The sequence below is a fragment of the Thiomicrorhabdus arctica DSM 13458 genome, from assembly GCF_000381085.1.
In the GTDB taxonomy this organism is placed as follows: domain Bacteria; phylum Pseudomonadota; class Gammaproteobacteria; order Thiomicrospirales; family Thiomicrospiraceae; genus Thiomicrorhabdus; species Thiomicrorhabdus arctica.
Genome location: NZ_KB905899.1, coordinates 403,699 through 461,369 on the forward strand (window position 1 = coordinate 403,699; position 57,671 = coordinate 461,369).

General features: G+C 41.7%; 52 protein-coding genes (2 of these 52 only partly in view). 27 read left to right on the plus strand and 25 right to left on the minus strand.

All coding sequences use genetic code 11. From position 1 onward, the window contains the following. The 10 genes from mutL to F612_RS0101880 all read left to right on the plus strand — a co-directional run. On the plus strand, positions 1-706 hold the 3' portion of the coding sequence (mutL, locus tag F612_RS0101835) for a DNA mismatch repair endonuclease MutL (RefSeq protein WP_019556039.1). It extends 1,223 nt beyond the left edge of the window; only the last 706 of its 1,929 coding nucleotides appear in the window; its start codon lies off the left edge, out of view; its stop codon occupies positions 704-706. 62 nt (positions 707-768) lie between these two features. Next, positions 769-1,731, plus strand: a complete 963-nt coding sequence (miaA, locus tag F612_RS0101840) for a tRNA (adenosine(37)-N6)-dimethylallyltransferase MiaA (RefSeq protein WP_019556040.1) — start codon at positions 769-771, stop codon at positions 1,729-1,731. A gap of 156 nt (positions 1,732-1,887) precedes the next feature. Further along, positions 1,888-2,160 (plus strand): RNA chaperone Hfq, encoded by a 273-nt coding sequence (gene hfq / locus F612_RS0101845; protein WP_019556041.1) that lies wholly within the window; start codon positions 1,888-1,890, stop codon positions 2,158-2,160. 154 nt (positions 2,161-2,314) lie between these two features. Continuing rightward, the gene (hflX, locus tag F612_RS0101850; RefSeq protein ID WP_019556042.1) at positions 2,315-3,610 is read left to right on the plus strand and encodes a ribosome rescue GTPase HflX; all 1,296 of its coding nucleotides are present in this window, start codon (positions 2,315-2,317) and stop codon (positions 3,608-3,610) included. A gap of 231 nt (positions 3,611-3,841) precedes the next feature. Beyond that, positions 3,842-5,077 (plus strand): FtsH protease activity modulator HflK, encoded by a 1,236-nt coding sequence (gene hflK / locus F612_RS0101855; RefSeq protein WP_019556043.1) that lies wholly within the window; start codon positions 3,842-3,844, stop codon positions 5,075-5,077. Continuing rightward, positions 5,077-5,934, plus strand: coding sequence for a protease modulator HflC (hflC, locus tag F612_RS0101860; protein WP_019556044.1), 858 nt, complete (start codon positions 5,077-5,079; stop codon positions 5,932-5,934). The genes hflK and hflC overlap by 1 nt, the downstream gene beginning before the upstream one ends. Positions 5,935-5,983: 49 nt before the next feature. Further along, complete coding sequence (locus F612_RS0101865) at positions 5,984-6,175, plus strand: DUF2065 domain-containing protein (RefSeq protein ID WP_019556045.1); 192 nt, start codon at positions 5,984-5,986, stop codon at positions 6,173-6,175. Positions 6,176-6,333: 158 nt separating this feature from the next. Further along, on the plus strand, positions 6,334-7,509 hold the full coding sequence (locus F612_RS0101870) for an ATP phosphoribosyltransferase regulatory subunit (RefSeq protein ID WP_019556046.1): 1,176 nt from the start codon (positions 6,334-6,336) through the stop codon (positions 7,507-7,509). Between the two features lie 63 nt (positions 7,510-7,572). Then, positions 7,573-8,892: an adenylosuccinate synthase gene (locus F612_RS0101875; protein WP_019556047.1), complete on the plus strand. Its 1,320-nt coding sequence runs from the start codon at positions 7,573-7,575 to the stop codon at positions 8,890-8,892. Positions 8,893-9,197: 305 nt separating this feature from the next. Beyond that, positions 9,198-11,102 carry a SurA N-terminal domain-containing protein gene (locus F612_RS0101880; RefSeq protein ID WP_019556048.1) on the plus strand — a complete coding sequence of 635 codons (1,905 nt, stop codon included), beginning with the start codon at positions 9,198-9,200 and terminating at the stop codon, positions 11,100-11,102. Positions 11,103-11,302: 200 nt separating this feature from the next. On the opposite strand, the gene hflD is transcribed toward F612_RS0101880, so the two are convergent. The 3 genes from hflD to F612_RS0101900 form a co-directional block, all read right to left on the minus strand. Beyond that, positions 11,303-12,010 carry a high frequency lysogenization protein HflD gene (gene hflD, locus F612_RS0101885; protein WP_019556049.1) on the minus strand — a complete coding sequence of 236 codons (708 nt, stop codon included), beginning with the start codon at positions 12,008-12,010 and terminating at the stop codon, positions 11,303-11,305. Between the two features lie 70 nt (positions 12,011-12,080). Next, entirely contained in the window at positions 12,081-13,205 is a 1,125-nt protein-coding gene (gene mnmA, locus F612_RS0101890) for a tRNA 2-thiouridine(34) synthase MnmA (protein WP_019556050.1), read from the minus strand. A 158-nt stretch (positions 13,206-13,363) separates the two neighbouring features. Beyond that, positions 13,364-13,921 (minus strand): rRNA large subunit pseudouridine synthase E, encoded by a 558-nt coding sequence (locus F612_RS0101900; RefSeq protein ID WP_019556051.1) that lies wholly within the window; start codon positions 13,919-13,921, stop codon positions 13,364-13,366. Positions 13,922-14,153: 232 nt separating this feature from the next. Between F612_RS0101900 and F612_RS0101905 the strand changes: the two genes are divergently transcribed. Continuing rightward, a complete protein-coding gene (locus F612_RS0101905) occupies positions 14,154-16,379 on the plus strand; it encodes an NADP-dependent isocitrate dehydrogenase (protein ID WP_019556052.1) in 2,226 nt (741 codons plus the stop codon). A gap of 168 nt (positions 16,380-16,547) precedes the next feature. On the opposite strand, the gene F612_RS0101910 is transcribed toward F612_RS0101905, so the two are convergent. From F612_RS0101910 to phnF, 14 genes are all read right to left on the minus strand, one after another. Continuing rightward, positions 16,548-17,420 carry an EamA family transporter gene (locus tag F612_RS0101910; protein WP_019556053.1) on the minus strand — a complete coding sequence of 291 codons (873 nt, stop codon included), beginning with the start codon at positions 17,418-17,420 and terminating at the stop codon, positions 16,548-16,550. Beyond that, the gene (phnP, locus tag F612_RS0101915; protein WP_019556054.1) at positions 17,420-18,187 is read right to left on the minus strand and encodes a phosphonate metabolism protein PhnP; all 768 of its coding nucleotides are present in this window, start codon (positions 18,185-18,187) and stop codon (positions 17,420-17,422) included. The genes F612_RS0101910 and phnP overlap by 1 nt, the downstream gene beginning before the upstream one ends. Next, positions 18,184-18,795, minus strand: a complete 612-nt coding sequence (gene phnN / locus F612_RS0101920) for a phosphonate metabolism protein/1,5-bisphosphokinase (PRPP-forming) PhnN (RefSeq protein ID WP_019556055.1) — start codon at positions 18,793-18,795, stop codon at positions 18,184-18,186. Before phnN ends, phnP begins: the two co-directional genes overlap by 4 nt. Further along, on the minus strand, positions 18,782-19,945 hold the full coding sequence (locus tag F612_RS0101925; protein WP_019556056.1) for an alpha-D-ribose 1-methylphosphonate 5-triphosphate diphosphatase: 1,164 nt from the start codon (positions 19,943-19,945) through the stop codon (positions 18,782-18,784). Before F612_RS0101925 ends, phnN begins: the two co-directional genes overlap by 14 nt. A 2-nt stretch (positions 19,946-19,947) precedes the next feature. Further along, a complete protein-coding gene (gene phnL / locus F612_RS0101930; protein WP_019556057.1) occupies positions 19,948-20,685 on the minus strand; it encodes a phosphonate C-P lyase system protein PhnL in 738 nt (245 codons plus the stop codon). A 15-nt stretch (positions 20,686-20,700) separates the two neighbouring features. Beyond that, complete coding sequence (locus F612_RS0101935) at positions 20,701-21,537, minus strand: ATP-binding cassette domain-containing protein (RefSeq protein ID WP_019556058.1); 837 nt, start codon at positions 21,535-21,537, stop codon at positions 20,701-20,703. A 1-nt stretch (position 21,538) separates the two neighbouring features. Continuing rightward, positions 21,539-22,459 carry an alpha-D-ribose 1-methylphosphonate 5-phosphate C-P-lyase PhnJ gene (locus F612_RS0101940; RefSeq protein WP_019556059.1) on the minus strand — a complete coding sequence of 307 codons (921 nt, stop codon included), beginning with the start codon at positions 22,457-22,459 and terminating at the stop codon, positions 21,539-21,541. Continuing rightward, positions 22,452-23,576 (minus strand): carbon-phosphorus lyase complex subunit PhnI, encoded by a 1,125-nt coding sequence (locus F612_RS0101945; protein ID WP_019556060.1) that lies wholly within the window; start codon positions 23,574-23,576, stop codon positions 22,452-22,454. Before F612_RS0101945 ends, F612_RS0101940 begins: the two co-directional genes overlap by 8 nt. Then, positions 23,576-24,184, minus strand: coding sequence for a phosphonate C-P lyase system protein PhnH (gene phnH, locus F612_RS0101950; protein WP_019556061.1), 609 nt, complete (start codon positions 24,182-24,184; stop codon positions 23,576-23,578). Before phnH ends, F612_RS0101945 begins: the two co-directional genes overlap by 1 nt. Further along, complete coding sequence (gene phnG / locus F612_RS0101955) at positions 24,177-24,668, minus strand: phosphonate C-P lyase system protein PhnG (protein WP_019556062.1); 492 nt, start codon at positions 24,666-24,668, stop codon at positions 24,177-24,179. The genes phnH and phnG overlap by 8 nt, the downstream gene beginning before the upstream one ends. Positions 24,669-24,680: 12 nt before the next feature. Beyond that, positions 24,681-25,688, minus strand: a complete 1,008-nt coding sequence (gene phnE / locus F612_RS0101960) for a phosphonate ABC transporter, permease protein PhnE (RefSeq protein ID WP_019556063.1) — start codon at positions 25,686-25,688, stop codon at positions 24,681-24,683. Continuing rightward, positions 25,685-26,500, minus strand: a complete 816-nt coding sequence (gene phnC / locus F612_RS0101965; protein WP_026329578.1) for a phosphonate ABC transporter ATP-binding protein — start codon at positions 26,498-26,500, stop codon at positions 25,685-25,687. The genes phnE and phnC overlap by 4 nt, the downstream gene beginning before the upstream one ends. A gap of 138 nt (positions 26,501-26,638) precedes the next feature. Then, on the minus strand, positions 26,639-27,556 hold the full coding sequence (locus tag F612_RS0101970; RefSeq protein WP_019556065.1) for a phosphate/phosphite/phosphonate ABC transporter substrate-binding protein: 918 nt from the start codon (positions 27,554-27,556) through the stop codon (positions 26,639-26,641). A gap of 99 nt (positions 27,557-27,655) precedes the next feature. Further along, positions 27,656-28,390, minus strand: a complete 735-nt coding sequence (gene phnF / locus F612_RS0101975) for a phosphonate metabolism transcriptional regulator PhnF (RefSeq protein ID WP_019556066.1) — start codon at positions 28,388-28,390, stop codon at positions 27,656-27,658. A gap of 406 nt (positions 28,391-28,796) precedes the next feature. On the opposite strand from phnF, the gene F612_RS0101980 reads away from it, so the two are divergent. Further along, entirely contained in the window at positions 28,797-29,435 is a 639-nt protein-coding gene (locus F612_RS0101980; RefSeq protein ID WP_019556067.1) for a DNA-J related domain-containing protein, read from the plus strand. 448 nt (positions 29,436-29,883) lie between these two features. After that, on the plus strand, positions 29,884-31,155 hold the full coding sequence (locus F612_RS0101985) for an MFS transporter (protein WP_019556068.1): 1,272 nt from the start codon (positions 29,884-29,886) through the stop codon (positions 31,153-31,155). Between the two features lie 534 nt (positions 31,156-31,689). Here F612_RS0101985 and F612_RS0101990 read toward each other — a convergent pair. Further along, positions 31,690-31,911, minus strand: a complete 222-nt coding sequence (locus F612_RS0101990) for a hypothetical protein (protein ID WP_019556069.1) — start codon at positions 31,909-31,911, stop codon at positions 31,690-31,692. A gap of 575 nt (positions 31,912-32,486) precedes the next feature. Between F612_RS0101990 and F612_RS0101995 the strand changes: the two genes are divergently transcribed. From F612_RS0101995 to F612_RS0102005, 3 genes are all read left to right on the plus strand, one after another. Beyond that, positions 32,487-33,239 carry a hypothetical protein gene (locus F612_RS0101995; protein WP_026329579.1) on the plus strand — a complete coding sequence of 251 codons (753 nt, stop codon included), beginning with the start codon at positions 32,487-32,489 and terminating at the stop codon, positions 33,237-33,239. Between the two features lie 7 nt (positions 33,240-33,246). Further along, positions 33,247-35,667, plus strand: a complete 2,421-nt coding sequence (locus F612_RS0102000) for a DEAD/DEAH box helicase (RefSeq protein ID WP_019556071.1) — start codon at positions 33,247-33,249, stop codon at positions 35,665-35,667. 240 nt (positions 35,668-35,907) lie between these two features. Next, on the plus strand, positions 35,908-36,564 hold the full coding sequence (locus tag F612_RS0102005) for an oxygen-insensitive NAD(P)H-dependent nitroreductase NfsB (RefSeq protein ID WP_019556072.1): 657 nt from the start codon (positions 35,908-35,910) through the stop codon (positions 36,562-36,564). A 191-nt stretch (positions 36,565-36,755) separates the two neighbouring features. On the opposite strand, the gene F612_RS0102010 is transcribed toward F612_RS0102005, so the two are convergent. Further along, on the minus strand, positions 36,756-37,649 hold the full coding sequence (locus F612_RS0102010) for a LysR family transcriptional regulator (RefSeq protein WP_019556073.1): 894 nt from the start codon (positions 37,647-37,649) through the stop codon (positions 36,756-36,758). Positions 37,650-37,819: 170 nt separating this feature from the next. Between F612_RS0102010 and F612_RS0102015 the strand changes: the two genes are divergently transcribed. Genes F612_RS0102015 through F612_RS0102025 form a run of 3 tightly spaced genes read left to right on the plus strand, consistent with a single transcriptional unit; the run spans position 37,820 to position 40,773 of the window. Next, the gene (locus F612_RS0102015; protein WP_019556074.1) at positions 37,820-38,509 is read left to right on the plus strand and encodes a type 1 glutamine amidotransferase domain-containing protein; all 690 of its coding nucleotides are present in this window, start codon (positions 37,820-37,822) and stop codon (positions 38,507-38,509) included. A 27-nt stretch (positions 38,510-38,536) separates the two neighbouring features. Further along, a complete protein-coding gene (locus tag F612_RS0102020) occupies positions 38,537-39,694 on the plus strand; it encodes an iron-containing alcohol dehydrogenase (protein ID WP_019556075.1) in 1,158 nt (385 codons plus the stop codon). A 35-nt stretch (positions 39,695-39,729) separates the two neighbouring features. Next, positions 39,730-40,773 (plus strand): NADP-dependent oxidoreductase, encoded by a 1,044-nt coding sequence (locus F612_RS0102025; RefSeq protein ID WP_019556076.1) that lies wholly within the window; start codon positions 39,730-39,732, stop codon positions 40,771-40,773. 153 nt (positions 40,774-40,926) lie between these two features. Here the strand turns inward: F612_RS0102025 and F612_RS0102030 are convergent, their stop codons facing one another. From F612_RS0102030 to F612_RS11980, 4 genes are all read right to left on the minus strand, one after another. Continuing rightward, entirely contained in the window at positions 40,927-41,673 is a 747-nt protein-coding gene (locus F612_RS0102030; protein WP_019556077.1) for a hypothetical protein, read from the minus strand. Continuing rightward, complete coding sequence (locus F612_RS0102035) at positions 41,670-42,503, minus strand: FTR1 family iron permease (RefSeq protein WP_019556078.1); 834 nt, start codon at positions 42,501-42,503, stop codon at positions 41,670-41,672. Before F612_RS0102035 ends, F612_RS0102030 begins: the two co-directional genes overlap by 4 nt. Before the next feature lie 11 nt (positions 42,504-42,514). Beyond that, the gene (locus F612_RS0102040) at positions 42,515-42,847 is read right to left on the minus strand and encodes a cupredoxin domain-containing protein (protein WP_026329580.1); all 333 of its coding nucleotides are present in this window, start codon (positions 42,845-42,847) and stop codon (positions 42,515-42,517) included. Between the two features lie 323 nt (positions 42,848-43,170). Then, entirely contained in the window at positions 43,171-44,187 is a 1,017-nt protein-coding gene (locus F612_RS11980) for a c-type cytochrome (protein WP_019556080.1), read from the minus strand. Between the two features lie 302 nt (positions 44,188-44,489). Here F612_RS11980 and F612_RS13365 point away from each other — a divergent pair, with 302 nt between their 5' ends. The 7 genes from F612_RS13365 to F612_RS11995 all read left to right on the plus strand — a co-directional run bounded on the left by F612_RS13365 (position 44,490) and on the right by F612_RS11995 (position 54,498). After that, positions 44,490-46,406, plus strand: a complete 1,917-nt coding sequence (locus tag F612_RS13365; RefSeq protein ID WP_019556081.1) for a PhnD/SsuA/transferrin family substrate-binding protein — start codon at positions 44,490-44,492, stop codon at positions 46,404-46,406. 208 nt (positions 46,407-46,614) lie between these two features. Further along, positions 46,615-47,586: a molybdate ABC transporter substrate-binding protein gene (locus tag F612_RS11985; protein ID WP_019556082.1), complete on the plus strand. Its 972-nt coding sequence runs from the start codon at positions 46,615-46,617 to the stop codon at positions 47,584-47,586. A gap of 323 nt (positions 47,587-47,909) precedes the next feature. Next, positions 47,910-50,489 (plus strand): methyl-accepting chemotaxis protein, encoded by a 2,580-nt coding sequence (locus tag F612_RS12825; RefSeq protein ID WP_019556083.1) that lies wholly within the window; start codon positions 47,910-47,912, stop codon positions 50,487-50,489. Between the two features lie 387 nt (positions 50,490-50,876). Continuing rightward, the gene (locus F612_RS0102065) at positions 50,877-51,290 is read left to right on the plus strand and encodes a GFA family protein (RefSeq protein ID WP_019556084.1); all 414 of its coding nucleotides are present in this window, start codon (positions 50,877-50,879) and stop codon (positions 51,288-51,290) included. Between the two features lie 139 nt (positions 51,291-51,429). Continuing rightward, positions 51,430-52,431: a zinc-binding dehydrogenase gene (locus F612_RS0102070; protein WP_019556085.1), complete on the plus strand. Its 1,002-nt coding sequence runs from the start codon at positions 51,430-51,432 to the stop codon at positions 52,429-52,431. Between the two features lie 335 nt (positions 52,432-52,766). Beyond that, a complete protein-coding gene (locus F612_RS0102075) occupies positions 52,767-53,600 on the plus strand; it encodes an alpha/beta fold hydrolase (RefSeq protein ID WP_019556086.1) in 834 nt (277 codons plus the stop codon). A gap of 10 nt (positions 53,601-53,610) precedes the next feature. Continuing rightward, entirely contained in the window at positions 53,611-54,498 is an 888-nt protein-coding gene (locus F612_RS11995) for a sensor domain-containing diguanylate cyclase (RefSeq protein WP_019556087.1), read from the plus strand. Positions 54,499-54,652: 154 nt separating this feature from the next. Here F612_RS11995 and F612_RS0102085 read toward each other — a convergent pair whose 3' ends face one another. Both F612_RS0102085 and fdxA read right to left on the minus strand, forming a co-directional pair. Beyond that, positions 54,653-55,834 (minus strand): DEAD/DEAH box helicase, encoded by a 1,182-nt coding sequence (locus tag F612_RS0102085; RefSeq protein ID WP_019556088.1) that lies wholly within the window; start codon positions 55,832-55,834, stop codon positions 54,653-54,655. Positions 55,835-56,012: 178 nt separating this feature from the next. Next, positions 56,013-56,339, minus strand: a complete 327-nt coding sequence (gene fdxA, locus F612_RS0102095) for a ferredoxin FdxA (RefSeq protein WP_019556090.1) — start codon at positions 56,337-56,339, stop codon at positions 56,013-56,015. Positions 56,340-56,526: 187 nt separating this feature from the next. Between fdxA and F612_RS0102100 the strand changes: the two genes are divergently transcribed. Beyond that, positions 56,527-57,671: the 5' portion of an NAD(P)/FAD-dependent oxidoreductase gene (locus F612_RS0102100; protein WP_019556091.1), read on the plus strand. The gene runs 463 nt beyond the window's last position; the window shows 1,145 of its 1,608 coding nt (coding positions 1-1,145); the start codon lies at positions 56,527-56,529; its stop codon lies beyond the right edge, outside the window.

The following is a 57,671-nucleotide window of genomic DNA, read 5'->3' on the forward strand; positions in this document are numbered from 1 at the left end:
CGTTTTACCGAGTGGTAATAGCTTTAACCGTAATCTACAAGATATTATTAATCAACGCCGTCAACCGACCAGGCCTGGTGAAGTTCATGAAGCCTCATCCGAATATGATATCAATCAAGGAATGCCTAGACTCGGGTTTGCCAAGGCGCAAATTCACGGTGTTTACATTCTGTCTGAGAACCAACACGGTCTGGTTCTGGTGGATATGCACGCCGCACATGAGCGTGTGGTGTATGAACGTTTCAAAAAACAGTGGGCTACGGATCGTTTGGTCAGTCAACCATTATTAGTCCCGATTGCAATGGCATTGGATGAATCCCAGGTCGAGGTGTGGCAGATCAATGAAGCGGGCTTCAGTAAATTGGGCTTTGAGATTGAGCCATTAGGGCCAGAGCAATTAAAGATAACCGCTGTGCCGGCATTATTAGTTAAAAGTGATGTCGTCGGTTTATTGAACGATATGATTGCCGACTTAGCGATTGCTGGACAGACCCAACAGGTGGAAGAGCGCGTTAATGAGATGTTATCGACCATGGCTTGCCATGGTTCGGTGAGAGCGAACCGCCAATTAACGATTCCTGAAATGAACGCGCTGTTAAGAGAGATGGAAGTGACTGAGCGTTCGGACCAATGTAATCATGGTCGTCCGACCTGGGTGCAGATGTCGATGGGTCAATTAGACAATCTATTTATGCGTGGACAGTAAAAACCACCACACATTTGATGCCTATAATCAGTGCACTTAAACGAGTAAAAAGTTAACTAAAGATGATCGAGTTAGTCGAAAAATTAATCGAAAACAAACAGTGTTTGGCGCTCATGGGGCCTACGGCCTCTGGTAAAAGTCAGTTATCTATGGATTTAGCCAAGGTCTTACCGATAGAGATTATCAGTGTCGATTCGGCATTGATCTATCGTCAGATGGATATTGGCACCGCTAAACCAAATGCCGAAGAGATGCTCGCGGTGCCACATCATCTGATTAATACCCTTGATCCTATCGAAGCTTATTCAGCTTCTGAATTTGTAGAGGATGTACATCGATTGGTTGAAGCGATTTTTGCACGAGGGCGTTTGCCAGTATTAGTCGGTGGCACCATGATGTATTACAATGCTTTACAGCAAGGGATGAATGATTTGCCGCCAGCGGATGAAACGATTCGAGCGTCTTTGCAAGCGGTTTGGCAAACCCACCCCGAAAGCCTGCATGAGCGATTGACAGAGATCGATCCTGTCTCTGCGTTACGTATTCACCCTAATGATCCACAGCGTGTGATTCGCGCCTTGGAAGTCTATGACGTTTCGGGGAAAACCTTAACAGAACTGCGGGCAGAGCCTAAGTCTCATTTGACCGCATTTAAATTGATAAAGGTAGCCTTAATACCTGATGATCGAGCCAAATTACATAAGCAAATCGGTAAGCGTTTTGACCTTATGCTGCATTCTGGTTTTTTACGAGAAGTGAAAACCCTGTATGAACGTGGAGATTTAAATGGGGATATGACTTCAATGCGTTCCGTTGGATATCGCCAGGCCTGGTTGTTTTTAGAAGGTGAATACGATTATGAAACCTTTGTCTATAAGGGGTTAGTCGCCACCCGTCAGTTGGCAAAAAGACAGTTAACGTGGCTTAGAAAAGAAACAGATGTTACCGTGGTAGATCCTTTTCAAACCACACCAAAAGAGCGATTGGATCAATTGTTGGTTTTATTAAAACAGAGATGCCAGTAGGGGCACTGATAAATAAAATGGCTTGATAAAAAGAATTGAAGTCGCTAAGGTATGCTTCTTCCGAGATTCGACCCTGAGTAAGGTTAAAATGCTTAGGGTATAGACTTTAAATAATAATAAAAATGACAATAATAAAAATAATAAAAAGGAATCATTATGGACAACAATAAACCGACTAAAGCCCTTCCAATTCAAGACCCATATTTAAACGCACTGCGTAAAGAGCGTATCAGTGTCTCTGTATACCTGGTGAATGGCGTAAAGTTACAAGGTAAAGTAGATTCATTTGATCAATTTGTCGTATTGTTAAGAAGTACTGTGACCCAGATGGTTTATAAACATGCCATCTCGACTATTGTCCCAATGCGCGATCCTAAACCATATGAGTCCTCAGCTGAAGATCGCGAAAGACCAGAAGCTGAACACTGAAATCTCTGAATCATTCAAAATAGTTACTCTGCTATTTTTAGACGGTGATAGGTGATCGTTCTCGCCCAAGTTTGCTCGATTTTAAATCGACTTTAAGTCTGTTTAAGGTACTATGTCACTCCCTGAGTTAAGTTCTAAAGGAGAAAACGCTTATATGGAATTATTTGATCGTCTTGAACGACGTGAACTCGAACGTGCCGTGCTGGTCCATGTTGATTTCTACCATGAATCAGATCGCGAAGATATTGATGAATTTTATGAATTGGTCGATTCTGCTGGTGCAGAAGCTTGTACGCTCCTAACCACTAAACGCCAAAGACCCGACCCAAAATATTTTGTCGGTAAAGGTAAAGCGGAAGAAATTCAAGCGGCCGTCGAACTCCATGAAGCGGATGTGGTTATTTTCAATCACGCTCTAACGCCTGCCCAAGAGCGTAACCTATCCACTCTATTTGATTGCCAGGTGTTAGATCGGGTCGGGCTCATTCTCGATATTTTTGCGCAACGTGCACGTTCTCATGAAGGTAAACTTCAGGTTGAATTGGCGCAAATGAAGCGTATGTCGACCCGGTTAGTCAAAGGGTGGACGCATCTCGATAGACAAGGTGGCATTGGCGCTCGTGGTCCAGGTGAAACCCAGTTAGAATCGGATAGACGTCTAGTTCAGGTACGGATTAAATCTTTAGAAGCTAAAATTGAGAAAGTGCGTAAGCAGCGTGGTCTCGGTCAACGGGCACGTAAACGTTCAGAAATTCCTATTATTACTATCATCGGGTATACCAATGCCGGCAAGTCGACACTGTTTAATCAAATGACCTCTGCTAATGTCTATGCAGAAGATCGCCTGTTTGCAACCTTAGATTCTACTTTACGCCGCGTTCACCTTCCGGGTGCGGGTAAGGTTATTTTTGCAGATACCGTCGGTTTTATTCGTCATATTCCACACGACTTAGTGACGGCGTTTCGTTCAACGCTAGAAGAGACAAGAGAAGCAGATCTGTTAGTCCATTTGGTGGACGCTTCTGATCCGCATAGAACTGAAAAAATTAGGGATGTGCATGAGGTTATCGCCGAAGTCGGAGCGGAGTCTGTCCCCCAATTACTGGTCTTTAATAAGATCGATCGACTCGAGCCGGCGGTCATGCCTAAAATCGATCGTGATGAGGCGGGCGTGCCGCAACGGGTGTGGGTTTCAGCGAAAGATGGTGCTGGAATAGAGATGTTGCTTGAAGCCGTGGCCTCATTCTTTAAAGGGGCATTTTTAACGGTGTCATTGACTCTGAATGTTGATGCCGGTAAAAAAAGAGCAGATCTTTATTCATTAGGGACGATCTTAGATGAAGGTTTTGATGATGAAGGAAACAGCCTGTTTAAAATGTCATTGACGCATCAAGAGTGGGGCGCGATTCAGGGTTGGCCGGAACTATTGAAGGCAGAAGTCTTAAGTTAGGATTTTGACTCGATGAGTAATAGAACTAATTCATAGAATTATATTGTCTATAAATTATTTTAATAGGTGACTTTTAGAGTCAACCTAACTAGAATGATTAAATTGTGTCTGCAAAAAATTGATTCAAAAGTCAGGTGTAAGATTTGAATCTAATCAGCAGGTAAGTTTTTTTTATAAAGCGAAAAACAAAATGAATATTTATTTATTTTGTTAAAGCATGGAGATGTTTGAATGGCTTGGAATGAACCAGGTAAGTCCGGACAAGATCCTTGGGGTAACTCAGGAAACAATGGCGGAGGCGGTGATAAAAAACCACCTAAAAAACAGAATGATGATATTGATGTGTTGTTGAAAAAAGCTCAAAGCATCTTTGGTGGTGCGAGTAAAAAATTCGGCAATAACAGTGGCGGTGGTATCGGCGGCATTGGTGGCTCGGTCATTGTGGGTGTTGTTGGTATTGTTTGGTTATTGTCTGGTATCTACATTGTTGATCCTGCAGAACGTGGTGTTGTGACGCAGTTCGGTGCGTATGTCGAAGAAACCAAAGCGGGTCCCCATTGGCACATTCCTTATCCTATTGAATCGGTACGAATCGTCAACGTCGACCAAATCAGAACTGCTGAAATCGGTTACCGCTCTGACGGTAACCGAAATGGCAGCGTGCCAACAGAATCGTTGATGCTGACAAAAGATGAAAATATTGTTGATTTGAAAATTGCCGTTCAGTATCAAGTTGCAAGTGCGCACCAATATCTATTTGATGTCTCAGATCCAGATTTAACATTACGCGCAGTAATAGAAAGTACGCTTCGTGAAGTTGTGGGTCAAAACACAATGGATTTCGTCTTGACAGAAGGTCGTAATGAAGTTGTCTCTCGTGTGCAAAGTTTATCGCAAGAGCGATTATCAGCCTATAAGTCAGGTTTGATTGTCACCAGTGTTAACTTACAGGATGCTCAGCCACCTGAGCAAGTTCAGTCTGCATTTGCCGATGTGGTTAAGGCGCGTGAAGACAGAGAGCGTGTTATTAATGAAGCGGAAACGTATTCAAATGACATCTTGCCTAAGTCTCGTGGTTTAGCGGCGCGTGAATTGGAAGAAGCCAGTGCTTATCACGATCGTGTGATTGCTCAAGCAACGGGTGAAGCGTCACGTTTTACCAGTATTGTAAAAGAGTACAAAAAAGCACCTGAAGTCACACGTAATCGTCTTTATATTGATGCTGTTTCTCAAGTGTTAAGTAACACCAGTAAAGTTTTTGTTGGTTCTGATAGCAGTAACAACCTGTTATATCTTCCTTTAGATAAAATGATCAGCCAAGGTTCAGCGGCACCTACTCAGGCACCTCAACAGGTGACACCGACACCCGCAACCACTTCAAACAAGACTAATCAAAACCGTAATGCGAATAATTCAGGTCAAAAAACCAATATTCGTGATTACTTAAAAAATAGGGAGCTACGTTAATGAAAGCGGTCTTTTCAATATTAGTAGCTGCAATTTTATTTGTAGCCAGTAGTTCAGTTTATATTGTCAATCAGTGGGAAACCGGTGTTGTGCTTCGATTAGGTGAAATCGTTGAAGCGGATGTTGGACCTGGGTTACATTTTAAAACGCCTTTTATCAATAACGTACGTAAGTTTGATTCACGTCTGCAGACATTAGATGCTGCGCCTGAACGTTATTTAACCAGCGAAAAGAAAAACTTAATCGTTGATTCATTTGTCAAATGGCGAATCAAAGATGTCAAAAAATTCTATACCACTATGAATGGTGATAACCGTCAAGCTGGTATTAAGTTAGGTCAGATCATTAAAGATGGTTTACGTGCAGAATTTGGTAATCGTTCTGTGAAAGAGGTTATCTCTGGTGAGCGTGTTGAGATCGCACAAAAGATCAAAGCCACATCAGAAAGTGCAGCCAGTTCATTTGGTATTGAGATTGAAGATATTCGTATTAAACGAATTGATTTAGCAAAAGATATCAGTGAGTCGGTTTACCGTCGAATGGAAGCAGAGCGTAATCGTGTCGCTAAAGATTTAAGATCTAAAGGGTCTGAGTCCGCTGAAAAGATTAAAGCCGATGCCGATCGTCAAAGAGTTGTTATTTTGGCAGATGCGTATAGTGAAGCTGAAATTTTACGAGGTAAAGGGGATGCAACTGCCGCAGAGATATATGCAAAAGCGTATAACCTTGATGCAGAGTTCTACTCTTTTTACCATAGTATCAATGCTTACAAAAACTCGTTTACCGACAAGTCTGATATTATGCTAGTTGATCCAAAGTCTGATTTCTTTAAGTACTTTAACCGGTCGACAAAGTAAAATAACTCAATAAAAGGAAGGTGGGGTAACCCACCTTTTTTGTGGAACTATGTTCGAAACAGCTTTAATTTCAGCCCTCGCTTTAGTGTTTATCATTGAAGGCTTATTGCCTTTTATGTTTCCGAAATTATGGCAAAAGATGATGTCAGAGGCCATTTTATTAACCGAAAAGCAGTTACGGTTAATGGGTTTAGTCTCAATTTCTCTTGGCCTGGCTGTCTTAATGCTTTTTACCACGTAGAGCCCCTTTCAGTGTATTTAAACGTGTCCGGGAGAATATTACCTTACACGTTATATGACAAATCCGAACGATTGAACGCGTTCAAAGATGATGGGTTTCACGATGAGTCATCTGACTATCGTTCATCAAAATTTAAGTGATTAGAAAGAAGTTTTAAAATGCAGCAATCAACTTGGTTTACTCCTGAAGGTTTAGAAGACCTTCTTCCAGCACAAGCTCTAAAATTAGAATATTATCGACGTCAGTTAATCGATGGTTTTCACCTTTCAGGCTATGATTTAGTGTTACCGCCACTTGCCGAATTTACGGATTCACTGTTGACTGGCACAGCCCGCCATATGGCGGGTGATACCTGTCGTTTTACCGATCAAGAAAGCGGTAGAATGATGGGGGTTCGTGCAGACATGACACCTCAGGTGGCACGTATTGTCAGTAATCGATTGAAAGCATCAGACACTGTTTCGCGGTTATGTTATGCCGGCGAAGTTCTAAAGACCCGTAATAACAAGGCCAAAGGTTCACGTAGTCCGATTCAAGTCGGTGCTGAACTTTTTGGCCACTCGGGTGTTGAAAGCGATATCGAAATCATAGAACTGATGCTTGAAAGTATGCAGGCTATGAATCTAAATGACATCAAGTTAAGTTTGGGTCATGTCGGTATTGTCGATGAACTAATCGTGTTATCGGGCTTAGATGAACATAAAGCCATCGAATTGATTAGTATCTTAGAGCGAAAGGCCATTCCTGAATATGATATTTTTATTGCGAATACTCCGGTACAAAGCAATGTAAATCAGGTTTTTAAGCTTTTACTGACCTATTGCGGCGATGCTGAAGCCGTCATTGCTATCGCGCAAAAGCAGCTGTCTCCTTTATCCTCCGGTTTAAGCGATGCGGTAACCCGACTCGCCACGGTGGTCGATCATTTGAAAACCACCCACTCAATAGCCATTCACTTGGATTTAGCAGACATTCGAGGATACCAATACCATACAGGTGTTATTTTCGGCTGTTACGCGGCGGGTGGACAGCTTCTACCCATCGCTAAAGGTGGACGTTATGATAATATCGGTTCAGATTTTGGTTTAGCGCTACCCGCGACGGGATTCAGTCTGGATCTGCGAGGGGCCTTAGATTTATTAACCTCGGTAAGCAGCTTAGAAAAAAAGACTGTTTATGCCCCTTATCAAGCGGATAAGGCACTGCAAAACAAAATTATAGAATTGAAATCTCAAGGCGTTAAGGTCATTAAATCGTATGACTTAACCGAATTGCAAGAGGGTGACCAATGGTTGTCTAATGCGTCCAGTAAATGGACTGTTGAGTGCGTTTAAAACGTCTACGTCTTGTGATATAGAATGTATTAAAATTTTAAGAAGTGGTTAAGAAGTAGCTTTATGACAAAACGAAATATTGTAGTTGTCGGCACTCAATGGGGTGACGAAGGTAAAGGTAAAATTGTGGATCTGTTGACAGACAGAGTTGCCGCAGTGGTCCGTTTTCAAGGGGGGCACAATGCAGGTCATACTTTGGTCATTGATGGTAAAACAACGGTTTTGCATCTGATTCCTTCAGGTATTTTGCGTGAAGAAGTAGAATGTTTTATCGGTAATGGCGTTGTTTTAGCCCCGGATGCGCTTGAAAAAGAGATGAATCAACTGGAAGCCACTGGGCTAAAGGTTCAGCAACGTCTTAAAATTAGTGATGCTTGTCCGTTAATATTAGATTATCACGTGGCATTAGATGTCGCTCGTGAATTAGCGCGCGGCAACAAAGCCATTGGTACGACAGGTCGTGGTATTGGACCTGCTTATGAAGATAAGGTAGCACGTCGCGGTTTGCGTGCTGGTGACTTTAAAAACATGGTTCAGTTCAAGGCGAAATTGGCTGAAACATTGGCTTATCACAATTACATGATTGAGCATTACTACAAAGCAGAACCCGTCTCTTTTGATCTACTTTGGGAGAAATGTGAGCGTTATAGTAAGTTAATTGTGCCAATGCTTGCAGATATTCCGAACTTGATCGCCGCTTACAATGCCGAAGGCAAAAACCTCATGTTTGAGGGGGCTCAGGGAACATTGCTCGACATTGATCACGGCACCTATCCTTATGTCACGTCTTCCAATACCACTGCGGGCGGAGCATCAGGTGGTGCGGGCATTGGTCCAAATCAACTCGATTATATTTTGGGGATTACGAAAGCTTACGCGACACGTGTCGGTTCGGGTCCATTTCCAACAGAGTTAGATTATAACTGCGATACAGATATCGGCGATCCTATTGGTAAAGAACTGGGCAATCGTGGTCATGAATTTGGTGCGACAACAGGTCGTCAACGTCGCTGTGGATGGTTTGATGCGGTGGCGTTGCGTCGTTCAGCACAGATCAATGGCTTGAACGGTATGTGTCTGACAAAGTTAGATGTTATGGATGAGTTAACAGAGATCAAGATTTGTGTCTCCTATACTCAAAATGGCGAGGTCATTATGCTGCCACCTGCAAGTGCCGATGAGTATGAACTTTGTACGCCTAACTATGTCACCATGCCTGGTTGGAATACCTCTACGGTTGGCACAGATTCTTTTGATGCGTTACCAATCGAAGCGATAGAGTACATTCGTTTCTTAGAAAAAGAAGTGGGTGTACCGGTTTCAATTCTATCAACGGGGCCAGATCGTTCTGAAACCTTAGTGATAACGGATCCATTTGTTTAGAAAGCAGAGTTCAAACAGCGTTTGATTCGACGAAAAACCGAGTGTTAAAACTCGGTTTTTTTATGTCTACCATTTAGCTATTCACCCATCAAGAGCATAATTAATCGACCAAATTCTTCTCAGTCAGATTCATTGTCAAAGGCTTCTCCAACCTTGTCATTTGCTCTGAATTACACTCAATATATTTACCCAGTGCTGATGAAGACAAATAATGCACTTGAATTGGATGAAATAGGTGAAAGAAGGCGCTGACATTGGTATCATAGCCTCTATTTTATCGTTAACCAGAACACAAAGGATTCATCATGTTGCAAAGTATTCGTAGTCACGCTCAGGGGTGGATTGCTTGGGTGATTGTCGGATTGATTATATTAACCTTCGCGTTATTTGGTATTGATCAATACGCGCGTGGCGACAAGGCGGTTGTCGTGGCCGAAGTGAATGGCGAGAACATTACTGGGAATGCTTTTATGTCTCTGTACAATCGCCAAAAATCACGTCTTCAAGAGCAGTTTGGTGAGATGTATGATCAAGTTGTCAAAGACGAAGAGTTACGTGACCAAGTATTGGACTCCTTAATCGAATCAGAAGTGATGCGCCAATGGGCAAATGACAATGGTATGACGATCAGCAACCAACAGTTGGCCTCTGCGATTCATTCGGCCAGTGTTTTTCAGCAAGATGGCGAGTTTTCAGAAAAAATTTATGAAGAAGTCTTACTGCGGAATGGTTTGAATATTGCGCGTTTTGAGTATGAACAACGCCAATTTCTTTTAGAAAACCAGTTTCGCTCATTGATTAACGGTTCTAGTTTTGCAACGGACTACGAAGTAAACCAACTTGCAAAGTTACAAGGTCAAGAACGTGAAGTAAGCTATTTGCGTATTGACCAACGTCCTTTCTTGAAAACCGTTAAGATCACCGATGAGCAAATCAATACAGTCTATCAAGCCCATTTGGCTGACTATGTTGAGCCTGAAAAAGTATCGGTTGATTACATAGATTTGTCGCAAGCGGAAATTGCGAAAGGTATTGCGGTGAATGATAAAATTCTAGCGGGATACTATGAAGCAAATAAGTCACTGTTTACCTTGCCTGAGAAACGTCATGCAAAACATATCCTGATCCCTTTAGCGGCGAATACCAAAAAAGCCGAAGCGGCAGCACAACTGACTTTATCAGAAGTTCAGGCTAAGATCGCCGCGGGTGAGTCTTTTGAAGAGTTGGCTAAAACCTATTCCAAAGACCCTGGTTCAGCTCCTTCAGGAGGCGATTTAGGCACATTTTCACAAGGCATGATGGTGCCTGAGTTTGATGAAGCGGTTTTCTCTATGAAAGTCGGTGAAGTCAGTCAACCGATCAAAACCGAGTTTGGTTATCATTTGATCAAGCTTGTGGGTATTTCGCCTAAAAAAGCGCAACCATTCGAGAGTGTAAAAGCTGAAGTGACTCAGCAATATAAGATGCAGGAAGCGGAACGTAAGTATTTTGAACTGTTAGAGCAGCTTAACACCATTGTTTATGAACAGACAGACAGTCTAGAGCCCGCGGCTGATGCGCTTGGTTTAAAGGTTCAGACCTCTGAAATGTTCAGTCGTACTGGTGGACCGGGTGATATATTGTCCAATGCTAAGGTACAACTCGCGGCCTTTTCGGATGAGCTTTTAAAAGAGCATCTAAACAGTGTTGCGATTGAGCTGTCTGCTAAGCGTTCGGTCGCAATACGAGTCAATCAGCACCAAGCAACACGTCAGAAGACTCTGGCTGAAGTATCCGCGAGTATAAAAGATCAGTTGGTACGTGAAGCGGCGATCAAGCAAGCCGCTGCTTTGGGTCAAACGTTGATGGCTAAGGTACAAGCCGGTGAGAATCCAGAGTCACTGATGCAAGATGGCGTAGAGTGGAACAGTGCAGGTTGGATCGCACGTGATTCACAGACGTTACTGCCACAAATGGTTTCAGAAGTCTTTAAAGTCACTAAACCAGAAACAGGGAAAACCTCTTGGGGTTCATTCCAATTGTCGACGGGTGATACTGTTCTGCTTCGTGTTTCAGACCTTCGTGTTGCTCCGCTAGATGATAAGCAGAAAGCTCCGCTTAAAGCCGCTTTCAGTGAGTTGTTTGCCAATGCTCAAAATGAGGCGCACCTTAAAGCGTTGGTTGCTAAGGCAGAAGTGATTAAAAAGCCACTATATGAAACGATTAAATAAGTTACTTTAACCCATTTTCTAGGGTGCTTGTGTACACAACTTCCTAGATATAGTGGCTTAAAAAGTTCGTTTTAAAGAACAAAAAACCCGATTGACCAGGCATGGTCAATCGGGTTTTTTGTTGGCTTAAAGAAGGATAGGGTCTATAAACCTGTGCTTTAGTCGTTATCTAAATAGGGTATGTTTATGACGAGGCTAACTTAGTCTTTTTTAAACAGGCTAATCGGTTCATTGTTTTTGCGATCCGTTGTTCCGTCACTGTCATCAGTATCGTTGTTGTTTTGCTGCAGTGCTAAGGCATCATGCAAATACTTTTTCCGTGACCAAAGAAGTCCCCAGCGGGAACCGCCAACTTGATTCCACAGCAGGGCACTGCGGATTCCTGTCAGGAGTAGAGCGCGAATTTTATTCGCGATTCTTGAGTTTTGTAAATGACCATGTTGGCCATTGATCATTATTTTAGGGCGAACCGGACTCACATTTTCTGTGTAAGCCCGGGCAATCGAGGCGATGACATTATCATGTTCTTCGCCAAAATGGGCTTGTTGGCTTTGGGCCGTTTCAAGAATCTTGGATATTTTCTGCAAAGGTTCACCCTGTTCCAAAAGCTTCTTTTGCAAAATAATCAGGCTTAGCACATAACGAGTGACTTCAACATTCCGCGATTCCATCGCTTGCTCTGATGTCATCTGTCTCAGTAGTGTTTTAACCCCCAGTTGAATATTGGCGATATCCCCACCGTAGACTTCCAGGGTATTACTGGGATTAGTACAGAACAGAGACTGTATACACGTATGATAAGCCACCTCATCAGCTTTCCCCGTTGTTGCCAGATCATAAATCAGCTGGGATGCTTGGTAAATGCCAATGAGTGCTAGGGTGCGATCTTGTTGAGTGTATTCCGACATGCTATCTAAGCGCCTTTAGTTGGTTTTTATCTCTAAAAATAATGCGTTTCAATTTTACTTTAATCGTCGGTTATTGACGTTCTGCCAGTGTGTGTAAGCGTTGGTCAATAATGCCGCCACCAAGGCAGTCATCGCCTTGATAAAACACCACTGATTGCCCTGGGGCAACGGCAGATTGAGGTTCATCAAATAACACCACGATCTTACCATTTTGGCTCTCGGTAATCTGACAAGGTTGTTCTGTCTGACGATAACGGATTTTGGCTTTAAGCGGTGTATTCAAAGCAGGGCACTCTCCTGAAACCCAGTCCAAGGTATCTGCTATCAAAAGAGGGTGGAGCAGTAATGGGTGTTGACTACCTTGCACGGCGACCAATTGGTTCGTTATTAAGTTTTTATCCGCGGCATACCAAGGGTCATTGCCTTGCCCATGACCGCCACCCACGCCTAACCCTTTACGTTGTCCTAAGGTGTGATACATCAAGCCATCATGTTTTCCAATCACATTGCCCTGGTCATCCACAATGTCGCCAGGTTGTGCGGGCAGAAACTTTTGCAAAAAATCCTTAAATTTACGCTCACCGATAAAGCAAATACCCGTGCTGTCTTTTTTATCAAACGTCACCAGGCCAGCCTCTTCAGCCATTTGGCGAACCAAAGGTTTTTCTAACTCACCGACTGGGAACAGAGACTTCTGCAATTGGTGTTGCTGTAAAGTGTATAAAAAGTAACTCTGGTCTTTATTCTCATCCAACCCTTTTAGCAGGTGACAAGTGCCGTCTTCATCACGACTGATTCGCGCATAATGTCCCGTGGCGATATAGTCTGCCCCCAGTTCCATCGCATGTTGTAAAAAGGCCTTAAATTTCACCTCTTTATTACACAAAATATCTGGGTTAGGGGTTTTGCCTGTTTTGTATTCCGCGAGGAAATGCTCAAAAACATTGTCCCAATATTCGCCAGAGAAGTTCTCAATGAGTACCGGAATGTCCAGTTTTTCAGCCACCATCATGGCGTCTTTCAAATCTTCGGCCGCCGGGCAATACTCATCGGTATCATCGCCTTCCCAGTTTTTCATAAACAGGCCTTCCACATCATAACCCTGCTGTTTTAGCAGTAGGGCCGCAACCGAAGAATCTACGCCGCCTGAAAGGCCGACAATGACTTTAATTTTTGAGTTATCGATGGTGTCCATATTGGAAAAATTGCCTGAATTATGAGTGAAAACGAGAATCGGAGTATTTTAACAGAGGCTTTAAAGCCAACCTGTAATAATCTCATTCTGGTATTGGGTTTATTGCTAGAAGTTAAAATGATTAATAGGGATAAATTGCCTAAATTTCAAGTGCATTATTACTGATCATGTAACAACTCACATTCACCTGATTGCAGATTGCCGAGTTTCCACTTGCCAATACGCGCTCGAATCAAACGTAAGGTCGGAAAACCCACCGCTGCTGTCATACGACGTACTTGACGATTTTTACCTTCCGTTATGGTCAACTCAACCCAGCTGGTTGGAATATTTTGGCGTTGACGTATGGGCGAATTTCTTTCCCAAAGTCGCATGGGTTGAGAAATTTTCTTGCACTGAGCAGGTCGGGTCATACCGTCTTTGAGTTTGACACCGGTTTGCAATTGTTTAATCGCCTCTTTAGTCACATCGCCTTCCACTTGTGCCCAGTAGGTTTTGGGCATTTTGTGTTCAGGGTCAGAAATCTTGTGTTGTAACTTACCGTCATTGGTCAGCAGTAGCAGGCCTTCGCTGTCGCGATCCAATCGTCCAGCGGCATAAAATCCTTTATGATCGATATAGCTTGCAAGGGTTTCGCGTGTTTCGGCTTGCTCGCTTTCATCGGTAAATTGGCAAAGCACATTAAAAGGCTTATTGAATAAAATTAAATCGCTCATGAATTTGTAACCTGCTGAAAGCTGTCGTTCTCTTATATTTTATGCGTGAGTGCGGTAAAATGGCTGCCATTCTAACATTTTTTAATTTTTAGAGATTTTTAACCTTTTTTACTTTTCCATTAAGTGAAGAAAAGATCTCTTTCAGCCACTGTGTTTATTTGATGAAATTCGCAGAGATTCGTTGTCACACAACACTATCACACAACACTATCACACAACAATAGGAAACAAGATGTCTCAAAAATCTAAGATTATTTATACCCTAACGGATGAAGCACCTGCATTAGCAACGTACTCTTTGTTACCGATTGTTGAAGCCTTTACCGCCGCGGCAGATGTAGCGGTAGAAACACGTGATATCTCTTTAGCGGGTCGTATTATCGCTAATTTCTCTGAAAGACTTACTGCCAAGCAACAAATTGGTGATGCGTTGGCCGAGTTGGGTGAGATTGCTAAAACGGCGGAAGCCAATATTGTTAAGTTACCCAATGTCAGTGCCTCTATTCCGCAACTGGAAGCAGCGATAACCGAACTGCAAGCACATGGTTATGACATTCCGAACTATCCTGCGAATCCACAAAATGCCGAAGAGCAAGCGCATAAAGCGGCTTTTGCAAAAGTATTAGGCAGTGCGGTTAACCCGGTTTTACGTGAAGGTAACTCCGATCGTCGTGCGCCCCCTTCGGTTAAAAATTATGCTAAAAAACATCCACACTCAATGGGGGCTTGGAGTGCAGAGTCACGCACCCATGTTGCAAGTATGCAAAACGGCGACTTTTACGGTTCTGAAAAATCAGTGACCCTGAAGGATGCAACAGAGTTCAAAATTGAATTTGTCGCACAGGACGGTTCTACTGAAGATCTAAAAGGGTCAGCGCCATTACTGGCCGGTGAAATCATTGATAGTTCAGTCATGAGCCAGTCGGCTTTAAGAAGCTTTTTAGCGGAGGCGATTACCGACGCTAAAGAGCAGGATATTTTGTTTTCTATCCACCTGAAAGCCACTATGATGAAAGTCTCTGATCCAATCATTTTTGGTCAAGCGGTCACGGTTTTCTTTGAAAAACTCTTTAAAAAACACGCCATTACCTTTGCAAATCTAGGTGTGAATTCTAATAACGGTTTAGGCGATGTCTTAAACAAAATTGAAGGCTTAGATGCCGAACTCAAAGCCGAAATTCAAGCAGATATTCAAGCGATCTATGCGGCTCAGCCTGATGTGGCGATGGTCGATTCCGATAAAGGCATTACCAACCTCAATGTGCCGAGCGATGTGATTATCGATGCCTCTATGCCTGCGATGATTCGTGCGTCGGGTCAAATGTGGAATAAAGCCGGCCAGCAGCAAGATACCCTCTGTGTGATTCCAGACCGTTGTTATGCCGGCGTGTTTCAAGAAACCATCGATTTCTGTAAGCAGTATGGTGCCTTCGATCCAACCACGATGGGTTCTGTCTCCAATGTCGGTCTAATGGCACAAAAAGCCGAAGAGTATGGTTCACACGATAAAACCTTTCAAATGTCAGCCGCAGGTAAGGTTCGTGTCGTCGCGAAAAATGGCGATGTCTTGCTAGAACACACTGTTGAAGCAGGCGACATCTTCCGTATGTGTCAGGTAAAAGACGCACCGATTCAAGACTGGGTCAAGTTGGCGGTTAATCGTGCCAGAGCGACAGGCTTACCGACGGTCTTCTGGTTAGATGCAAACCGTGCACACGATCATCAAGTCATTCAGAAAGTAAATCACTACCTAACGCACCACGATGTAACGGGTCTAGAAATTCACATTATGTCGCCAGAAGAAGCCACACGTTTCAGCTTACGTCATGTGCAAGAGGGCAGAGATGTTATCTCAGTCACCGGTAACGTACTGCGTGACTACCTAACGGATCTGTTCCCAATTCTTGAGTTGGGTACCTCAGCGAAAATGTTGTCTATTGTGCCGTTAATGAATGGCGGTGGATTATTTGAAACGGGTGCGGGTGGTTCAGCGCCTAAACATGTCCAGCAGTTACTCTCAGAGAACCATTTACGTTGGGATTCATTAGGTGAATTCCTAGCATTAGCCGTATCACTTGAGCATTTGTCAGCCACCTTCAAAATGCCGAAAGCCCAAGTATTGGCAACAGCCTTAGATGCCGGAACGGCCAAGTTCCTGGACAACGATAAATCGCCTTCTCGTCGAGTCGGTGAATTAGATAATCGTGGGAGTCACTTCTATTTGGCGATGTATTGGGCAGAAGCACTTGCAGCGCAAACAGACGATACTCAATTGCAAGCGCGTTTTGCACCGGTGGCACAAGCTTTGGTTGAAAACGAAGCGAAGATTGTCGCTGAACTAAATGGCGTACAAGGTAAAGCGGTCGATTTAGGCGGTTATTACCAACTAAATACTAAGTTAGTTGCTAAAGCCATGCGCCCAAGTGCGACCTTAAACGCGATTATTGCCTCTATCTAAAACACAACTAAAGTACTTTAAAACCCGTTAATAAGAATTTAACGGGTGTTACAACTAAAAGCCCGCAAGCAGTTACCAGGTCTGGTAACTGCTTGCGGGCTTTTTTATGCGTGGCTAAAGTCTGCTTAAAAAAGTTAACCTAATGCATCCGCTCCTGCCCGTTTTAGGTTATCCGAAAACTCCTAACATCGACAAACCCCCTATAATGAATAGCGTTGCCACTAATTTCTGCTTGAGATGTCCTCGGTCTTTAAAAAACAGCATGGATAAAACGACGGCGAATAAAATACCAATATTCGTCATTGAAACCACATAAGCGGTGGGTAAGGTTTGCATCGCGAGTATCACTAATGCATAAGCCGTTCCAATAAACAGGCTGCCTGCTAACCAGATACCTAAATGCGGACGGACTTCAGGAATAATGGTTCCGTAATGTTTTTTTCGGTACACGGATAAGGTAATCCATGCGGAAAAATAACCAATAGTGACGACGCCTAGTAAGGCAGAAAAGCTATCTACCTGCTGGCTAATTGCTTTATCAGATAGCGAATAGATACTGGTAAAAAAAGCGGCCGATAATGTCCATAACAGCACTTTAGGATTGTGGGTATGTTTAACGGTACTGCCCAAGATCCACAAGCCGATAATACTGATTAAAATCCCAAGCCAAGCTAAGTTTGAAAGCGACTCGTCAAAAATCCACAATGCCCAAATAGCAACCAGAATAGGGGAGCTTCGGGCAATAGGATAGACAAAAGCGACGGGGGCTAAAGCGTAAGCTTGACGCAGAGACAGAAAGTAAAGACTGTTGGCAAAGGCGGTGATTGTAATGAGACCGACCAGTGTCCAGCTCCATTCGATTTGTACTAAGTGATACAAACCATAACTGCCTAATAAGACAATATGACCGAGTAATCCCCACCATAAAAAATCGGCTTTGGGATTAACTTGTCGAGCCATAATGTTCCAGCTGACGTGCATGAATACTGAAAGGATTATAAACAGCCAGGCCTGTTGAAAGCTAGAAAGGGTTTCTAGCATTACAATTGCCACGATTGGTCGTCATAACCTATGGCAACGCCCTCTGGAAGACAGTCTGGATGATTGATGAAGTACTCATCTAAATTATGGCTAATATGGGTGAGAACCAGTTGTTTGGGCTTAGTTTTTTTAAATATTTCTAAGGCTCGGGTTAAATCATTGTGATTTCGAGGCGCATCTTTAAGTGGAGGTTGGTCGCAATCTAAAATCATTAGTTCGATTGGATTGTCGATTAAGTATTGCTCTACATCACGGCGTAGCAAACCGGAATCACATAAATACGCCAAACGTTTACCGTTTAACTCAATGACATAACCCATTGTGAGCTTTGAATGGACGAGCGGAACAGGGGTAATAAGAAGATCTTTAAACTCAAAAGTCTTAAATGGCCGTGATTTTTGCGAGAAATCAAAAATGCCTGGATACTTAAGCAGGTCGTCACAGCCATTTGGATCGTCTGGTGAAAAGACCGGAATCGTTTGCCCCATTCCCCAGCGTATTGGAAATAAACCTTGCACATGATCCATGTGGAAGTGCGTCAGTAATACGGCGTCTAGACTGCCGGGTGGAAACTTTTGTTCAATATTATGATAGCCAGCGTCAATCAATAAACGCACATTTCCAAACTGGCCTGCTACCTCTAATACACCGCATGCGGGGTTACGGCGAAAATCGGTATTAGCGAGTGCTCTTTGACAAACAGGGCATTCACACCCATAAACGGGTGCTGCTTTAACTGAACCAGTGCCTAAAAATGTAAATTTCATAGCGTGTTTACGACCTTATTTTTGAGTAGTGCGACCAAGGCTTCTCCAGCAACTGAGAGTTCGGTGCTGTTTTCAATAATCTGCATGTTGCGTGCAGTGAGTCCAGTAAAGGCTTCTGAACGTTGAATGCGTTCTTCAATTTGTTCTGGGGTTTCGCGGCCGCGATTTAGTAAGCGTTCTCGTAATAAATTTGAATCCACTTGAATCAATACTGGCACTATCCCGGGATGGTGTTTAATGGCCGTATTGAGAAAGGCACGAGAGCCGTTCATCACCACATTTAAGCCTTGGTTTAACCAAACGTCTACTTCGATCCCAATCCCATAATCCAACTCATGTGAATGCCAGTGAAATTTAAAACAACCTCTTTTCAAACGGTTCGCAAACTCCTCGGTAGAAAGCTGGATATGATTTTCACCACTCAATTCCACCGGGCGAGTGATATAGCGATGTGCAAAGACCACGGCTTCACTCGCAAGTTGTTGACGTGCATAGTGTAGTAAAGAGTCTTTGCCAACCCCCGAAGCACCAATCACATAAAACAATTTGCCTTTAGAGTGACGGTCCTTAGATTGATCGTCTATAACGGTAGAATTAGGTATGATCATAACTGGCTTTAAAGGCTAAAACACCTGCAACAAATACGTCAGAAACTTGTACTAAGCCCTCTAAATTGGCAACCATAATGATATCGGCACGTTTACCCACTTCAATGACACCACGGTCATGGAGTTTAGCCGCTTCTGCTGGATTTTTAGTCACTAACTGCACCGCTTGAGCAAGCGTTAAGTCTGAAGTTTCAGCAAGCTTGAAAACCGCAACAATCAAAGCCGCTGGCGCGTAATCCGCGCAAAGGCAATCGCATACACCAGCATTAACCGCATCTAAGGCGCGCATAGAACCTGACTGGCTCTTACCACGTATAATGTTGGGTGCCCCCATAATGGTTTTCATGCCTTTTTCGTGAGCGTATAAGGCTGTTTCCATGTTGATAGGGAATTCTGCAATATCCACTCCCAGAGCGGTCATGGTATCCACTCGTTCTTTACAGTCATCATCATGCGATGCGACGGCAATCCCTTGAGCATGTGCGGTTTTAACTAGCTGTTCGACACGCTCCATTGCCCCTTCAGCTTGTTGTTGTTTTTTGGCAATCATCTCATCTAACTCGCGATCAGATTTTTGATAACTTTTACCAAAATAGGCTTTATAAGCCGCCAAATCTTTAAACTGTCCTTGCCCAGGAGTGTGATCCATTAGTGAAACCAAGTGCATCGACTGGTTGTGCATCAGTTCTATTAAAATAGGCAGGCCTGTCGGATCGGTAATTTCATAACGGCAATGCACACGGTTGTCGACTAAAGCGTGGGGTTGAAAGTGATGTACCGCTTCGGCAATTTCTTTCGCAAATTGATTGTTTCTGACGCCCAATTCTTCATTGGCAAAGGAGAGGGCATGAAATACCGTAGTAATCCCGGCACCCGCGTTACGTTTGTCGGCTTGTGCACAAGCAAAATCTAACGGAAAATGCACATTCGGACGCGGCTCGACTTCTTTTTCTAGAGAGTCACAATGCAAATCAATCATACCAGGCATCACCGTTTTGCCTTTAGCATCGATGATTTGAGCATCTTCAGGAACGGTTTCAGGATTAATGGCAGAGATTTTGCCGTTTTCAATCAGTAGGCTCGCATTGTTTAGAATTTCGTCAGCCAATACGAGATTTGTGTTTGTAATAACGATAGGTTGAGTGTTCATGGTTATGCGTTCTCGTTTGTATCTGAATTAAAGAAGTTTTCGGTACCAATAGGGGGTGCAAGCTCCACCACGTCATCGGCGAGTTTTTCAACTAAATCCATATCGTGGAAGATGGCAATCATCGCGGTACCCGTTTGTTTTAAGTTGTTAATCAGTTCAACCACTCGATCCGTGGTTTTTGGGTCTAAGCTAGCAGTAGGCTCATCGAGTAACAATAACCTTGGCTGTGCCAATAACCCACGTGCCAAGTTGACACGTTGTTTTTCGCCACCTGAAAAAGTAGCTGGGGAAACCGCCCATAATCTTTCTGGTAGGTTAAGTTGGCCTAAGATTTCTCGAGCTTTTTCAAGTGCGATCTCTCGTGAGATGCCTTTCTTGATTAAAGGCATTGCCACCACATCTTCAGTGGACTGGCGAGGCAGAGTGTGTAAAAACTGGGTAACAAAGCCAATTTCTTCTTTACGCAACTCTAAAATTTGGTGTTCGTCAGCCGTCGCTAAATCTATTTGTTGGCCTTGTTCCGTCGTGAACATCATGCGTCCACTGGTTGGCAAATAGGTACGGTAAATACCTTTTAATACAGTGGATTTTCCGGCACCCGTTGGACCGATTAAGGCGGTTAAACGTCCAGGGTATGCTTTTAAAAATACGCTGTGTGACGAAGGCAGTTCTTTGCCTTGTTCATGCAACATAAATGTTTTAGAAAAGTCTTCGACTTCTAAAATAGGTTGAATACTCATAAGTTCATGGTCTCTTTATAACGCTGATGCCACAAGGCGTTGGGTATAAGCATCTTGCGGATCTTCTAATATTTGATCCGTTAAGCCTGTTTCAATAATGCGCCCGTACTTCATGACAATGGTGCGACCCGCTAATAGGCGAATCACCCCTAAATCATGGGTCACAACAATCATGGCCGTTTGGCTTTCACGTTGAATTTCCATAATCAAATCCAGTATGGCGGCTTGTACAGATAGATCTAAACCGGTGGTCACTTCATCTAAAAACAGCAAAGGCGGGTTAGTGGCCAAGGCTTTGGCAATTTGCACACGTTGCTGCATACCGCCAGAGAAGTTCTTTGGCATCTCATCCATACGTTCGGTCAAGACTTCGGTACGACGCAGTAATTCAATCGCTCTTTCTCTAATTTCACTATAGTTAGTTAGATTACTCATGAGTAGGCGTTCAGCAATGTTACCGCCCGCAGAAACATTGAAGTTCAAACCTAATACTGGGTTTTGATAGACCATGCCAAATCGGTGGTTACGCAAGTGACGTTTTTGCTGAGCGTTTAGGCTAAACAAATCATATTGCTTACCATCGTCAAAAAACGTCGCTTGACCTGAGGTTGGAATTTCATCAAAAAACAGGTTCTTAACCGAAGTTGATTTACCCGAACCTGACTCACCCATAATCCCTAAAATTTCACCTTTATAAAGGTCAAAACTGATATCGTGGGCCGCCACAATAGAGCCACAATGAGGGCAGATATTAGTGTTGTGTTCTGGACCCGTTGACTCAAAACACTTAGCACAACCTTTACCGTAAACCTTTGATAGATTGCGGACTTCTAATACTTTTTCGTTAGACATGTTATCCCTCCAAACCTTGCTTAACTGATCGTGCTTTTAACTGTTCATCACAGTAATCGGAATCAGAGCATTGATAGAGTTTTTCACCACTTATAGCATCCACAAATTCATCTAAGAAACTGTGATCACAGCCACAACGGTGGCAGGTACGACGCTTGTCAGTTTCGTCATCAAAGCTTTCGACACGGAAAGGTACATCATCAAACTCGAGCGGCTCGGCTAAGGTATAAGGTGGTACGGCATAAATTTTCTTTTCACGCCCAGCGCCCAATAAAATGAGGGCTCTTGAGTCATTCATTTTGGGGACATCCCAACGCGGGATAGGCGAAGAATCTATTACATAATGGCGGTTGATACGGGTTGGGTAACGATGTGAAATGGTGATTTCATCAAACTTCACAATGTCTTCGTAGAGCTTGACCAATAAGCGCGAGTAATCCGCTTCACCGTGCATGATTTTACGTTTGTCTTCCGACGGTTCAACCACCACTAAGGCATCAGGGTAGGGAACCTGCAACACAAGCACCTGATCTTCACGCAGTGCCTGTTCAGGAATACGGTGGCGAGATTGAATCAGATTCGCTTCAGAAACTTTAGTCGTGGTATCAATGCCAGGACAGGTCATTTCAATAAAGCTGCGTAAATTCACGGCATTGACTGAATCATCGGAGCCTTGGTCTATGACTTTTAAGGTGTCTTGTTTACCAATTAACGAAAGCGTTAATTGCAAACCACCTGTTCCGAAACCACGACCCATCGGCATTTCACGACTCGAATAAGGCACTTGATAACCGGGGATTGCAATGGCTTTTAAGACACTACGGCGTACTTCCTTTTTGGCGTACTCATCTAAAAATCCAAAGTTATATTCGACAGAAGCTTGTCTGAACTGAATGTCTGAAGTGTTTGCTTGATTAGGCATTGTCAGCTCCTGGGTTCTTATCGTCATGTTTATCTTGGGTGGTTCTTAAACGATCCATATCCGATTGGAAAGTGACATAGTGCGGCATTTTGTAGTGCGTACAGAAGCCCATAGAGTCGATACCATCAATGTGTAGTAATACAAACTCTGGGTCTTCTGAAGGATTAGTCGGCCCATTTTTCATGCCAGACTGTAAAGCTCGATCTAGAATCGACATTGAGATGGCTTTCACTTCGTTATGCCCAAAGCAAGCGCCGTAACCGAGACTGAAGGTCGGTTTACCGCCATCTTCTTCATCTTCGTACATGGCAACCACTTCACACTCTGTCATTAACACTTCACCGACTTCGATCAGTTCACCAGTGATAGGGTGGGGCAGCATCACCGGTAAATAGCCGACTCTAAGCTCGGCAACCGTTGGGTGAATGTCTCCATAACCCCGCATATTGGAATACGCAATGGCAAGAATAGAGCCCGTTTCAGAACGCGCCATGGTCGATAATGCAGCAGAGCGTGGTACAGGAAAAACCAGTGGCTCACGCGTAATATCAAACGGCTTTTTTTCTGCAGCCGCTTCGTCAACAGGGGGCAGCAATCCTTCTTCACGTAAGGCATCCAATACTTTTGGAAAGGTATCCGGAATATCATCATGACGATTTTCATCCAACCATTTAGCCGCCACAGCTTTAAAGGCTTCTGGTGATTCATCAAGCAATTCAGTTCGCATCAAACGCAGGGCATAATCACTGCTAGCACCTAACATTTGACCACCAGGAATATCCTTAAATGAAGCTGAAATACGACGAATAACGCGCATACTGCTGGTATCTAGGACAGGTGATTCAACGAGACGTGGTTTGGTTGAACGATAAGCACGTAAAGCAAATGATGCTTCTAGAGTATCGCCCAAGCTTTGTTTAATCGCTAAAGAGGCCAGTTTTGGGTGGAACAGGCCACCTTCAGACATAATTCGGCTATGTAAAAAATACAACTGGTTTTCAATGGTGTCTAAATCTAAGGGTTCAGCCGATTGGCCTTGACGCGTACGCACGAATTCTAATAATTTTTCAGCACCGGAGATGGCTTTACCACCGCCTTTAATTGCAACGTAACCCATTAGTTTAGATCCTCATTTTGAGTCGTTTCGATGAGCTCAATTTTAGTGGTGCGTGGTAGTCCCATAATTTGAGTGTCATCCACTAAAATACAGTCAATCCCTAACGGAAAAGCGGAACACCATTCATTACGCTGTTCTAACCAGGCCTGGTCAATCCCAGAAACAGACACTTGAGTCTCACCATTGACACCTGGCCCAGTTAATTTCAGACGAATATCGCCGTGATGAGTATCTAATTTAGAGACTTTTAAAATGATCGTCGTCGCAAAATCAGGTGACGATAGAGTCCCTAGTTTTGGTTGGAAGCTAATGGCTTTAGCGCCATCACATAATGCATAATGTGCTTGTTCAGAATGCACGTTCTGAGCTTGTAATAGCGGCCAGTGGTCATCCTTTAGTAATCCGTCCACATCGGCTAAAGAGACTTCACCATCCAGTAAGGTTGCCAAAACCGCTAAATAGACAGGGCTGTTTTCTAGCCACTTTGTCCAATTCTCTAATTGGCCAGGGCGAGAGAGGGCTTGCATCAGACTATTAAACAGAGCTTGTTGCGTGTCTGCTAACCAAATAGGGTTGACGTGTGCACCGAGTAAGTCTTGTTTAAGCACTTTTATCCTCCTTATTTTCTTCGTTAGTTGCCCCTAGCAATGAGAAATCAACGGCTGTTGAACCCAACATGGCTTTACGTGTCAGCGCTTCTTTTTTAAACTGAAAGTCGCCCATTTCAACTAGGTCAGCCAGTTTGCAACACGCCATTAAGTCATTTTCCAAAATGGCATCACAGACCGCAAACAGAGATGCTAAGTTCTCATCGTCATCCATTAGCTGAGCCGCACCTTCAAAGGTATTGCCTTGTTTATCGGTTAAAGCGACCCAACTGGTTGCGATTGGAATTTCGCCTAAAAAATAAGGTTCATGCATTGCAGTATCTTTGGTTTGTAATACGCCAAGTCCTGATTGTGGAATGGACTTATAAGACACGTCGTATTCATGAATAACGGAATCAATTACCGCTTTAACTTCATCTACGGGAACCAACTTTAATGCACGAATCCATAGGCTGCGAGGTATTTTGCAACAAGTTCTATTCATTTTGGATTCCTTTTAAAGTGTTTTGTTACGTAGCTTCTGTGAGAAAAATTCAAGCACGACTACTGTGATAAAAATGATTAATAAAATAGTGGCAACATGGTCGTAATCGAATAGATCCCAACGACCTTTTAGTTCCATACCAATCCCACCTGCGCCCACAATACCGAGCACAGTTGCTGTACGGATATTGCGTTCAAAAATATATTGAATATAAGCAATCCAGGCAGGTAATACGTGTGGGAAGACCGCATAACGTAAAACTTTAAGTGAGTTAGCACCTGCTGAACTCAGCGCCATTTGCGGGCCTTTAGGCGCATTTTCAATTTCATCGGCAAAGAATTTACCTAATACCCCTGAGGTATGAATCGCTAATGCTAAGACACCCGCAATCGGACCAAAGCCATAGATAAGCACTAAAAATAGCGCCACAATCAGTTCAGGCATTGAGCGATGGAAGCTTAACCAACCACGTGCGATTTGATAAACAATCGGGTGTGGTGAGTAATTACGCGCCGCCAAAATACCTAAAGGCAATGAGATAATGATAGAAATCATGGTGCCCCAGAAGCCCATTTCAATGGTTTCCCACATCATCCAAAGCACTTTTTTTAAGTAACCAATAGGTTCAACTAAGTATTCGGCTTTCTCTTCTGTCCAACTGTCGGTGTCTACATCATATTCACGAGAAACGCCTTCCTCGACATAAGAAAACCATGGTAAATGTTGTAGGTCAACGCCTTCAAGACGGCTTAGTTCAGTACGAGCTGAAAACTGAATTGGAAAGGCTTGGCGACCAAACTTAGACACGCCATTTAATACATTAGAATCGCCAATGCCTACGGCAGACAGAACGGCTTTACTTGTTTCGACAGCTGCTCTATCCATCTCGGTATTGTGTCCAGACCAAGCGAGGAGTACAAAGGCGAAAAATAAAAATAGGATGGTTTTTGGCGTAATCGCTTGATAGGTTTGCCATTCACGCCAATCACGTTTTTTATTGATTTGAGAGACTGTATTCATGCGACGGCTTCCTTAATATCAACGAGGAGTGGTCGAGTTGGCTTTTCAACTGGTTCAGCCTGTTGTTTTTCTAAATTGTCATGCTCAATTTCATATAGTCTTCTTTGTACATCGGCATCCATGGCAGAAGGTGGGCCATCAAAAAAGACTTCGCCATCACGTAATGCAATGATTCGGTCAGCAAACTCTAAGGCATAGTCCATCTGATGCAAGGTACAAAGCACGGTTGCCCCATTAGTTTGAGCGGCTGTTTTAAGACTGTTTAACACGCTACGACTCATAGTAGGGTCTAAGCTGGCAACGGGTTCATCCGCTAATACCAATTTAGGGCTGGCCATAAATGCACGTGCAATGGCCACACGTTGTTGCTGTCCGCCTGAAAGTTCAGACGCGCGACGCATCAGATGTTTCTCTTTCAGGCCCACTTCGCTTAACAGTTCGTAAGCACGCCGTTGATCTTTAATAGGGAAAGACTTAACCATGCTTCGCCAGAATCCCGCTAAAGGTAAAATACCGGTTAGCACATTGTGTAATACACTTAAACGCGGCACTAAATACAATTGTTGGTGAATCATGCTCACGCTACGCTGAATCATTTGTAGGTTTTTCTTAGTTAATAATTCACCGTCTAAAATGATCTTTCCAGAAGTCGGTTCAACTAAACCATTAACCATATTCATTAAGGTTGATTTACCCGCACCAGATGGCCCAAGCAGCACACAAAATTCGCCTTGTTTAAGCTGTACGGAAACATCTTTTACGGCCTGCGTCCCATCAGGGTAAATGCGGCTGACATGGTCAAAAATTAACATGGTTTTTTCTCCAAAAATAAAGATCTTTGCAAACTGACCTGGTAAAGCTGGTTTGCAAAGATCTCTTAAAAGCACCTCAAAAATTTGAGGTGCAATTAAAATAGGTTGAGACCTCATGCAAAGGTCTCAGATTAAAAATTAACGCTGACCTGCTTTTTCAATCATTTCTGCTTTCACTGTATCTGTGACAGTATTTAGTTTTTTCAAAGCATCAAAGATTTTTTGCTCATCAAAGTGAGTGTCATAACGATCCACTTTTTTACCGCCGTAACCACGGATTTTTGAAGGGTCAATCTTGGTGTGAATTTCACCAAATGCTTTACGAAGTTCTGCTTTTAACTCAGACGTTAAACCTTTGTTCATGGCGAGAGGAGGGTTAGGGATTGGCTGAGACTTAGCTAAAGGCATAAATTTAGCTGGATCAATCGCGCCTTTTTTAGCGGCTTTAGCAAAAGAGTTATATGAAGAGGCTGCTGCATCTACTTTTCCTGCTGATAATGCGGCTAAAGAAGCTGAGTGAGAGCCTGAAATAATGACTTTCTTAAGGTCTTTAACAGGATCAACCTTGGCTGCAATTAACATGGCAACTGGGAAGTTGAATGAAGACGTTGAGTTTGGGCTACCGAATGCCATGCTTTTACCCTTAAGGTCTGAAAGCGTTTTGATGCCACTGTCTTTACGGACGAAAATACCAGAGTAGTAAGATGCGTCACCTTTTTTAACGTCAACCGCTAAAAGATCAACACCACATTTTTCGTTTGCTTGACCGTAAGTAACGGCACCAAACCAAGCGATATCCGCTTTATCGTTACACATACCTTCAACCACGGCCGCATAGCTTGCGCCTGCTTTTATATCAAAGTGAATGCCATAGTTATCCGTGATTCCTTGGAATACTGGGCCGTAATCTTTAGTGATATCGTTTGTGCCTGTATCAGCAGGAACCATAAGGACACGTAATGGATGCTCTTTTGATCCATCAGGAAGTGCGAAAGCGACTAGAGGCGTTAAAGTAACGGCTGTAACTGCTGCTAAGAACAAGTTCTTAAGTTTCATTGGTCTTTCTCCAAAAATATAAAAAATAAAGTTAAAAAATTAAATAAAACGTTTAAACAATCCAGCCAAAAGAGTGATTAGACGGATTGCGTAAAGGTCTCAAGGTTGATTTTTAGGGTTCATTAAAATCTCAAGTTGAATCATGTCGGACCTAAACCGAGTGATGGAGTATTCGATTCTTCTGCCTGTTTTTGTATCTTCGTTAATTGTTTTCACTTTCAAGATAGGTTGGCTATTTGCCAAACCCAGTCTGAAACCGTCTTCTGCATTTGGCATTGCTGAAGAAACTAAGCTTGAAATTCTTTTTGCTTGAATGCCACACTCTGTTTTTAGAAATGCGCCTAATGAACCCGATTCATATTTATCTAATGCCGTTGGGCAAATATCTTTTGGTAGAAAGTGGCTAATTAATGCGGCTGCTTTGCCTTCAACCTTTCTAAGCGTGTCAATTTGAAAGACTTCTTCGCCATTCTTTAATTGCAATTTTTCGGCAACCCCACCACAAGCGGCAATGACCTTTTTATCCCAAAGAATGCTTTCAACCTGTAAATTATTAGCCTCTACAGATTCCGTAAAACGCTCATAGCCTTTGATGCGGTAGGCCAATCTTTTTTCGGCAATAAAAGTGCCGAATCCATGACGTTTTTCTAAAATACCTTGCTTAACAAGCTCTTCAACCGCTCTGCGAACGGTGTGACGATTAACCCCAAATTTATCAGTCAGGATTTTTTCTGATAGATACAAATCACCAGGCTCAAAGACATCTTGAATATCCGCCTCAATCGCATTGGCAATTTGTGTGTAAATTTTTTCTGGGCTGTATCGATCAATCATTTCACTTGTCTAGATGTCTAAAACTGTTGCTAAGTTTAGATAAGGTAAATGTCTACCAACGGTCAGTTTTGTGAAGGTTTTGTTGCGGATGTCGACATCCATCAAACAGTCATCGTATGAAAGTAGTTGGATAAGGCGTTAAGAAGGTTTGAAAACAAATTGGGACAGGGTTATGCTTGACGCTAATTTACAATTAGATATTGAGTGGTGGGTGTATCGTGTTTTGATTAACAGACCGATATAGCTAAAAGCCCGCCACAAGTTACCATACCCTGTAAGAGAGTATAAATGCCTGGTAAGCGTGGTGTTTATCCAGAGAAAAGGGGTTTGACGCCTTTTTTATAGTGTCAACTTGGATCGGCCGGATAATTAAACCGCCAAATGAATAGAGAGTGAGACTTAAAACATGAGAGAGACTCCTGAATTACCACCGTTGCCAGAGCGGTTTGAATCTTTGATATGGGAGTGTTTAAAAACACGGCAAACCATCAGTGAATATCAGTTAATGCGCTATTTAGCAGAGGAAGGGTTAACAGAGTTTAAACCTGATCTGGACCCATTAATCATGTTCCGCGCTCACTTTTTACTGTTTCATCTACTGTATCGTTTGCAAGATCACTGGATTTTAGAAAGTCGCGGTTGGCTGAGCATTTATACGACGGATATTCACCTGAAAGCAATGGACAGTGTTATGAGCTCACAAGAGGGTTCTGGACAAGAGTTGTTTCAAGATGATCCTGTGAAATCTTATTATCTAGATTACAGTGAGTTTTTAAACACCCAAGAAGAGGACGTACTGAGTTTATTAGACGATTTCTGGCGCAAGATGGCAGGGAGTCCTATTCACGCCATTGGTCCAGAAGACAGATTACAAGCCCAGCAAAGACTCGGTTTGGAAGGTCAGACACTGTCTATGCAAAGCGTAAAAGTGCAATTCCGTACTTTGTGTCAGTTACATCATCCCGATAAGGGTGGTGATCCTCTGGTATTTAGACAGATTTGTGATGCCAAAGAGCTTTTAATCCAGAGTTTGAAAGTCATGTAGAAACGATGTATCTTTTTCACTTAACGTTTTAATGGATTTTAAAACTTAAAGCTCGCAAGAAGTGACCAGGCCTGGTTAGTTCTTGCGGGCTTTTTTGTGTCTGCTGATTTACTTTAACCCCATCTATAAAATGACCAGGCCTGGTAAGTTATATTTAGAATCAGTGTATTACATTAAATCAGCTGTAAAAAGTTAGCTGCGGGGAAAAAGTAACCAAGTAAATCTGATTCGAACTCATAACACTGTCTAGACAATATGAACAAATATGACCATTTTATTGAGATGGGCAAAAGTCGTTATCTTAAGTGTTACATTACTAACATAAAATTGTTTTTTTGTACAAACCACCGAGTTAAGGTGGTTTGGAACAAAGCCCAAAAGGCGCATGGTTTTAATGCAAAGTAGGCGCGGCCGCGGGTAAGGGTTCGTTATTCACAGGGAGAATGTCATGGATGTCAGTAAACGTCATACGGTATTAATGGCCGGTTTTATCGGTAATGTCGTCGAGTGGTATGACTTTGCGCTGTATGGCTACATGGCCGGAATCCTTTCTACGTTGTTCTTCCCCGGCATTGATCCGCTCACCTCTTTGATCGCTACCTACGGTGTATTTGCGGCCGGTTTCTTGATGCGACCTTTGGGCGCGGGCTTATTTGGCTGGCTGGGTGATACGGTGGGGCGTACCAAGACCATGCTGATTTCCGTCTCGATGATGGCCGTACCCACGGTGGCGTTGGGTTGCCTGCCAACTTATGAGACCGTCGGTATCTGGGCGCCGGTTCTGCTGGTGGTCATCCGTCTGATCCAAGGGTTGTCGGTCGGTGGTGAATTCAGTAGTTCCGTGGCCTACCTGGTGGAATCGGCGCCGGATGGCAAGCGTGGATTCTCCGGGAGCTGGGCCAATACCGGCAGCATGGTCGGTATGTTACTGGGGGCCGGTATTGCCGCCGCAACGACCAGCTTTCTGTCCGATGCCACCGTGCAGGACTGGGGTTGGCGGCTGCCGTTTCTGGTTGGCGGCGTGATCGGCGGTATCGCTATCCTGATGCGACGCAATCTACCGGAATCGGAGCATTTCAAGCGCCACCACCGTGTTCGTGGCGAGACCTCTCCGCTGTTACAGGCGTTCACCACGGATCGACTAAAGATGATTCAGGCCATCCTATTTGCATCCGCCTATGGCGTGATTTTCTACCTTCCGTTAGTGTATTTGCCTGAGTGGCTACATTCCCAGGCCGGGATGCCGCTCCATACCGCTTTGCAGATCAACACCGCCGCCACCGCGCTACTGCTGATCCTGGTGCCATTTATGGGGATGATCAGTGATCGCCTGATACGCAGAACACATTTCATCGCCGGGGCGATGCTCGTGATGACACTGGCTTCTTACCCTCTCTACACATTGTTGGCAAGTAACGGATACTGGGGCGCTATTGTGGTGCAGTTTGCTCTGGTGATCTTACTGGCCGTTCCGCTGGGCGCTGCGCCAGCCATGTTTGTCGAGCTGTTTCCAGCGCGGGATCGATTGTCTGGCTATTCGGTAGCCTATAACCTTGGACTGGGCGTTGTCGGCGGTGCCACACCGATGTTAGCCACCTGGATGATTAAAGTCAGCGGTGTTTCTGCCGCACCTGCTGCGCTGCTAGCGGTGGCCGCAGCGCTCGCTTTTGTGGTCGTCTTGTGGATCAAGGATGGCAGTCGAGAACCGCTACCAGAGTGATCCAATTGCCGATGATTCAATCAACTCCGCTTTGAAGGTAAAGGGGGCTTCGCTCTGACCCTTTTTCTCGTAAAGTAAATAGCTGGGATATGGGTAAACGTAATGATACAAAGCTTGTTTCAACAGCGCTTAATATAGCGCTTAAAAATAAACATCCAAACCAGTAGGTGTTATTACACTCAGATAAAGGGTCTACTTATTGATCTGATGCTTACGTAGCATTGTTTAAACGTAATGGAATAATACAAAGTATGAGTAGAACGGCAGAATGCCGTAAGACTGCCGAAAACTTTTTAGCACCTTGAAATCAGAGTGGGTCTAGCAGACAAGCTACTTAACAAGAGAAGAAGTTCAAAGCAGCATATTTGAATATATTGAAGTCTTTGATAACAAGATATTGCAAGATAGGAAGGCATTCATATATCCATTATGAATCGCCTTCAAATTACGAAATGGTTTTTTACGAAAAAGTCTAACTGGCCAGTTTATTGAGGGAGCTTCACTTTGCCCCTTTTTCTCAAATGCTGAACATTATTAAGCTGTTAAGTTAATATTGTTACCAACGGCCCCTAACATTGGAGGCGCGCTATTAACTGGCGTCGTAGGATTTGTTGCATTCACCGTATTAGCTACTTTAACAGCATCATCCTTATCATTATCAGCATCCGGCTTATTGCCTTCAACTTTACCTTCTGTCTTGTTAGTGTTAAAGATCGCTTGCTGAGAAAGCGTATTTATACTTGATGAAATATCCATTCTAATTTCCTCTTCATTACTTAACGGGTTGAAAATAACTTTCAACTTTAATCATAGGCTTAAATAGAATGACAAATCTTAAGACAGTATGAACTTTTAATTTGATTCTAAGCTAACCCTTTTTTTTCAGGTTTTGGGCAGGTTTGTGATGTCAAAGAGGTTTTGGTTGAGAGTTTTCAGGCGTTGTAGAAACCACTCGTCTTTTTCGCTTCGTGTTTTAATTAGCTTAAAACCTAAAACCAAAAGCCCGCAAGAAATGACCAGGCCTGGTCGTTTGGTATTTTTCTATTAAACTTATTCGTAAACTAACGACTTTCTGGTTATAGTGATTTATAAATATTGTTTATATGGTTTACGTAGTGATTTAGTAAACCTAAACCATTGCAGGTCGAAGAGTGGCGAAAAAACTAAAGATGGTTCACCGAAAAAATCAACAAAGGGTAGTGAGGTTCCCCCACAAAACTGGACACTAAATATTACCATTTAGGAGTCCCAAAACAGTCTAGTTTATTGGGGGAACTTCACTTTGACCACTTTTCTGAATTATTAAAGATGAGAGTAGTAAATTGTTTGACGTGAGACTAAATCAACCCAACGAAAATATTTCAATACACATTGTGGATATTAAAACTGTTTCAAAGCCTCTTGAAGATTATTTGGATGCACATTTTATTAGTATTTGTGAAGGAAGTTCAGGCAGTGTTTTATCAGATGTAAAGCAGGTTGTAAGTGAGTTTCTTAAAACAAAAGACGAAAGAACTAAAATGGGAGCAACAGCAGAGTTTTTTTTGCATCTGTATTTAATTAGCTCTGGATTTAAGCAAGAATGTTTATTCTTGAACCTCGAAGAAGGGTCAATAAAAAAAGGATTTGATGGGTATTATTCTTTCAATAATGAAGAATTCATAATGGAGAGCAAATCAGGTTCAAGTACAACACTTACTATTAGTCATAGTGGAAAAATTAAAGAGGCGTATAAGGATTTATCAGACAACCTGTCAGGTAGAAGTGTAAAGAGTAATAATAATCCTTGGAAAAATGCATACAATCATGCATCCCATGCTGATGTAGCTACAGATCTAAACATCCGAAAAAATATAAAAGCGTTATCAGATAACTATGATAAATCGGTGTTTTCAGAGATAAAAGATTTTAATGTCATTCCTGCTTCCACAGTTTTTTTACAAAACATATGGAAAGATGATTTCTCTAAAGATATTATTCAAAAATTAATAGAGTTGAGCACTAAATTTGAATTTAAGAAACTACATGTTATTTGTATAACAAAAACATCTTTAGATTTGTTTCAAAAATATTTAGATAAGTGAGCTAAAAATGGAACAAATTGAAAAAACCGCTTTAACATCAATTAATAAGAATTCATCATTTAATGAGATTTTCAAAAAATTAACATTAGATAATCAGCTAATAGGTGAAGAAAAAACCTATATTTTGAGCTGTGCTATTATCTTTTTAAGGCAATATCAAAACAATAAAAATTATACTAGTTATGCTGAATTAGCTTATTACATTATTTTAAAATACTCATTTAGGTATGAAGATTTTGAACCTCTATACGAGATGGCTACAAATTTCGGTTTCTATCCTATATCAAAGTATATTCTTGAAAAAAACTTACTAAAAAACAAAAATATTGATGATGTAATTATTAACTTAAATTTAGATAATTTTAAACATAATAGTTACATAGAGACCTATGAACAAAAAATACAAAGAAAAAAAATACTTATAAGTAATGCTAATGAACAAAGCTATATTGCTCCAACCTCATATGGTAAAAGTTCAATTATTCTTGAGTATTTGATATCAAATCAAGCTATAAAACGAATAGGCATAATAGTACCTACGAAGTCTCTTTTAGCTCAGACATATAAATTACTAAAAGGGGCAGGTTTAAATAAAAGAATTATCATTCATGATGAGATGTACGAGAATGATGATTCATTTGTTGCGGTGTTTACACAAGAGCGTGCATTAAGATTAATCAATAAAAATGATATATTTTTTGATTTATTGTTTATAGATGAAGCTCATAATTTATATGATAAAACACCTCGAAGTATTTTGTTATCAAGGTTGATAAATAAAAATAGAGCGTTAAATACGAATCAAAAAGTTATTTATTTATCACCACTAATCATGGATAGTAATAACTTAAAGCAGTCAAATCAACAAGATATCCAAGAACAAAGAATTAACTTCAATATTAAAGAACCTGATATATACGAATATAGACTCAATGATGAGGTATTTAAATACAATAGGTTTGTAAATGAATTTTATTTTGTAACTAAATATAAAAATCAGATTGAATACATAAATGAACATGCACAAAAAAAGAATTTTTTTTATATACGTTCACCTAAAAAAATTGAAGAATTTGCCAAAACTCTGAGTTATAAAGTTGATGTTAATAATGAAAAGTTAAATGAGTTATCGAAGATACTTGAAGATAATATACATAAAGACTTTTACTGTGTGGATTTCGTAAAAAAAGGATTTCTTTATATTCATGGTAAAGTTCCAGAATTAATTAAAGAGTATTTAGAGTATAAGTTTAAAGAGCTTAGTGAGTTAAAGTACATTATTGCTAATACTGTCATATTAGAAGGGATTAACCTGCCAATTGACACTATATTTATTTTAAATACACATTCTTTGTATGCTAAAGAGCTAACAAACTTAATCGGAAGAGCTAATAGGTTAAATGAGGTTTTTAAAAATAAAAACACTCTAAATAAGTTAGTCCCTAAAATTCATTTTATAAATTCCAATAAATATAACCGTAAAAAAAGCAATATGTCGAACAAGATTATGCTTCTACGCAGCAGAGTTTTTAAAGATAAAATTAGAAATCCAACACTGGAAGCATTTGATTTCGATAGGTTAAAACCTATAGAGAAACTTAAATCTTTAGTGGTCAAAGAGGAGGAGGATTTCATAATTAACGAAGCCAAAAATGAATTTGACCAGATAAAAAAATATTTAATTGAAGTCGGGATTTATAACCTTTATGCCAATGGTGCTTTAATTGTTGAACATCTTATTAGTACGATAGACAGTATCAAAACCGATAAAGGTGGTTGGGATAAGCAAGGAATGATTGACAAAATTTTTCTATTGTTTATTAAGGGGATAGAAAACAACATAATTGAATTTGAATTTAAAAGACTATTGAGCTCTGAAGCAAGAAGTTACTATGAAATGCATATAAGCAACTCACATAAATACTCTCTCAATACAAATATTATCAAAACGTTCGAATACTTCTCGCGCAAGAAAAACACGCCTTCTGGTCAGGAGTTTTATGTAGGTAGTACATATGGTGAAATATCTAGATCAACGGAGATTCATCCAAATTCAAGTAATGAAGTTTATGTAAATCTTTCTTATAAAACCGATAAGGAGCTAATAAACTTAGCAATTGTAAAGTTAAAGATTGAAGACGATTTTGTTAGTTTCCAGTTGAACAAGTTCATTACAATGATGTATGACTTCGATTTAATTGATGACAACCAATATAACTTATACATATATGGAACTACTGACATATCAAAGTCAACCTTAAGAAAAATTGGACTTAGTGGTAGTTTAATATCAAGGCTAGAAGAGGCTGGTCAATTAGAGAATATCTCTGTTGATAAGTTTAATAATGTTAGTGTTAATGTTGAATTTGAAGAGTATAAAAAATCTGTTGATGATTTTTCTAAGTTTGAAATAAATAAATTTTTATAAAAAACGAGTAATTGGGTCAGAATAAAATCAAATTAATTTGATCCTGCGCTCACATTACTTTGTAAGACCACGGGACATACCAGGCCTGGTCATTTTCGTCATAAAAGACTCAACGAGTGAGTCCTTTCATTCAGCTTTTATCTGTTTTTTATGCATTTCAAATTAAATCATCTTCTCTGATGACTCTAATCCTATTATGATGTGTGCTATGCCTATTTTATTTACGAAAGGATTGTTTTGATGAACTTGATCGATATTGCTAAAAGCCGTTATGCCACCAAGAAGTTTGATGCCTCTAAAAGAATTACAGATGAGTTGTTTGAACAGATTAAGGGGTTATTGCGATTCAGTCCTTCAAGTACGAACTCTCAGCCGTGGCATTTTGTGATTGCGGATAAGCCTGCAACCAAAAAACGTATGAGTAAAGGTACACAAGGCGCTTACAGTGCTAACGAACCTAAGGTGTTGGATGCGTCTCATGTTATTTTGTTTTGCGTTAAAACAGAGATGAGTGATGACTACCTTTTGCATCTGCTCGAGAATGAAGACAAAGACGGACGTTTTCCAAACCCTGAAAGCAAAGAGATGGTCAAAAAGGTTCGTGCTTTTTATGCGGACTTGCATCGAAAAGAGTTGAATGATGCTCAAAGTTGGATGGAGAAACAAGTTTATTTGAATTTGGGTACGGTCTTGTTGGGTGCAGGTGTTTTAGGGTTAGATGCGGTGCCAATTGAAGGCGTGGATGTTGACGTATTAGATGCAGAGTTCGGTTTGACTGACCAAGGCTATAGAGCGGTTGCGCTTGTGGCTTTAGGCTATCGAGCGGAAGATGACTTTAATGCAACGCTGCCAAAATCGAGGCTAGCAGAAGATGAGATATTTACGGTTTTAAAATAATTCGTGAATATTTTGAGCCATTGGGATCAGAGTAACGTTAAATCAATTTGACCCTACGCCCACATGTTTTTTTAAAGCCGCAGGACATGCCCTACGCCCACATGGTTGTGTAAAGCCGCAAGGACATACCAGGCCTGGTTGTTTTGCACTCACAAAAAAGCCCGCGCGATGCGGGCTTTTTTGTGGAAGGACTATAGTTTAGAGAAATATCCCTTTAAGTAATCAATCAGTAGTCTTAGTTTTTTAGACTCGGCATTGCCGGGTGGAAAGACTCCATAGACATTAATGTCTTTCAGTGTGTAGTCATCCAGCACGGATATCAAAGTGCCCCGCTGAATTTTGGGTTTGGCGTCATATATTGGAATTTGAGCTAACCCGTGACCCCCTTCAACAAAGGCGGTTTTTGCGGCGGCATTATTGGTTTTAATGGTGCCTTTTAGTTCAATCGAGTAAGAGCGTGTGCCTTTTGTCAGTTCTAGGTGATCTGAGCTTAATTTGTATAAAACCCACTGATGTTTATGAAGTTCTGTTGGCTTTTTGGGGAGTCCGTATTTTTCAAAATAACGGGGTGAACCGCAAAGGCAGGTTTTTAAGGTTGAGAGTTTGGTGGCTTGCAGTCCTGAGTCGGGCAGTGATGCACCTCGAATCGCTAAATCAATGCCTTCTTTCATGATATCGACGACTTCATCGGTGAACATGACATCAAGCTCAATTTTAGGATAGAGCGCTCGAAATTCATTGAGGGCAGGCACTATGATCTGTAGACCGATATTGACTGGACAAGTGATTTTTAACAAGCCGGTAGGGTCATGTTTAAGATTTTCAATTTTCTGATTCGCGGCAGAGGCTTGCTCGGCGATCACGCGACAATGTTGATAATAGGCTCGACCTGCTTCGGTGAGTGAGATTGTTCGGGTTGAGCGATTGAGTAACTTTATCTTAAGGTGTGCTTCCAGCTTTTTTATATGGTAACTGACCACGGCACGAGACAACCCCATATGCTTGGCCGCTCCGCTTAATGTTCCTTGCTCGATGACTTGAGAAAAGACCACCATACTTTTCAGTTGTTCAAAAGGCATCTCCATAAGGTCATCTCACTGTTTAAGGTTGTATTTAAAAGGTTGTATTGAAAGATTGTATCAATTGTTGTTACAAAGAAGTCAATTTTGTCTGCATTGTTTGATTGGGTTTGTTTCGTTAGACTGCTCTACAAGATGAAATCAAACGTAAGAACTTAAAACCAAAGAGGTCTCAAATGAACACTAAAAAAATATTAATGGTATTAACGTCACATGCTGATTTAGGTAACACGGGTGAAAAAACAGGCTTTTGGATCGAAGAGTTTGCGACACCGTATTATGCATTTAAAGATGCTGGCGTAGACGTCGTATTGGCTTCACCAGCCGGCGGTCAACCGCCAATTGATCCTAAGAGTGAGTTAGAGGGATTTCAAACCACTGCAACAGCTCGTTATTATGCGGACAGTGAGACTCAAAAAGTCGTCGCGAATACTATTGAATTAACGCAGGTTAATGTGGATGAGTTTGATGCTGTTTTCTACCCTGGTGGACACGGTCCTTTATGGGATTTAACAGAGAACAACGATTCTATTCAATTAATCGAACAATTTCTGGCGGCGAATAAACCTGTCGCGGCGGTATGCCATGCTCCGGCGGCCTTGTTAAATGTAAAGGACAGTGCGGGTGAGTATGTTGTTAAAGGTAAAGCGGTTTCAGGCTTTACAAACGGCGAAGAAGCCGCGGTGGAACTAACGGATATAGTGCCTTTTTTACTGGAAGATGAATTAATCAAACGCGGGGGTGATTATCAAAAGGTCGATGATTGGCATGCCTTTGCGGTGCAAGATGGACTGATCATTACGGGACAAAACCCACAAAGTTCAGAATTGGTCGCACAAAAGCTACTGAGTCAATTAAACGCTTAATTTTAATTTTATTGTGAGGTTTTTCCTATGTTAAATTTTAGTTTCCATAACCCGACAAAAATTCATTTTGGCGAAAATCAAATTCAGTTGATTGCCGGTGAAATTCCGACTCATGCAAAGGTTTTAGTGATTTATGGGGGCGGCTCCATTAAACAGAATGGGGTCTACGATCAAGTTGTTAATGCCTTAGCCGAGCATACTTGGTTTGAGTTTTCAGGTATTGAACCGAATCCTAAATATGCTACGTTGATGAAAGCGCAAGCCATTATTCAACAAGAAGGGATTGATTATTTGTTGGCCGTGGGCGGCGGATCAGTGGTGGACGGCGCGAAATTTATTGCCGCCGCTGCACTGTATGAAGGGGAGGATCCTTGGGATATTCTTGCGAAACAACACCCTGTAAAACAAGCACTGCCGATTGGTGTGGTCTTAACCTTACCTGCAACGGGGTCTGAAAGTAATATTGGATCGGTCGTCACGCGTGATGGTCATAAATTACCGTTTCAAAGCCCTTTTGTGCGTCCACAATTTGCCGTGTTAGACCCTAAAGTGACGTTGTCATTGTCTGAGCGCCAGATCAGTAACGGTGTGGTGGATGCGTTTGTGCATACTCTGGAACAATATTTGACCTACAGCGTGAATGGCAAGGTGCAAGATCGTTTTGCAGAAGGTTTGTTACAAACGTTAATTGAAGAGGGCCCTAAAGCCTTACAGCCTGCGACCAAAGAAGATTTGGACATACGCGCAAATATTATGTGGTCAGCCACCATGGCGTTAAATGGCCTGATTGGTTCGGGTGTTCCGCAGGATTGGTCGACCCACATGATTGGCCATGAATTAACGGGGCGTTTTGGCATTGACCATGCAAGAACCTTATCCATTATTTTGCCCGCTGTGATGAAAGTTAAACGTGAACAAAAGCGTGAAAAATTAGTCCAATTTGCAGAACGTGTTTGGCATTTAAGTGAAGGCAGCGATGAGCTTAAAATTGATAAAGCCATTGAATTAACAGAAGCGTTTTTTCAACGCATGGGTGTCCCCACGCGACTGTCTGAAGTGGATGTCACCCAAGAGGATATTGATGGACTGATAGAGAAGCTTGAGCAACATGGCATGACTCAGCTGGGTGAACACGGAGACATTACGTTAGACGTCAGCCGTACCATCTACGAAAAAGCGTTGTAAGTTGCGTATAAACCATTGAAAACAAGGAGTTTATGATGACCCAAACACGACACGCGAACAGACAGATATTATTGGCGTCGCGTCCACATGGTGCACCCACCACTGAAAACTTTAAAATGCGACAAACTGACACGCCAAAACCGAACCGCGGAGAAGTTTTGTTACGAACGGTCTTTCTTTCACTTGATCCCTATATGAGGGGTCGCATGAGTGATGCTAAATCCTATGCAGAACCTGTGGCATTAAATGCCGTTATGGTCGGCGGCACGGTTTGTCGGGTAGAAGAGTCCAACCATGCGGATTATCAAGAAGGCGACTGGGTTGTCTCTTTCAATGGATGGCAAGACTACAACATCTCTGATGGCGTGGGCTTACTTAAGTTGGATAGCGATATGGCAAACCCATCCTCAGCGTTAGGTGTGTTAGGCATGCCGGGTTTAACGGCGTATATGGGCTTATTGGATATTGGACAGCCACAGGCTGGCGAAACGGTTGTCGTCGCCGCTGCGACGGGTGCCGTGGGCAGTTTAGTTGGACAGATTGCCAAACTAAAAGGCTGTAAAGTGATTGGTATAGCTGGTGGGGCTGAAAAATGTCAGTATGCCGTTGAAACACTTGGATTCGATGCCTGTTTAGACCATCACTCAGATGACTTAGCGGTGCAACTTGCCAGTGCGTGCGTTGAGGGCATTGATGTCTATTTTGAGAATGTGGGGGGGAAGGTATTTGATGCCGTTTTCCCACTGCTGAATACAAAAGCGCGTATCCCGTTATGTGGTCTTGTTTCACAATACAATGCCACAGAATTACCTGCTGGGCCTGATTGTATGTCCGCTTTAATGGGAACCATATTAATTAAGCGTATGAAAATGCAAGGTTTTATTGTGTTTGATGATTATGGTGATCGTTATAATGAGTTTAAGGAAGTGATGGTGAAGTGGCTTGATGAAGGCAAAATTCAACACAAAGAGCATAGGGTGGAAGGGTTAGACAGTGCCGTCCCATCCTTTATCGGACTGCTTGAAGGCAAGAATTTTGGTAAATTGGTCGTTCGCGTTGGGCCAGACAGCCTCGCATAAAATGAATCTACTGAAAAAGGAAAACTAGCCTTTTTTAAAAGTTCTTAAAACCAAAAGCCCGCAAGAGGTGACCAGGCCTGGTCGTTTCTTGCGGGCTTTTTTTGCTTTTAGAGTTGGATGAAAGAGTGCAAGCGAACGCTTCACTTTCTTCTTTTACTTAAACTCATACTCAAGTTGTAATCGTGCCGTTCCATTTTCAGTTGCTTTGGTTAATCCAAATAAATAGGCGGTGTTGTATTTAATATTGCCAATTTTTCCAAAGAGTGCAGGGCCTACCTTATGAGATTGCTGCGAAGCGGGTAGCCATTTATCCCAAGCACCCACTTCACCAAAGCCTTGAACGCCAAACTCAAGCGCTTTCTTTAATCGGTATTTTGCTTGCAACTGGTATTGACCTACGACTTCGTTCGCGGCAGGGTTATTGCCACCAAACTTCGCTTCAAAAAGAAGGTTAGCGTTATATTGCATTTTTCCTGAATTTATTTGAAACAGTGGGCCTACCTTAAATTCGGATGGATCTTCGCCATTCGAGGGCAGTTCAAGCTCGGTAATAAGACCAATGTCGATTGGGTATTGCCCCGTTTGAGTCAATTGAAACTTATTCTCAAACTCAAGTACATTCTGTGCCGGTTTCCCATTTTCTTTTTCAGATTTAAGATAGAGCTCTGAAAACCATTTTTCACTGACGCCATATCCAAAACCAAGACTGGTCACATTTTGTTTTTGATCGGGTGAGGTATCCGTTCGGCCACTTGTGCCATATTTGAAGTCTATTTCAAATTCACCTTCTTCAACGTTAGGTGTATAGACATAGTCGGCGGCGCCTGCAAAAGAGGCATTTGAATGCATCACGCCTAAAGACAAAAATAGAGTGGCTGTTGGTTTTAGAAAATTTTTCATGACATTGCGTCCTTGCGTGTTAAACGTTTATTTTGGTGATTTAACCACTTGATGGCAAAAAATATGGTGAGCAGCGTGACAACATAAAACACCACTTGGATTCCATCTGGTCTTGCGTTATAGCCTAAAAGCGTTTGTAAAAAACTCCCCAAAAGGGAGGCATTTGGCAGAACAGAAGACAAATCCCATAAAGGGCTCACTAATGCGGGGATTTTATTTGCTTGCACTAGATAGTTCGCTGCTTGTGAAGCCATTCCGGCGGACAAAAAAGCAATTAAAATAGCGGTGCCTTTAAAAAATAGACGGACAGGAAGATGTAATAAGCCTGTGTAAATAATGAACCCTACTAGCACACCAGATAAAAGCCCTATGCCGCCGCCCAAAAGCATTGAGTTGGCTTGTGCCCCGGAAGCAGAAATGCCATATAAAAAGATTACGATTTCTGAACCCTCTCTTAAAATGGCAACGCCGACGATCACCAGTAAAACAGACAATGCCTTTTGACCCTCTTTAATAGCAAGGCCTGTACTTTTAGCATCCTTAGAAATACTTGCACCGCGCGTTGACATCCAAATCGTTTGCCAAGCCAACATCACAACAGCAATACTTACTACACCGGCATTAAATAACTCTTGTCCCAGTCCATCGGCAAAATCGCTCAGCTCACTGCCTAAATAAGCTAACAATACCGCACCCAATAAGCCGAGAAAAATTCCTGCCAATAACCATTTATTCCTATTAGGAATGGCTTGTGTTGCTGCTGCAATAACGCCAATGACAATGGCGGCTTCTAATATTTCTCTAAAAACAATAATGGCCGTTTCAAACATTTTAGGTTCCTTTATTTAACAATGATCATGCCTTGAGCCGTCTCATGAAAAAACTCACCAAAAAAGGGATATCTACCTGGTTTTAAAGGACCAATAAACACTTTAGCTCGAGATTTCCCTCTAATTAATTTTTCTCGATTAAGAGGGTAGCTTTCAAATTCTTCAGCTGTTGCATCTTGATTATCAATCATCAATACAACTTTTTTGCCCGATTCAATGGTTATTTCAGAGGGCGAAAATAGATGGTTTTTTATCGTAATTTCGTATTCTAATGTCTCGGCTGACACCAGTGAGGAATAGAGAAAACCGCTTAAAATAATTTGTAACAATATCGACTGTTTCATAAGGCTCCACTTATCAATAAACTTAATGAGAATGTACATGATAATGATTTTCATTCACTGTATCAAGTTTTTTAACCATTTTGTCATTTTTATCCGAATGCACTTTACTGGAAAGCAGGTCTATAGATGAGTGGAATGAAGGATTTTAGAATAAATGGCGTTAGATATTTACAGCTGAGGACGTTGTCACGGTAGATAAGGAATTGAATGAATGCGTTTTTAAGTTATATGCTATTTCAAATAAGAGGAGGGTCGACACTCAATTATAAATAGCAAAAAGCCGCCATTAAAGGCGGCTCTTTTTATAGGATGAGTCAATTATGTTAGGAGGGAGAAGGATAGGGACCATATTTCGCTTTATCATACGCCGCTTTATCGCCCTTAAAGTAAGCCGGAACGGCATAATCATCCGGTCTAAACCTAGGGTTGGGAAAGTCTTTCTCCCGATGTGCTTTCATGGGACGTTGTAAGGATTCAACATAAGCGGCTATATCGTAAGCTTGGTCAACGGTTAACGTCGGGTTTTGGGCTGTGGTCCCTTTTGGCATATTGCCATAAATAAACCGAGTGGCTTTTTTCAAGCGGCTCATACCTGCACCATCGTTAAAAGAGTCCTTGCCTGCCAGTGGCGGGTGAGTATAGCTTCCATCTTTGCCATAGGTTGCCGAAGGCTGTCCTTTGCCGCCAGCACCATGGCAAGTAATACAAAATGTGCCAAATAAACGTTGGCCTACTTGAACATTGGCCTTTCGGTCTGGAAAGGTTACCTTAGGCAAGCCTGTGCCTGTCATCGCCTGATTGAGTTGAGTGCCTTTTGAGAGCCATTTGAAGTAATCAATAATTGCAATCATCTCTTTAGAGTCGGATGGGAATGGTTTTCCCTGTCCTTGACTGCGAACCATGCAACCATTGACTCGGTCTTCAGCAGAACCAATCCGCATGCTGCGTGCACGAAAACTGGGGTAATCATTCATGACATTGACATAAGGAATGCCTAAAGGAACGGTTCCTGGTAAGTTACTTGGGCCAGCGAGGTGGCAATTAACGCAATTTAAAGAGTTACCGGAGTATCTCATCTTGGGGTCACTTGATTTCGGTCCGATGAGCTTTGTTGTGTCACTTAATAGAGCAATACCATATTTGATAGAACTTGCATTGGGTTCGTTATCTGGTGATTGATTGGGGAGTTTCCAGTCTTGAACAGGGCGATTATTGGCTTTTTGTGTTAATTCAAGAGCTTGCTTTGTTGTCAGTTTTTGACCAATCGAGTAGGGTGAAACATCCATAGAGTAGACCGGGAATGCGAATAATAATATGCAGAGGCTTAAAAAAAATCTCATGCTGTTTTTCCTTTATTTAGGAGTGCTTTAATTTAAGTAAATATATGGTAAGTTATCGTATTTTTAATAAGTATTTTATTAGAGTAACCTCTTTTTTACAACTCTAATTATTCCACTGAGTTAAACATTATTCAGAAGGATCGTGGAGGTTGAAAGTGTTTTATTAATATCGGGACAAAAACTTAATAGGCATTTTAATTTTTAATTGTTATTCTATTTATAAGCGGAGTTTGAAGAGGTTTTTCAGGCGGTAAAACCGAGCGTTATATTGTTTTACCGCCTCTCCATTTTGTTGATATAAAATGCATAAAAGTAGGCTACCAATAAAAACTTTTTCAGAGCAAAAACGTTTAGGCGGCCGAGCATCTATTCTCGGTTGGCAATTATTTATAATCAGTTGTTTATTGATTTTATCGCCCTTCGTCCAAGCAAATACCCCTAGTGTTAACAGTATTTCCATTGGTGTGTTAGCTTATAAAGGCAAGGCGCAGACTCTTTCACAATGGATGCCAACGGCAAAATATTTGTCGGATAAAATGCCCGCCTATCAATTTCAAATTGTGCCGCTGACACTGGAAGAAATTAATCAAGCCATTCATAAAGATCATCTGAACTTCGTATTAACCAATCCAGGTCACTATATTCAACTTCAAGTCAAAAATGGCGCCACGCGTATTGTGACTTTTAAAGCACGGTATATGAATCATGTGTTGACTCATTTTGGCACCGTTATTTTTACTCGAAAAAATGAACACCTTAATACCATTGAATCTCTTAAAGGACATACTATTGCCGCAGTGGGTGAAGAAGCTTTTGGCGGATTTCAGCTAGCGCGGAAAGTCTTTCTTGATCATAAAATTGATATTTTTAAAGACTTAAATGTTGAATGGTTGGGTTTTCCTCAAGCAGACATTGTTCGCTATGTCTTGTCGGGTAAAGCGGATGCTGGGATTGTTCGGACGGGTGTTTTGGAAAAAATGGCCAATAAAAAGGATATTTCTCTAAGTCAATTCCAAATTGTTGCACAAAAAAAATCTCACGCCATCCCGTTTGTTCATAGTTCTTCTCTGTATCCAGAATGGCCCTTTTCCAGTCTTCCAAAAACCGATATAGGCTTGGCGAAAAAAGTGGCGATTGCCCTACTTGAAATGCCACAAAATTCTATTCCAGCCTTGGCTTCTGACGGAGCAGGTTGGACCATTCCTTCAGATTATCAGCCTGTACGAGAGGTTTTAAAAGAGTTGTATATTGCACCCTATGCGCTTTCAGAATTTGATGTAGACGTTTTTTGGCAACTGTATCATTACTGGATTGTAATGGTTTTATTCACCTTTTTAGTCAGTGTCTTGGTGATTTTGTTTATTTTAAAAACCAATCGAAAATTATTACAAGCTAAGCAAGAAATCGTTAATCAACGTGATCAGCTTGCTGTTACGATTCAGCAACGTACGGCTGAGTTGGTGGAGAGTAATAAAAGCCTGCAACTCGATATAGAATCAAGAATTCAATCTGAAAAAACCATTAATGATGGCTGTGAGTTTTTACAGGCGCTCTACAATGTGTCCACTCGATTGGATCTAACGGGTAAACAAAAGCTGCAGTCCATTTTAGATTTAACACGCCAATACCTTGGCGTGGAGTCCGCCATACTTTCAAGGTTTGACCAGCAGGCATTTAATTTATGTATTTATAGTTCTTCTAAAGAGGTCAATACCGCTCCTTGCGCTCTTGCCTATGGCAAACAGGCCATAGCTGAACATAAGGTTGTCATCTATAACGGAGTCGAGCCGTGGCAAACCTATATTGCATTGCCGGTTTTTATTTCTGACCACTCCGGCTGCTTGTTTGAATTTGTGACTGAAACACAAGACCATAAAAACAGTCTTGAGCAAGAAGCACTCTCGGAATTTGATCTGCGTATTTTAAACATTCTGGCATTTTGGGCGAGTAATGAAATTATCAGAATTGATAATGAAGATTTAGATCAAAGCCAACGAGTCATACGCCAGCAACAGTTTTTAGAGCTGACGTCTCGTGAGCGAGAAGTGTTAAAACTCGTGGTGGATGGAGAGCCTAACAAAGTAATTGCTCGTCTATTGAGTATCAGTCCTAAAACCGTAGAGTTGCATCGGGCGAACTTATTACGTAAAACACACTCCTCCTCAACCATTCAACTTGTCAAACAAGCCGTGTTATCAGGCATTGTCACGCCAACCTAGGGTTTACCCTAGGTAAAATTTAGTAAATTAATATATTGTGTCATCACGCTCATTAACGGTTAATGGAGAACAGTTGAACTTTCAACTTCCATTTTCTGAAAGCTCGACGGGCTTAACAAGTCTCATCAAGAAGTACTAAGGAGCCCTCAGTTTTCAGATTGCAATGGATTAATGACGATTAAATTTTTAGATCAGGGAGTGATGATTGATGAACACAATAATGAAAAAAATGGGTATAGCGTCCGCTCTAACAGCGGGTTTAATTTTGGCAGGGCCAACGATGGCCGAAGATGCTGGACAGGGGCATGATTATCGTACTTTCCATGCCAATGATAAAATTGACTATGGCAAAATAGAAGATTCTTATAATTCAGATTTGACCATTTATGTGGCTGGAAATCAGTTTATGGTGATGGAAGAATTGATGAAAGATTTTCAAAAGAAGAATCCGGATATCAAAAAGATTTACCTTGAGACCATTCCGCCGGGACAGATTTTAAAAGGGCAGATTCTTAAGCAGGGTGAAATTAACGGTCAAAAAACAGCACAAAATCCTGATCTTTTTGCCAGCGTCAATTTAGGGCATCTTAAAAAGTTGAAGGCAAAAGGTGTTATGGATGATTATCTTATCTATACGCATAACAAGTTAGAACTCATGATTGCCAAAGGTAACCCCAAGAACATTAAGGGTGTAGAAGATTTAACCAGAAAGGACTTGGTGAAATCTTTTCCAAATCCTTTAACAGAAGGGATTTTTAAATTTTACGGTTCTCGCATGCTAAAAGATTTAGGCATGTATCAAGAGCTGACGAATGATCAAAAATGTAAAGGTTGTTGGGCTGTTAAAGACGAGACTTACTTTACAAATCGTCACCACCGCGAAACGCCACATCGTATCGAAAATGGTCAAGCGGATGTTGGGATTGTTTGGACAACAGAAGTTAAACACGGAAAATCACAAGGTCGAGCAATTGATGGAATTGAAATTCCAGCAAAATATAACATGGGCAGTAAAGTAGGTTATGCCATCGGTGTCTTGAAAACGGGTAAAAACCCATACAACGCTTTGCGTTATATGACCTATATCAGCAGTGATGATGCTCAGAATATCTATGCAAGTTATGGCTTTGTGAAAGCATCTCTTCAAGACTTAAAGCTTAAGTCGATTCCAACTAAATAGATCATCATTTATTGATCATGATAACCAGAGTAACGTTAACGTTAATTTGACCAGGCCTGGTTATTTTAAAGTCTTAAACAAGCCCGCATTATGCGGGCTTTTTTATGTCAAAAACAAAGTGATCAAGTTTGGTTATTAAGTGTCTGTGATTTATGCAGATAAAACGGTTGTTAACTCTCTGTATTTGCTGAGGATCTTGTTGTAAATAACAAAAAGTTGTTTTGAAATAAGTCATGCTAATCAAGATAGTCATAGTACGTATTGAGATAGGTGTTTATGTTGATCTATAGTAAATACCTTATTAACTTAATGGAATTTTGCTTATGAGAAACAATAAGCCGATTACGAACAAAGAGTACTTGGTTCCAAGAGACGTTACCTTGGTCTCTAAAACCAATTTACATGGAACGATCACCGAATGTAATGATGCTTTTGAAGCAGCAAGTGGGTTTTCACGAAAGGAATTAATTGGGCAACCTCATAATGTAATAAGACATCCCGATGTGCCTGAAGCTGTCTTTAAAGATTTATGGCAGGCGCTTAAAAAAGGTAGAACGTGGAGTCAAGTTGTTAAAAACCGTCGAGCAGATGGCGGTTATTACTGGGTAAGAGCCAATGCCTCTCCTGTGTATATTGCGGGTAAAGTCTCTGGTTATATGTCTATTAGAACCCAAGTGAGCACAGCAGAAAAGGAAGCCGCTTCTCAAGTCTATCAAGATATTAACAAGGGTAAAGCGGGTATTAAAGATGCTCGCGTTTATTATGGTTTTAACTGGAGAATCCTGCTGTTTTTGGGTCGTATTCCAGTGCAATATCAACTTACATTATGTGCCTTTATAGTTTATATCATTCCCTATTTTGCCTTTTCGGTTCAGGCCGAATATAGCCTGATTCAACAAGTTATGGTTGGGTTTCTCTGGTTGATTCCACCATTTATCTATGGGGTTAGACAACAAAAGCAATCCGACAGGGCGAAAGATCAATTAAATCAAATTGCCTCTGGAAACGATCTAACCAATGAATGGTTCGATCCTACCACCCATTACGGCCAGCTGAAAACAACCATTCGCTCTGTTTATTTGGCAGCCAGAGAACATTATGAAGAGGCGGCTTATCAATTAGACCAATCTAGACAGTTACAGTCGGCAATGGATCAAATCTCAAGCAATGTCATGATTACAGATGCCAACCTCAGCATTACCTACATGAACCAGACTATGCAGGCTTTTATGCTAAAGAAAGAAGCCTTTTTGCAGCAATACTTACCGCATTTCAAAGCGAATGAATTGATTGGACATAATCTTGATGTGTTTTATAAAAATCCCACTCATCAACGCGAGTTGCTTACTCAGTTGACGGAACCTCATACTGGTCATCTTAAACTGGGTTCAAAGCATTTTGAAATATATGCTATTCCTGTCTTTAATCGAGTGGGTCAGAGAACAGCAACCATTGCCGAGTGGCACGATATCACTTCTGAAAAACAACTTTTAGACGAAGTGTCATCTGCCGTTGAAGCGGCGCAACAAGGGTTATTAGACCGTCGCATTGATCTAACGCGTGTTGAAGGTGTGGCCAAACAGCTCAGCCAATCCATCAATGAACTTATTTCTACGGTTGAAAAGCCTATTAACTCAGCCGTTCAAGTTGCCGTTGCCCTGTCAGAGGGTGATTTAACCAAACACCTTGAAGGTAAGTATTTAGGACGTTTTGCCGTGATGCAAGACAGTTTAAATGTAGCGGTAGATAACCTGGCCTCAATGATGTCTCAAACGAAGTTGGCAACGAGCGCCGTACATGAAGGAGCTGGACTGATTTATCAGGGCAGTGTCGCACTCAATAATCGCACCCAAAACCAAGCGGTTTCCTTAGAAAAAACGGCCACCAGTATGGAGCAGATAACGGCAGCGGTAAAACAAACTGCACACAATGCACAAGAAGCCTCTAGAGTGACCCACAGTTCGGCTGAACAAGCACAGGATGGGGTGGCCGTTATGCACAATGCGATCGATTCTATGCAGCAGATCAACAGCTCGAGTCAAAAAATTAATGACATTATCGGTCTCATTGACAGCATTGCATTTCAAACCAATCTTTTAGCGTTAAATGCGGCAGTTGAAGCCGCGCGTGCAGGTGATCATGGGCGTGGTTTTGCCGTCGTCGCAAGTGAAGTCCGTACGCTCGCAGGCAAGTCGTCACAAGCCGCTAAAGAGATTCGAGTACTCATTGAAGATACCGTTACAAAAGTGACAGAAGGATCTCATAATGTAAAGAATTCTGGTGAAGCCTTAAATGGAATTGTAGAATCGATTCGTAATGTTAATCAAATCATTGATGAAATTGCCAATTCGAGTCATGAACAAAGTATTGGCGTCAATCAAGTCAATGATGCCATTACCCAAATAGACAGCGCCGTTCAACAAAATGCAAAACTGGTCGAAGAAACCGCGGCTACGGCTGAAGAACTGGGCAATATGTCAGAGATGATGAACCGTAATATCTCGCAATTTAAAATTAATCAGAAAGCCTCGGGACTTAGCAATAAACTGCAAACGGGGAATATGGATTTTGGATCAGCCGTTCGAGAAATTAGGCAATCTCGAGTCACCGTTCGTGCCTATATTAACGATGTCGACATTGCCCTTGATACTTCTGTGGCTGCCAATGACGCCATAACGCATTTAGGGCAATGGATTCAAGGACAGAGTCAGAACTATGAGGGTCATGCAAACTTCAAAACACTTGCTCTCGCTCACAAAGAATTGTATGCCCAAGTCGGTAAGATACTGCAATTTAAAGGCAATGATGAGCTTGAATCAGCAAACACAGCAATGAATCAACTTGAAAAAATGAGTCATGAGGTTATTGAACTTATCAATCGACTTGAATCTGATATCAGCTAAAGTGACTTTATTGGCTGTGATGTGTCGTTTATTGTGTTTGTGGGTTATAGAATAAGGGTCTTAGGAAGGAATAGGGTGGGTTGCTCTTTCAATCTAAACTTTAAAAACATCCCACCTTTTAACGGCTCAGTTGATTTTAAAACCAAAAGCCCGCAAGACGTTACCAGGCCTGGCCGTTTGTTATTTTCTTGGCTTTAAGCTGTGATTTAGGTCGTCTGAATCATTGCCAATTTGGTTTTAAGCCAAAATGTAACAAACTATTCAATACCTTTTACGTCTTCACTACTAGAATAAAACGTCTGTGATATGCATTCTTTAACTCGATTTTAGTTTAGTATTAAGGTGGCTAATGATCGTTATGCCCCCATTATCAGATAGGAGTTTTCTATGCATGTAAAGTATTCTGGGCAGTGTCTTTGTGGAAAAATCAGCTACTCAGTTGATATTGAACCTGTGTTTACTGGAAATTGTCATTGCAAAGACTGTCAAAGGTCATCAGGCAGTGCATTCATTCCAGCGATGGTTTTCCGTGAAATAGATGTTGTAGTTTCTGGTGAAGTAAAATATTTCAAGTCTCAGGCAGACAGCGGAGATATACACAAAAGAGGTTTCTGCCCGAATTGTGGTTCTCAATTGTTCGCTCGGTTCAGTAATATGCCAGGAATGTTGGGCATAAAGGCTGGAACTTTAAATAACACATCGAATTATGCTCCAAAGTTAGATTTTCATGTAGGTGGTGCTGCACCTTGGGACTTTATGAACCCAGAGCTACCTAAAAAGCAAGGGGCAGCACAAAGCTAACAACAGTGCATTACAATTCATTCATGCTGACACCGCTTCGCGGCGCGGTTTAATTCAAACGTTCGGCACATACAAAAGCACATTACAGGGCTATGTTTTATTTGGTTTTCTTAAGAATAAAAAAATAGGGAGAACATCCATGAAGACTATTAAAGTGTATCAAACACGAGCCTATGGTCCAGAAGCTCGCTTTGAATTAGTTGAAATCCCAGCACCAAAGCTATCATCAGGACAAATCCTGATTGAGGTGAAAGCCACAAGTCTGAATCCAATGGATAATAAGATATTACGCCATGAACTTCGTGGCCCTGAACTTCCCGCTATCCTTCATGGTGATGTCTCAGGTGTGGTCTCGGCTGTTGGTCCGAATGTAGATGACTTCATTGTCGGTAATGAGGTTTACGCGTGTGCTGGAGGGTTCATCGGCACTTCGGGTGTACTCGCAGAGTTTATGGTCGCCGATGTTAGACTCGTAGCCAGAAAACCAAGCTCGCTCAGTTTTATCGAATCAGCAGCGCTCCCTCTTGTCGTGATTACCGCATGGGAGTCGCTTATCGATAGTGCGAAAATTCTTGAAGGTGAGCATGTTCTCATTCACGGAGGTATCGGGGGTGTTGGTCATGTTGCCGTGCAACTAGCAAAGGCCAAAGGGGCACGAGTCGCAACCACCGTATCCTCGAAAGAAGCCGCCAAAATGGCCCGTAACTTTGGCGCGGATGACATCATCTACTATCGAGACGAAACCGTCGAAAATTACGTTCAACGGCTCACTAACAACAACGGTTTCGACGTTGTTTACGATACCGTTGGCGGTCCCAATTTTGAAAATTCACTTCAGGCAGTACGTACATACGGAAGAGTTGTAACGGTATTTACGGGGCCTGAAGCGACTGTATTGGACCTCAAGACAGCATTTTTCAAAGGCGTTAGCATCCATACGCAAAACATGTCAATTCCACTCATCACCGGAAAAGGCCGTGAACACCATGGAACAATCCTAAAAGAGGCTGCAAAACTAGCCGATGCTGGCAAGCTTAAGCCTCTCATCGATCCACATCATTTCACGTTCGCCGAGGCCAACGAAGCCCATGCTTTCTTTGAGTCAAAGAAGTATCTCGGAAAGATCGTGTTGACCCCCTAAAACGCGTGCAGAAGCAAGTCAGAAAGTCGAACAAACTCATCCAGAGCTGAAAAGGAGGGTAGTTTATATTCAAGTTGAAAGTGCAATGCCTTCAAGCCCGTACATGCATGAGTAAATATTGTATTGTGATCAACGAATGCATTAGATGATATTATTAGGGTTATTTAAAAAATAAATTAGGTTTTTTGCGCTATTTAACTGAATAATTGGTCATAAAATGACTGAAATATACTGTTTACAACAAGGCTTGATAGCACAGGAACATTAAAATTAAATTTGGTACGTTTTTACGTTCTCATGCCAACATCTTAACTGTATATTTTAAGGAACATCAAATGGATAACGCACAACTCTCGTTAACTTCTGAGGATATCATCTCGAGAAATAATGTTCGTGTTACTGGGCAGGGGAAACGTACTATCGTGTTAGCGCATGGTTTTGGTTGTGACCAAAATATGTGGCGATTTATGTGGCCGGCATTAGAAAAGCATTTTAAAGTCGTTGTTTTCGATTATGTTGGCAGCGGTAAGTCTCGTTTATTTTCTTATGACAAAAAGCGCTACCAGGCATTAGATGGGTATGCACAGGATGTTATTGAGGTGTGCGATACACTTGGTTTAGAAGATGTGATTTTTGTTGGGCATTCTGTGAGTTCGATTATTGGGATGATCGCTTCTCAACTACGTCCTGAATTGTTCTCAAAATTAGTGATGGTTTGCCCGTCTCCTTGCTTTTTAAATTTAGGTTCTGAGTATTCAGGTGGTTTTGATAAAGAGGACCTGGAAGAGTTAATTAATTTAATGGATAAGAATTATATCGGTTGGGCTAATTACTTGGCTCCGCTCGTAATGGGACAATCTCATTCCGAAGAGTTGATCAATGAGTTGTCTGGTAGCTTTTGTTCTACTGATCCTAAGTATTCTAAGCCTTTTGCTCAGGCGACCTTTTTCTCAGATTATCGAAGTATCCTGTCAAAAGAACTTCATCCCTGTCTTATTTTACAAAGTGCTAATGATTCTTTAGCGGCAGTGGATGTTGGAGAGTATATGAAGGAACAAATCCCGAACGCTACATTTGAGATTATAGATGGAACGGGACATTGCTTGCACATGACGGAACCAGATAAGGTTTTACAAAGCATGTATTCTTTTTTAAATATACCCGTTTAAGGTTGTTTAAGTGCTAAATAAATTTTCATGTGGTCTATTTACCAGTGACATCAAAAATGGAGATATTGAATATACGAATGATTATGTATGTGATGTGCTAGATTATAGTAAAGGAAGTTTAATCGGCTTAAAATTGAATTTGTTATTTAGTAAGGCTTCTTTAATTTTTTTGGAGAGTTATCTATACCCAATGCTTTTAAAAGAGCATGAAATGTTTGAAATTCAATTAACAGTGTTGAATACCAAGCATGAGCGAATCCCTATCACTGCAAACGTTAAGATTCAGGACGACAAACTATATTGGTCCATTTTTACGGCTATCAATCGTGACAAACTGTATCAAGAGTTACTTGATATTAGAGATCAACTCGAACAACAAGCTGAAATATTAGAACTCAAGGCAACTACTGATTCGCTTACGTCTTTACTTAACAGACGCGCAGCCATTTTTGAATCTGAGAAGTTAATTAACCAAGCTTATCGAACTGGATCTTCTTTATCTTTTGTTATGGTTGATATTGACTATTTTAAACGGATTAATGATGAATTAGGTCACCAAAAAGGTGATGAAGTGCTCGTTGACGTTGGAAAGGTTTTACATGAGGTTTTTCGAAAAACGGATGTTATAGCCAGGTGGGGGGGAGAAGAATTTATGATTGTTCTGTACGATACACCTTTTGACGATGCACAGGCACTTTGTCAGAGATTACATCAAAATTTGAATAGTATTATCACGCTTAATAAGCCTTTGACAGTAAGTATAGGCGTGGCAGTGTGTAACTTCGGAAGCGGTAAAAGCACTGACCTTATGTCGGTTTTAGCTGAAGCTGACAGGATGTTATATAAGGCAAAAAACAATGGTCGCAATCGAACTGAAATGACCTGTTATATAAAGTAAGTTCGGTGCGTTAGATCATAAACGAATAAAAATCAATTGAGGTTTGAGTCCAGTTAATTTAATTTAATTTGACCAGGCCTGGTTATTTCAAAGTATTAAAAAGCCCGCATAACACGGGCTTTTTTGTGACTTGCAAAATGCACGACTCTTTACCTTACCTTCTCTTAGGCAAGTAATCCAAAATAGAAATCGGTACGACCTTTTTAACCGGAAAGCCTTCGATCTCTTTACGTGAAATGATTTTCCCCAACAGACTTTCAATCGCACAGAGGTTTTTAAAGTCGTCCTTTGAAACCAACGAGATGGCTTCACCAGAAGCACCGGCACGACCAGTACGACCAATGCGGTGAATATAATCTTCAGCAGGGTAAGGCAGGTCGTAATTGACCACGCGACTTAGATCATCGATATCAATCCCGCGAGCGGCGATGCCGGTGGCGACTAAAAACTTCAATTTACCCGATTTGAAATCTTCCAATATCTGTTCACGAACGGCCTGGCTTCTACCGCTATGAATAGAGTCGGCGGTAATGCCACGCTTACCAAGCTGTTCGACCAATTTGGCGGAAGAGTGTTTTTTCTCGACAAAAATAAGTGCCTGATCCCACTGCTGATCATTAATCAAATGACTTAGTAACGCAGACTTATTGTCCTTGTCTACTGTGATTAACCACTGGTTGATTTTCGGTGTAGTCTTTTTATTAGGCGAAATGGATATTTCTGCGGCGTCATCATAAACGGTATCGGCTAAATAGCGGATATCATCCGTTAGCGTTGCGGAAAACAGTAAACTTTGACGTTCACTCGGCAGACGATCAATGATTTTATTGAGGTCGTCTATAAAACCCATATCCAACATTCTGTCAGCTTCATCTAAGACTAGGATTTCGAGATCATCAAAATATAAAGCACGTTGATAGGCCATATCTAATAGTCTACCCGGAGTGGCCACTAGAATATCAATGCCTTCTTCCAAGCGTTCTTTTTGAGCCTCGGAATCCACGCCGCCATACACCGCCAGAGAACTCAGGTTTAGATACTTCGCATATTGGGCCACATTGGCCTCAACCTGTACGGCGAGTTCGCGTGTAGGGGTCAGGATAAGCGCACGGATAGACTTACTGCGTAGTTCGCCTTCGGTGCTATCAAGTTTCTGCAACATAGGCAGCACAAAACTGGCGGTTTTACCGGTACCCGTTTGTGCTGCCGCGATTAGGTCTCGACCGGATAGAATGATCGGTATGGCCTGTTTCTGAATGTCGGTGGGTTTGCTGTAACCCGCCTCCGAAACGGCTTTTAAAATAGGATCACTTAATCCAAGTTTTGAAAATGACATATAAAACCTTTGTGGTTATGAACAATCAACGGACTATTCTTTAATATGGGGCACATAATTGGAGCTTTGCTTAAAGCGGGTTTTTTAACTTACCAGGCCTGGTCAATTTTAATTCTAATTCTAATTCAGATCATTGGCTTCGGCGGTGACAAGGGCAAATAGGGCGATTATTCGATGGTTATTCAATAATCAGATATTGCTCTTTGCCTGTTACACCACCCCACTCATCAGCATCTGCGGGGGCAGGGATGACCTCGGTTATGACTGGCCAAAGCTTCGCAAGTTCTATGTTTAATTCACGATAATGCTGCATGTTTTCGGGCAAAGCATCTTCTTGATAAATCGCGTCGACCGGGCATTCTGGCGTGCATAAATCACAATCGATACACACTTCAGGATCAATTGCTAAAAAGTTGGGTCCTTCATGAAATGCATCAACGGGACAAACCGCCACACAATCGGTGTATTTACATTTAATGCAATTTTCGGTAACGACAAATGCCATATTCTTTCTTCGCCATGGAGTATCAATTTCTGCTAAAATTTCGTGATTAACGCCTAATTTTTCAAGTGCAAGTATACTACTTAATGGTTTGCAGATTGCAAGATTCAATCAAGTCGTTGCAGGCCTTGAACGTTAATTTTTTTATTTATATTTACTATAGCTAAGTAACATAAATTTTGGATATCCTATGATTCGTATCACCAATGTAAAACTCCCTCTAGACCATAACGAAGCCCAACTTAGAAAAGCGGTTTTATCGATGCTTTTTATCAAAGAAGATCAGCTGGTCGATTTCACTATTTTTAGACGTGGTTTTGATGCCCGCAGTAAGCATAAGATAGATTTGCTGTACACCATTGATGTGTCAACAGACAATGATGAGGCTGTGATAAAAGATAACTACGATAATCCAGATGTTAGGCTCGCACCTGATATGACCTATCAGTATGTAACGCAAGCGCCTGAAGATTTAGCCGAACGTCCCGTCGTGATTGGGTTTGGACCTTGTGGAATTTTTGTGGGTTTGGTGTTGGCGGAGATGGGTTATAAACCGATTATTCTGGACCGTGGTAAAGAAGTGCGTGAACGTACCAAAGACACTTTTGGTTTTTGGCGAAATAGAACGTTGAATACCGAATCGAATGTACAGTTTGGCGAAGGGGGCGCGGGCACTTTCTCGGATGGAAAGTTGTGGACACAGGTTAAAGATAAAAAACATTATGGCCGTAAAGTGCTGAATGATTTTGTGGCCGCTGGAGCACCAGACGAAATTTTATATGTGAGTAAGCCACATATCGGTACCTTTAAATTGGTGGGCATGGTCGAAAAAATGCGCGCTAAAATCATTGAGCTGGGCGGTGAAATTCGCTTTAGCGCACGGGTTGATGATCTGCATATTGAAGACGGTCAAGTGACTGGGCTGACCCTGTCGGATGGCCAACAAATCAAATCGAAACATATCGCTTTAGCCACCGGGCATAGTGCACGTGATACCTTTGAAATGTTGTATGCAAAAGGGGTGTATATGGAAGCTAAGTCTTTTTCGATAGGTTTTCGTATCGAGCATAATCAATCGGCGATTGACGAGGTTCTGTTTGGCAAAAATTCTGGAAACCCGATCTTAGGCGCCGCAGATTACAAGTTGGTGCATCACTGCAAAAATGGGCGTTCTGTTTATAGTTTCTGTATGTGCCCTGGCGGAACCGTGGTCGCAGCCACCTCCGAAGAGCATCGAGTGGTGACGAACGGCATGAGCCAATATTCACGTAATGAGCGCAATGCCAACAGCGCGATCGTGGTCGGGATTGATCCAAGTGATTATCCTGATAAGGG

Excerpts from the sequence above, each read along its gene's own strand:
- F612_RS0102040 (WP_026329580.1), bottom strand. The coding sequence starts at position 42,847 with ATGAAACAGTCGATATTGTTACAAATTATTTTAAGCGGTTTTCTCTAT.
- F612_RS0102065 (WP_019556084.1), top strand. The coding sequence starts at position 50,877 with ATGCATGTAAAGTATTCTGGGCAGTGTCTTTGTGGAAAAATCAGCTAC.
- F612_RS0102020 (WP_019556075.1), top strand. The coding sequence starts at position 38,537 with ATGTTAAATTTTAGTTTCCATAACCCGACAAAAATTCATTTTGGCGAA.
- hflD (WP_019556049.1), bottom strand. The coding sequence starts at position 12,010 with ATGTCGGAATACACTCAACAAGATCGCACCCTAGCACTCATTGGCATT.
- phnP (WP_019556054.1), bottom strand. The coding sequence starts at position 18,187 with ATGAAATTTACATTTTTAGGCACTGGTTCAGTTAAAGCAGCACCCGTT.
- phnL (WP_019556057.1), bottom strand. The coding sequence starts at position 20,685 with ATGAGTATTCAACCTATTTTAGAAGTCGAAGACTTTTCTAAAACATTT.
- hflK (WP_019556043.1), top strand. The coding sequence starts at position 3,842 with ATGGCTTGGAATGAACCAGGTAAGTCCGGACAAGATCCTTGGGGTAAC.
- F612_RS0101870 (WP_019556046.1), top strand. The coding sequence starts at position 6,334 with ATGCAGCAATCAACTTGGTTTACTCCTGAAGGTTTAGAAGACCTTCTT.
- F612_RS0102010 (WP_019556073.1), bottom strand. The coding sequence starts at position 37,649 with ATGGAGATGCCTTTTGAACAACTGAAAAGTATGGTGGTCTTTTCTCAA.
- fdxA (WP_019556090.1), bottom strand. The coding sequence starts at position 56,339 with ATGGCATTTGTCGTTACCGAAAATTGCATTAAATGTAAATACACCGAT.
- F612_RS0102075 (WP_019556086.1), top strand. The coding sequence starts at position 52,767 with ATGGATAACGCACAACTCTCGTTAACTTCTGAGGATATCATCTCGAGA.
- F612_RS0102000 (WP_019556071.1), top strand. The coding sequence starts at position 33,247 with ATGGAACAAATTGAAAAAACCGCTTTAACATCAATTAATAAGAATTCA.
- F612_RS0101970 (WP_019556065.1), bottom strand. The coding sequence starts at position 27,556 with ATGAAACTTAAGAACTTGTTCTTAGCAGCAGTTACAGCCGTTACTTTA.
- F612_RS0101940 (WP_019556059.1), bottom strand. The coding sequence starts at position 22,459 with ATGCCTAATCAAGCAAACACTTCAGACATTCAGTTCAGACAAGCTTCT.
- F612_RS0102070 (WP_019556085.1), top strand. The coding sequence starts at position 51,430 with ATGAAGACTATTAAAGTGTATCAAACACGAGCCTATGGTCCAGAAGCT.
- F612_RS0101875 (WP_019556047.1), top strand. The coding sequence starts at position 7,573 with ATGACAAAACGAAATATTGTAGTTGTCGGCACTCAATGGGGTGACGAA.
- F612_RS0101980 (WP_019556067.1), top strand. The coding sequence starts at position 28,797 with ATGAGAGAGACTCCTGAATTACCACCGTTGCCAGAGCGGTTTGAATCT.
- miaA (WP_019556040.1), top strand. The coding sequence starts at position 769 with ATGATCGAGTTAGTCGAAAAATTAATCGAAAACAAACAGTGTTTGGCG.
- F612_RS0101990 (WP_019556069.1), bottom strand. The coding sequence starts at position 31,911 with ATGGATATTTCATCAAGTATAAATACGCTTTCTCAGCAAGCGATCTTT.
- F612_RS0101945 (WP_019556060.1), bottom strand. The coding sequence starts at position 23,576 with ATGGGTTACGTTGCAATTAAAGGCGGTGGTAAAGCCATCTCCGGTGCT.
- phnC (WP_026329578.1), bottom strand. The coding sequence starts at position 26,500 with ATGTTAATTTTTGACCATGTCAGCCGCATTTACCCTGATGGGACGCAG.
- F612_RS0102085 (WP_019556088.1), bottom strand. The coding sequence starts at position 55,834 with ATGTCATTTTCAAAACTTGGATTAAGTGATCCTATTTTAAAAGCCGTT.
- F612_RS0102015 (WP_019556074.1), top strand. The coding sequence starts at position 37,820 with ATGAACACTAAAAAAATATTAATGGTATTAACGTCACATGCTGATTTA.
- F612_RS0101905 (WP_019556052.1), top strand. The coding sequence starts at position 14,154 with ATGTCTCAAAAATCTAAGATTATTTATACCCTAACGGATGAAGCACCT.
- F612_RS13365 (WP_019556081.1), top strand. The coding sequence starts at position 44,490 with ATGCATAAAAGTAGGCTACCAATAAAAACTTTTTCAGAGCAAAAACGT.
- F612_RS0102035 (WP_019556078.1), bottom strand. The coding sequence starts at position 42,503 with ATGTTTGAAACGGCCATTATTGTTTTTAGAGAAATATTAGAAGCCGCC.
- phnF (WP_019556066.1), bottom strand. The coding sequence starts at position 28,390 with ATGATTGATCGATACAGCCCAGAAAAAATTTACACACAAATTGCCAAT.
- hfq (WP_019556041.1), top strand. The coding sequence starts at position 1,888 with ATGGACAACAATAAACCGACTAAAGCCCTTCCAATTCAAGACCCATAT.
- F612_RS0101985 (WP_019556068.1), top strand. The coding sequence starts at position 29,884 with ATGGATGTCAGTAAACGTCATACGGTATTAATGGCCGGTTTTATCGGT.
- F612_RS11980 (WP_019556080.1), bottom strand. The coding sequence starts at position 44,187 with ATGAGATTTTTTTTAAGCCTCTGCATATTATTATTCGCATTCCCGGTC.
- mnmA (WP_019556050.1), bottom strand. The coding sequence starts at position 13,205 with ATGGACACCATCGATAACTCAAAAATTAAAGTCATTGTCGGCCTTTCA.
- phnN (WP_019556055.1), bottom strand. The coding sequence starts at position 18,795 with ATGATCATACCTAATTCTACCGTTATAGACGATCAATCTAAGGACCGT.
- F612_RS0101865 (WP_019556045.1), top strand. The coding sequence starts at position 5,984 with ATGTTCGAAACAGCTTTAATTTCAGCCCTCGCTTTAGTGTTTATCATT.
- F612_RS0101910 (WP_019556053.1), bottom strand. The coding sequence starts at position 17,420 with ATGCTAGAAACCCTTTCTAGCTTTCAACAGGCCTGGCTGTTTATAATC.
- F612_RS0101925 (WP_019556056.1), bottom strand. The coding sequence starts at position 19,945 with ATGAACACTCAACCTATCGTTATTACAAACACAAATCTCGTATTGGCT.
- phnG (WP_019556062.1), bottom strand. The coding sequence starts at position 24,668 with ATGAATAGAACTTGTTGCAAAATACCTCGCAGCCTATGGATTCGTGCA.
- F612_RS12825 (WP_019556083.1), top strand. The coding sequence starts at position 47,910 with ATGAGAAACAATAAGCCGATTACGAACAAAGAGTACTTGGTTCCAAGA.
- F612_RS0101935 (WP_019556058.1), bottom strand. The coding sequence starts at position 21,537 with ATGTCTAACGAAAAAGTATTAGAAGTCCGCAATCTATCAAAGGTTTAC.
- hflX (WP_019556042.1), top strand. The coding sequence starts at position 2,315 with ATGGAATTATTTGATCGTCTTGAACGACGTGAACTCGAACGTGCCGTG.
- F612_RS0102005 (WP_019556072.1), top strand. The coding sequence starts at position 35,908 with ATGAACTTGATCGATATTGCTAAAAGCCGTTATGCCACCAAGAAGTTT.
- hflC (WP_019556044.1), top strand. The coding sequence starts at position 5,077 with ATGAAAGCGGTCTTTTCAATATTAGTAGCTGCAATTTTATTTGTAGCC.
- phnE (WP_019556063.1), bottom strand. The coding sequence starts at position 25,688 with ATGAATACAGTCTCTCAAATCAATAAAAAACGTGATTGGCGTGAATGG.
- F612_RS0102030 (WP_019556077.1), bottom strand. The coding sequence starts at position 41,673 with ATGAAAAATTTTCTAAAACCAACAGCCACTCTATTTTTGTCTTTAGGC.
- F612_RS0102025 (WP_019556076.1), top strand. The coding sequence starts at position 39,730 with ATGACCCAAACACGACACGCGAACAGACAGATATTATTGGCGTCGCGT.
- F612_RS0101900 (WP_019556051.1), bottom strand. The coding sequence starts at position 13,921 with ATGAGCGATTTAATTTTATTCAATAAGCCTTTTAATGTGCTTTGCCAA.
- F612_RS0101880 (WP_019556048.1), top strand. The coding sequence starts at position 9,198 with ATGTTGCAAAGTATTCGTAGTCACGCTCAGGGGTGGATTGCTTGGGTG.
- F612_RS11985 (WP_019556082.1), top strand. The coding sequence starts at position 46,615 with ATGAACACAATAATGAAAAAAATGGGTATAGCGTCCGCTCTAACAGCG.